This window comes from Streptomyces sp. NBC_00986, from assembly GCF_045162565.1.
In the GTDB taxonomy this organism is placed as follows: domain Bacteria; phylum Actinomycetota; class Actinomycetes; order Streptomycetales; family Streptomycetaceae; genus Streptomyces.
In genome coordinates this window covers 8489596-8546843 of the sequence record NZ_CP108733.1, presented here as the reverse complement: position 1 = coordinate 8546843, position 57248 = coordinate 8489596, and the positions used below count along the sequence as shown (strand labels likewise).

Below are 57248 nucleotides of genomic sequence, written 5' to 3'. Positions count from 1 at the left end.
GCGGCGCCGGCCGCGAAGACCTGCTTGACCAGACGGTCTTCGAGCGAGTGGTACGACAGGACGGCGATCCGGCCGCCCACGGCAAGGGACTTCACGGCGGCGGGGATCGCGCTCTCCAGGACGGACAGTTCGCCGTTGACCTCGATGCGCAGCGCCTGGAAGGTGCGCTTGGCCGGGTTGCCGCCGGTGCGCTTGGCGGCCTGCGGCAGCGAGTCGCGGATCAGCTCGACGAGCCGCGCGCTGTTGCTGAACGGCTCTTTGTCGCGCTCCCGTACGACCGCGGAGACGATCCGCTTGGCCTGCTTCTCCTCGCCGTACGCCCGCAGGATGCGGACGAGTTCGCCGGGCGCGTAGGTGTTGAGGACCTCGGCGGCGCTGATGCCGGTCGTCTGGTCCATGCGCATGTCGAGGGGCGCGTCCTGCGCGTAGGCGAAGCCGCGGTCGGCCTCGTCGAGCTGCATGGAGGAGACGCCGAGGTCGAACAGGACGCCCTCCACGCGCGGGATGCCCAGGCGGTCGAGCACGTCGGGCAGTTCGTCGTAGACGGCGTGCACGAGGGTGGCCCTGTCCCCGAAGGGGGCGAGGCGCTCGCCGGAGAGGCGCAGGGCCTCCTTGTCGCGGTCGAGGGCGACGAGGCGGGCCTCGGGGAACCGGGTCAGCAGGGCCTCGCTGTGCCCGCCGAGGCCGAGCGTGCAGTCGACGACGACCGCGCCCGGCCGCTCCAGCGCGGGGGCCAACATGTCCAGGCACCGCTGGAGCATCACCGGGACGTGTCGACTCTGGCTCAAGGGGCCCTCTCAGATCCGGCACGGAGCCGTACGCACCGCCGGGTCCCCGCCCGCCGATGAAGAGGAGGCCTGCCGGCGCCGGAAGCGTCAGCCGACCGGGAGCGGGAGGAGGCCGAGCCGTACGTACGCGCCGCGCACGTGTCGTTCAAGCTGGGGGAGAATCCGGAAGGTCGCCGGGGTCTCCGGGAAAAGTCCAGCAGGGAGAGCCTCGCCTCCCGCTTCGCGCAACTTTAGTCCACGCTGTCTCACGGTCAATCAACCGGCCTGCGCGTCGCGGACCCGGGTGCGTGCGAAGCCTCAAAACGGGAAGAATCACCCGGACGGGTGCACCCCCGCCACCCGTGTGGGTTACCTCACAAGAGGACGCAATGACGCTCTTTTTCCCGTCCCGCACCAAGACCGCACCGCCGGTGACCAGTACCGTCATAGGTATGACGACCTCCGCATCCGTACCCACAGAGTCCGAAGGCGCCATAACCGACGGCGGGACCGTGACGGACCGCCTCGTCGAGGCCAACGCGCGGTACGCCGCCGCCTTCACCGATCCCGGCATGGACGCCCGCCCCGTTCTGCAGGTGGCCGTGGTCGCCTGCATGGACGCCCGTCTCGACCTGCACGCCGCGCTCGGTCTGGAACTGGGCGACTGCCACACCATCCGCAACGCGGGCGGTGTGGTCACCGACGACGTGATCCGTTCCCTCACCATCAGCCAGCGGGCGCTCGGCACCCGCAGCGTCGTTCTCATCCACCACACCGGCTGCGGCCTGGAGTCCCTCACCGAGGAGTTCCGGCACGACCTGGAGATGGAGGTCGGCCAGCGCCCCGCCTGGGCCGTGGAGGCCTTCCGGGACGTCGAACAGGACGTACGGCAGTCCATGCAGCGTGTGCGCACCTCGCCGTTCCTGCTGCACACTGATGATGTGCGCGGCTTCGTCTTCGACGTGAAGTCGGGTCTGCTGCGCGAGATCGACCCCGCCTGACGCACCCGCCCGCCCCGAAACTTCGAAAAGTTCGCCTCTCGGACCGCCCAAAAGGTCGTAAGACCCGACAAAGCGAAGGCAGTTGTCCACAGGCGAGTGACACGAACCGGTAACGGCAACAAGAATGCGGGTGTGGCGTCGCGCGGAACTTTTTCCGCGCGGTGTCCGTGTTTCGGGGTGGGCCGGTCTGCAGTGCGTGCGCCGGCCCATGGAAAGAACGGGCCGAGGAGGGCCGGGTGACGACCTATGACGATCGAGCGAGCCTTACAGATCTGACCGCCACTGTGGAGCGAGTCCGCAGTTCGGTGGAAGGAGTGATCGAGGGCAAGCCCGAGGTCGTACGGCTTTCGCTGACCGTGCTGCTCGCCGAGGGACATCTTCTGATCGAGGACGTTCCGGGTGTGGGCAAGACAATGCTGGCCAAGGCGCTGGCGCGGTCGATCGACTGTTCGGTGCGGCGAATCCAGTTCACGCCCGACCTGCTGCCCTCGGACATCACCGGTGTGTCCATCTGGGACCAGCAGCAGCGGGACTTCGAGTTCAAACCGGGCGCGATCTTCGCGCAGATCGTGATCGGCGACGAGATCAACCGCGCCTCGCCGAAGACCCAGTCCGCCCTCCTGGAGTCCATGGAGGAGCGGCAGGTCACCATCGACGGCCAGACCTACGAGCTGCCCAGCCCCTTCATGGTGGTCGCCACGCAGAACCCGGTCGAGATGGAGGGCACCTATCCGCTGCCCGAGGCGCAGCGCGACCGCTTCATGGCCCGGGTCTCCATCGGCTATCCCAGCGCGGAGGCCGAGCTGCAGATGCTGGACATCCACGGCGGGGTCAGCCCCCTGGACGACCTCCAGCCCGTGGCCCACGCGCACGACATCGTCAAGCTGGTCGAGGCGGTCCGCGGCGTCCATGTCGCCGACCCGGTGCGCAGGTACGCGGTGGACCTGGTCTCCGCCACGCGCAACCACCCCGACCTCAGACTCGGCGCCTCCCCGCGCGCGACGCTGCACCTGCTGCGCGCGGCGAAGGCCTCCGCCGCCCTGAGCGGCCGTGAGTACGCGCTGCCGGACGACATCCAGGCGCTCGCGGTCGCCGTCCTGGCACACCGCCTGCTGCCCACCGCGCAGGCCCAGCTGAACCGTCGTACGGCGGAGCAGGTCGTCCAGGAGATCCTCCAGCGCACCCCCGTGCCCGCGGCGCCGGCTCCGCAGAGCGGCCTGGGTCTCGGCGGGTACGGGCAGCAGCAGCCCCGGAGGCTGTGATGACCACCGGGGAGGCGGAGGCCGACCGGGACGAGAAGGGCGGTGTCCGCACGGCCCTGGCCGGGCTGACGACCCGTGGACGTTCCTTCCTGGCCGCCGGTATCGCCGCCGCGGTGTGCGCGTACGTCCTGGGGCAGAGCGATCTGCTCCGGGTCGGGCTGCTGCTGGCGGTGCTGCCGCTGGTCTGCGCGACCGTGCTCTACCGCACCCGCTACCGGGTGGCCGGCAGCCGCCGGCTCTCCCCCGCGCGCGTGCCCGCCGGCAGCGAGGCCCGCGTCCATCTGCGGATGGACAACGTCTCGCGGCTGCCCACGGGCCTGCTGATGCTCCAGGACCGGGTGCCGTACGTGCTCGGTCCGCGTCCCCGCTTCGTCCTGGACCGGGTCGAGGCGGGCGGCCGGCGCGAGGTGTCCTACCGGGTCCGCTCCGACCTGCGCGGCCGCTACCCCCTGGGCCCGCTCCAGCTCCGCCTGACGGACCCCTTCGGGATGTGCGAACTGACCCGCTCCTTCTCGACCTTCGACACCCTCACCGTCATCCCGCGCGTGGAGGCCCTCCCCCCGGTCCGCCTCAGCGGCGAGGCCAAGGGCTACGGCGACGGCCGCAACCGCTCGCTGGCCCTGGCGGGCGAGGACGACGTGATCCCGCGCGGTTACCGCTACGGCGACGACCTGCGCCGCGTGCACTGGCGCTCCACCGCGCGCTACGGCGAGCTGATGGTGCGCCGCGAGGAGCAGCCCCAGCGTGCCCGCTGCACGGTCCTGCTCGACACCCGGGGCATCGCCTTCGCGGGCCAGGGACCGGACTCGGCCTTCGAGTGGGCCGTCTCCGGCGCCGCCTCCGTCCTGGTGCACATGCTGGAACGGGGCTTCTCCGTACGGTTGTTGAGCGACACCGGCAACTCGGTGCCCGGCCAGGACGCCGACGGGTTCGCGGGCGCGAGCCAGGAGTCGGCGGACGCGGCCGGGCTGATGATGGACACCCTCGCGGTGATCGACCACTCGGACGGCTCGGGCCTGTCCCGGGCCTACGACGTCCTGCGCAGCGGGAACGAAGGGCTGCTGGTGGCCTTCTTCGGCGACCTCGACGAGGAACAGGCGGCGGTGGTCGCGCGGATGCGCCAGCGCAGCGGGGGCGCTCTCGCCTTCGTGCTGGACAGCGACGGCTGGGTGCGTGAGTCGACCGATGTCCCCAGTGCCGGGGACGAGCCCGAGGAGCGGCTGCGGCTGCTGCGCGACGCGGGCTGGACCGCTGTGGGCGTGCCACGCGGCGCGTCCCTGACCGATCTGTGGCAACAGGCCGACCGGGAGCGCAACGGCATCACCGCGACCGGCCTCGGGGAGGGATGGGCATGAGCGGGCGCGCACGACTGGCGATCTGCGCCTGGGTGGCCACACTGCTGGCGTCCTGCGCGATGCTGCCCCTGGTCTCCCCGGCGACCTGGATCATCCAGGCCGCCTTCATGCTGGGGATCCAGACCGGCGTGGGCGCGGCGACCCGGCGGGTGCCGCTGGCCCGGCCGCTGACCGTCGCGGCGCAGGCCCTGGTCACGCTGCTGATGCTGACCCTGGTCTTCGCGCACGCGCAGGCCCTCGCCGGGTTCGTCCCGGGTCCCGAGGCCTTCCAGCACTTCGCCGACCTGCTGCAGCAGGGTTCGGACGACGTCTCCCGGTACGCGATCCCGGCACCGCTGCACGACGGCATCCGGCTGATGCTCATCGGCGGTGTCCTGGTGATCGGCCTCGCGGTGGACACGCTCGCGGTCACCTTCCGCAGCGCGGCCCCGGCCGGACTGCCGCTGCTCGCGCTGTACTCGGTCGCCGCCGGGCTGTCCGAGAGCAGTGTCAGCTGGCTGTGGTTCCTGCTGGCCGCCGCCGGCTACCTGATGCTCCTGCTGGCCGAGGGCCGGGACCGGCTCGCCCAGTGGGGCCGCGTCTTCGGTGGGGCACCTCGCACCACCCCGGGCTCGGAGTCCTCGGGCCCGCTCGCCCCGGTCCGCACCGGGCGGCGGATCGGCGCGGTCGCGATGGCCATCGCCCTGCTGCCGCTGCCCACCATCTCCGGCGGCCTGCTGGACGCCGCCGGGACCGGCGTGGGCGCGGGCAACGGAAGCGGCGGCACGATCTCCGCGGTCAACCCGCTGGTCTCACTCCGCGACAGCCTGAACGTGGACGAGAACCGCCAGGTCCTGTCCGTGCGCACCAACACGAACGACATCTCGGACATGTATCTGCGGATCGTGTCCCTGGACGACTTCGACGGCACCACCTGGAAGCCGTCCCAGCGGCACATCCAGGGCGTGCCGAACCAGTTCCCCACCCCGACCGGCCTCGGCGCCGACATCAAGCGCTCGGAGATCCAGACCAAGATCTCGGCCGCGGACTGGTACGCCCAGGACTGGCTGCCGATGCCGTACCCGCCCAGCCATGTGAGCATCGACGGCAGTTGGCGCTACGAGCCCGTGGGCATGACGGTCGTGGGCGACCACGGCCAGAACACGCGGGGCGCGACCTACACGGTCAACAGCCTGGACGTACAGCCGACCGCGGAGCAGCTGGCCTCGGCGCCGGAGCCGTCGGCGACGCTGCGGAACCAGTACACGAAGGTGCCGAAGTCGCTCCCGGCCGTCGTGGCCGACACCGCCCGCAAGGTCACCGCGGGCTCGACCAGTCACTACGAGCAGGCGGTCAAGCTCCAGGACTACTTCGCGGTGAACGGCGGCTTCCAGTACGACACCCAGGTGGACGTCGGCACCGGCCGCGACGCGATCGCGAAGTTCCTGAAGGACAAGCAGGGCTTCTGCGTCCACTTCTCCTTCGCGATGGCGGCGATGGCCCGCACCCTGGGCATCCCGGCCCGGGTCGCGGTGGGCTTCGCCCCGGGCACCCCGGAGGCCAACGGCTCGGTGTCGGTGGGTCTGAAGGACGCGCACGCCTGGCCCGAGCTGTACTTCGAGGGCGTGGGCTGGACCCGCTTCGAGCCGACCCCCAACCGGGGCTCGGTGCCGTCGTACACCCAGTCGACCACGCCCGGCAGCGACGTCCCGGACCCGGCCCTCCCCTCGACCTCGACGAGCACGGCGCCCTCCGCGGCCCCCTCGGCGAGCGAGAGCTGCACGGCCCAGCTGCGGAAGCTGGACGGCTGCGCGAGCCAGGCCCCGGCGATCGCGGCGGGCGGTGACCCGCGCGGCCCCTGGTGGTACGCGCAGATGGTGGCACTGGGTCTGGGCGCGCTCCTGCTGCTGACGATCCCGTTCTCGCCGATGCTGTGGCGGACCCGGATGCGCTCCGTACGGCTGGGCGCGCACGGTCGTACGGAGTCCGAGGCGGCCCTCCACACGCTGGCGGTGTGGGAGGAACTGACCGATACCGCCTGGGACTTCGGGATCTCGCCCGACGAATCGCTGACCCCGCGCAGGGCGGCGGCGCGGATCGTGGAACTCGGGCATCTCGATCCGCCGGCGGCCGCCTCGGTGCACCGGGTGGCGGACGCCGTGGAGCAGGTTCTCTACGCGCCCCGGCCGCAGCTCGCGGCGGGGCTCGCGCAGGACGTGCGGCGGGTGGTCGTCGGGTTCCAGGACACGGCCGGCCGCTCCACGCGGCTGCGCGCACTGGTCGCCCCGCGCTCGACCGTCCGGGTGGTGTGGGCGCTGTCGGCCTGGCGGACGTCGGTGACGACACGGGCGGCGGCGCTGCGGCCGACCCTGCGCAAGCCGTCCGGACAGCAGGGCTAGCGAGCACGGCCCAAGGCACAGCAGGGCATACGGGAGGGGGTGACCACCGGTCCGGTGGTCACCCCCTCACTCGTCTTCGAGGAGCGCCGCGTGTGCTGCTTCCGCGGGGCCGGGTGCTGCTACTGGCCGCCCTGCTGCTCGTCGCGGCGGCGCTGCCAGCGCTGCTCGATACGATCCATCACCGAGCGCCGCTGCCGTCCCTGACTGCGGGCGTGCGGAGCGCCTGCCGCGGGTTGTTCGCCAGGCTTGGGGGCCTTGCGCCAACCGGTCACGGCGAGTACCGCACAGCCCAGCATGACGAGGAATCCCACCACGCTGACCCAAATCTGCTGTGCGACCATTCCTGCCATGAGGAGCGCAATACCTACGAGGAAGCCGGCCACCGCCTGGTAGACCCGTCGCCGGGTGTACGTGCGCAGCCCGCTTCCCTCAAGCGCTGTCGCGAACTTGGGATCTTCGGCGTACAGCGCTCGCTCCATCTGCTCGAGCATTCGCTGCTCGTGCTCCGAGAGCGGCACGGAGTCCTCCTCATCGTGCAGTCGCCGGGGCGACCCGGGGGGTCCCTTCAGGATAGGCAGGGAATCGCCCCCGTGAAACCCGCCCCTCTACGCCAATTGACCAACCGGAATCCGCCATGGCCGTTCCGGCTCGCTGAAGCTTCCATTCCCCAGCGGCCGTCCCGTCATGCCGGGCGGTCTCCCTCGATCATACGGCGCCGGGCCCCCGATCGGGGGGCCTGTGGCGTACTCCATGTGCTGTCGAGCCCCTGATCAGGGGTCCGGCGCGGGAGGCCACTCACGCCTCGCGGGCACCCCGCGTCTCGCCGAGCACATGAAGCTGCGTGGCCACGGAGTGGAACGCCGGGAGCTCGGCCGCCGCGGCCTCCAGCTTCAGCAGCGCGTCCAGGGCGCCGGGCTGGGTGTCCACGAGGACTCCGGGGACCAGGTCGGCGAAGACCCGCACCCCGTGCACGGCACCGACGTCCAGGCCCGCGCCCTCGACGAACGCGGCGAGCTGCTCGGCGGTGAAACGGTGCGGGACGGGATCGGCGTCGCCCCAGCGGCCGTTCGGGTCGTCGAGGGCCTGCCGGGCCTCCTTGAAGTGGCCGGCCAGGGCGCGCGCGAGCACCGCACCGCCGAGCCCGGCGGCGAGCAGGCTGAGGACGCCCTCGGGGCGCAGCGCGGCCACCACCGTGCGGACGCCCTCGGCGGGATCATCCACGTACTCCAGGACGCCGTGGCACAGCACCGCGTCGTAGCCGCCGCGCTCGACCACGTCGAAGAGGCCGTGCGCGTCGCCCTGGACGCCCTGCACGCGGTCGGCGACACCGGCCTCGGCGGCGCGGCGCTCCAACGCGAACAGCGCGTTCGGGCTGGGGTCGACGACGGTGACGCGGTGCCCGAGGCGGGCGACGGGTACCGCGAAGTTGCCGCTGCCGCCTCCGGTGTCGAGGACGTCCAGCACGTCCCGACCCGTGGCCTTGACCCGGCGGTCGAGGGCGTCCTGAAGGACGTCCCAGACCACGGCGGTACGGAGGGAGGCGCGGGGGCGGCTCGGGTCCGACACGGCAGTTGACTCCTCGGCGCGGCACCGCCTGTGCACGGCGGAGCGAACGGTCTGCCTCCCCGGCCCGGGTGCGGGCGGAGGGAAGGCTTCAGGCGCCTTCCACCCTATTGCCTCCGGTGCCGTACCTGGTCATGTGTCTCGCGCGGTGAGCTCCGCTGGTAGAGCGGTGGTGAATCCGCGGGCCGGTGGGGGCTGATCGCGACCACGCGGCGGAGCCGCACATCGATACAGCCTCGCGCCCCTTTGGGGCGCTACTCACCCAGGCGCCGCTCCGGGTCCTGGCGTGGCTGGGGCAGGACCGGCTGGAGGACGAGCATCCGCTCGACCAGGCGCAGGAACATCGCCACGTCGCGGATGAGGTCGTCGGCGTCCCGGCGGGTCGCCGCGCCCTGAATGCCCGCCTCGGCCCGCGCGCGGCGCCGGGCGCCGGAGGCGAACAGGGCGCTCCACTCGGTGAGTTCGGGCGCTATCTCGGGGAGCACTTCCCAGGCGCTGCGGATACGTCCGCGACGCCGGGCCGTGGGCTCCGGCTGGACGCGCGCGGCGAGTACCGCGGCGGCGGTGCGCAGGGCGGCCAAGTGGGCCGTCGCGTAGCGCTCGTTCGACGTCTCGAGGACGGCTGCCTCGTCCAGTCCCGCACGGGCCTGGGCGAGGAGGTCGAGGGCGGCTGGTGGGGCCGTGGCCCGGCGGAGCACGGGGTGCACGTCGCTCGCCGGGCCGGTCAGTGAGGGGGCAGGGCCGGCGGCGCGGCGCCGACGGGCGGCGGCTGCGGACGGATGGGCCATGACGAACCTCCTGTCGTCGTGTGACGGCACGCCCAGTCAGGTAGTGCCGTATGTGCCCATCGTGAGGTATGGCACTGACAATCCGTTCTGACCTGCGCTTTTGCTTCGATCGAAGGTTCGGGTTACTTTTTGCACTGACCAGTCAGTTCAAAAAGCTCGACTCAAAAGGGCAGGGGGCGGGGAACCGTGGGTGGGGTCGGTGTCACGGCCGAGGACTTCGGGGTCGAGGGGCCGCGCGGCTGGGCGTTCCGGGGGATCTCCCTGGGCGCCGGGCCCGGCTCGCTGATCGCCGTGGAGGGGCCGTCCGGGTCCGGGCGCACGAGCCTGCTGCTCGCGCTGACCGGGCGGATGAAGGCGTCCGAAGGGACCGCCGCCGTGGGCGAGTTGACGCTCCCGAAGCAGTCGGCGGCCGTACGCAGGGTCAGCGCGCTGGCCAATGTCGCCGGGGTCACCGACCTCGAACCGGCACTGACCGTGGGCGAGCATCTGCGCGAACGGGCGCTGCTGCAACGGCGGTTCGGGGACTCGGTGCGCGGATTGCTGCGCCCGCGTTCCGAGCGGGCCGTCGAGGCGGGGCTGCGGATCGAGCGGGCACTGACCGCCGCCGGGCTCGACCGCGAGGCGCTGCCCAAGGGCGCCCGGACCGCCGTACGGGATCTGGAACGGCCGCAGGAGCTGCGGCTGTCCATCGCGCTGGCGCTGATCGGACGGCCCGCACTGCTCGGGGTGGACGACGTCGACCTCAAGCTCTCGGATTCCGAACGGGCGGAGATCTGGGACTTGTTGAGGTCGCTCGCCGATTCCGGGACGACTGTCGTAGCGGTGTCCACCGAGGGGACGGAGAAGGCCGATGCACGCGCCACGACTGGCCGCGCTTGAGCTCAAGCGCTTCGGCAGGGGGAAGCTGCCGCGCGCCGCGCTCGTCGCCCTCCTGCTGCTGCCGCTGCTCTACGGAGCCCTGTACCTGTGGTCCTTCTGGGACCCGTACGGCCGCCTGGACCGCATCCCCGTCGCGCTCGTCAACGACGACAAGGGGGCGAGTGCCGACGGGAAGAAGGTCAGCGCGGGCGACGACATCACCAAGGGGCTGCGCAACAGCGGGACGTTCGACTGGCACGAGGTGAGTGCGGCCACCGCGCGGAAGGGTGTCGAGGACGGCACGTACTACTTGTCGCTGACCATGCCGGCCGACTTCAGTGAGCGCGTGACCTCCAGTGCGGGCGACTCCCCGGAGACGGGCGCGCTCCAGGTGCGCACGAACGACGCGAACAACTACATCGTCGGGCAGATCTCCCGGACGGTGTTCAGCGAGGTGCGGACGGCCGCGTCCACCAAGGCCTCGCGGACCTTCCTGGACCGGATCTTCGTCTCGTTCTCCGACATCCACGGTCAGACCGTGAAGGCGGCCGACGGCGCTGACAAGCTCAAGGGCGGCATCGGGACGGCCGAGGCGGGCTCCAAGGATCTCGCCGACGGCCTGAAGGACGCCAAGAAGGGCAGCGGCAAGCTCTCCAAAGGTCTGAAGAAGCTCGACACGGGCGCGGGCACCCTGGCGGACGGCTCGGCGCAGGTGGCGGCCGGGACGCAGACCCTCGCGGACACGGTCAACGGGGTCGCCGACAAGGTAGGACCATTCCTCAAGGACAACGAGAAGACCATCGGGGACACCGCCCAACTGGTCGCCGATTCCGCCAAGTCGATCCGCGCCAACCTCGACGTCCTGGTGAAGACGGCCCCGGTCGCCGCCAAGGGCGCGCACGCGGCCTCGGACACTCTGGACGAGGTCTACAAGGCACGCTGCGAAAACGTCGTCCTGAAGGATGACGCCTGCCCCGACCTGAAGAAGGCCGCTACGGCCGCCTCCGACGTGGCCAAGGTCGCCGACGACGTCAACAGCCTGGTCGTCGACCAGCACGGCGACCTGAAGAAGCTCGACGCCAACCTGGCCACGCTCCAGACGCAGGCCCAGGCGCTCGCCGACCACGCCCCGCACCTCTCCGAGGACCTCGACGACGCGGTGGCCAAGGTCGACAAGCTGAACGACGGTGCCTCGAAGGTCGCCGCGGGCGCCAAGACCCTGCACGCCGGGCTCGGCACGGCCAGCACCGGCGCCACCGACCTGGACACCGGCGTCGGCAAGCTGAAGACCGGCGCCGTGGACCTCAGCGGCGGCCTGTACAAGCTCGTCGACGGCTCCGGGAAGCTCGCCGGCGGTCTGCACGACGGCGCCGCGCAGATCCCGGACTACGACAAGCAGGACCGCGACCAGCGCACCGGAGTCATGGCCGACCCGGTCCACCTGGCCACCCAGGACCTGCACAAGGCGCCCAACTACGGCACCGGATTCGCCCCGTACTTCATCCCGCTGTCCCTGTGGGTGGGCGCGATGGTGGCCTACATGCTGATCGCGCCCATGAACCGGCGCGCGCTCGCCGCCGGTGCCTCGGCCTGGCGGATCGCGCTCGCGGGCTGGCTGCCGGTGGTCGCGGTCGGGGTGCTCCAGACTGTGGCCCTGATGGCCGTACTGCACTGGGCGATCGGCCTGGAGATGGTGCGGGCGGCCGGCACGGTCGGCTTCCTGTTCCTGGTGACGGCATGCTTCGCTGCCATCGTGCAGTGGCTGAACGCACGCTTCGGAGCGGCGGGCCGGATCCTCGTACTCGCCCTGCTGATGCTCCAGTTGACGTCGGCGGGCGGCACCTACCCGGTGCAGACGAGCCCCGGCTTCTTCAACGCGATCCACCCCTTCCTGCCGATGAGTTACGTCGTCGAGGCCCTACGGAGGCTCATCACGGGCGGTGGCCTCGGACCCGTGTGGCACGCGTGCGTGGTGCTCGCCGCCTTCACCGCGGGTGCCCTCGCGCTGACCGCACTGTCGGCCCGCCGCCGCCAGGTGTGGACGCTGGACCGGCTGCACCCGGAGCTGAGCCTGTGAGCGCGCGCGGGACCTCGGCACCCGTGCCCGCGGCCGGGACCGGGCCTGTGACAATCAGGCCCATGGAAAGCAGCAACACCCCGTCGGGCGGCAGCACGCGCCGCGAGGCCACCCGGCAGAAGCTCTACGAGGCGGCCGTCACGCTCATCGCCGAACAGGGCTTCTCCGCCACCACGGTGGACGAGATCGCCGAGCGTGCCGGGGTCGCGAAGGGCACCGTCTACTACAACTTCGCCAGCAAGTCCGTCCTCTTCGAGGAGCTGCTGCGGCACGGCGTGGGCCTCCTCACCGCCTCGCTGCGGGAGGCGGCCGAGCAGACCGCGCGGGACGGCGGCAGCAAGGTGGACGCCCTGGACGCGATGGTCCGCGCGGGCCTCGTCTTCATCGCCCGCTACCCGTCCTTCACCCAGCTCTACGTGGCCGAGTTGTGGCGCACCAACCGCGCCTGGCAGCCCACGCTCATGGTGGTACGGCAGCAGGTGAACGCGGCGATCGAGGACGTGCTGCACGCGGGCGTGGCCAATGGTGAGTTCAGCCCTGAGATCGATGTCCGGCTGACCGCGGCCGCGCTGATCGGCATGGTCGTGGTGGCCGCCCTGGACTGGCAGTCGTTCCAGCCGGAGCGCTCCCTGGACGACGTCCACGCGGCGCTGTCCCGGCTGCTCCAGGGGCGGGTCAGCGGCGGCCGCTGACAATCAGGTCACAAGACGACAGGTCACAAGCAGAAGCGCCGGTCCGTTGTGGCCGCGTCCCCCGCGGGCCACCCCGAACCGGCGCCTCCTTGTGCTCCCCCGTACGTTCCCCCTGTCGGAACCCCCGTTGGTCAGTCCCAGGGTTCCCCCGTGCCTCGCTTCCGCCGAAGGTTCGGCGGAAGGAGCGGCCAAGGGCGCGGGCCCCGTTCCGCCGCCCCGTGTCGGCGGTTCCGGAGCCGCGCCCCTTTCCGTGCCCCTACTCTCTCGTTCGCGCAGGTCGCGCCCCCATCCGCGCGCGTACTCAACTCACTCTCTAGGTACGGATACTCAGTCGTACGCACTCAGGCCCAGGACGTCATGTTGCCGAGTGGTTACTATCGCCTCCGTGTCCGTACTCCCCCTGGTCTTCACCAGCGGCTGGGCCAGCGGCGTCAACGCGTACGCGGTGGTGCTGCTGCTCGGGATCTTCGGCGCGACCGGAGTGACCGACGCGGTCCCCGAGTCGCTGCAACGCCCTGAGGTCCTCATCACAGCGGGCGTCCTGTTCCTGTGCGAGGCCGTCGCCGACAAGATCCCCTACGTCGACTCCCTCTGGGACTCCGTGCACACGGTGATCCGGCCGGCCGCCGGGGCCTGGGTCGGGGCGGTGCTCGCAGGGCACAGCGGTTCGATGAACGATGTGGTGGCGGGCCTGATCGGCGGTTCGTCGGCACTGGCCAGCCATACCGTCAAGGCCGGGACGCGGATGGCGATCAACACCTCGCCCGAGCCGTTCAGCAACGTGATCATGAGCTTCGCGGAGGATCTCGGGGTCGGCGGGATCGTCTCGTTCGCGATGTTCCATCCCCAGGCGGCGGCGATCATCGCGGCCGTACTGCTGGTGGCCGGGCTCACGGTCCTGTTCTTCCTGGTCTCGCGGATCCGGCGCTACCTGCGGCGCAGAGCCCAGCGCCGGGAGGAGAAACGGCTCACCGCCCAGGTGGGACATCCGCCAGGACGGCCACCGGACCAGGATCCCTGGTGACCGCCCGCGGCCGTGACTGTCAGTGGCGGCCGATAAAGTCGCGGGCATGGCACGGATTGCGGTGATCGGCGCCGGCATGGGCGCGATGGCGGCCGCTGCCCGGCTGGCCGTCGCGGGCCACCGGGTGGCGGTGTACGAGCGTACGGAGACGTACGGCGGTGCGGTGCGCCGTTTCGAGCGGGACGGGTTCTCCTTCGACACCGGCCCCGGCCTGCTGCCCGTGCCCGCGGTCTACCGCGACCTGTTCATCAAGACCGGCAAGCAGCCGCTGGAGGACCTGGTCGAGCTGGTCCAGGTCGACCCGTCGTCCCGGCACGTCTTCGCGGACGGCACGGAGGTGTCGTTGCCGAACGCCTCCCGCGCGGGTGTCGTCACGGCCCTGGACGAGGCCCTGGGCGGCGGCGCGGGGCAGCGCTGGGGCGACTTCCTGATCCGGGCCCGCGAGGCCTGGGACCGCACCCGCAGGCCCCTCCTGGAGGAGCCCCTGTGGACGGACTGGTCGGTGCTGGCCGACCAGGAGCCGTATCCGGCGGTCCCGCACAAGAAGCTGCTGCGCACCCGGCGCGCGAGCACCCTCGCCGAGATCGGCGCCTGGGAGCTGCGCGACGAGCGCCTGACGGCCCTCCTGGAGAGCCACGCGCTCGCGTACGGCCTCGAACCCCGCACCGCACCGGCGAGCGCGGCCGTGCTGCCGTACATGGAGCACGCCTTCGGCACCTGGTATGTGCGGGGCGGCATACGGGAGTTGGCGCGCGCGGTGTACGAGCGGTGCGTGGCGAGGAGGGTCGAGTTCGTCTTCGGCGCCGAGGTCGTCCGGGTGCTGGAGAAGGACGGGCGGGCGGCCGGAGTCGAGCTTGCCGACGGCACTCTGGCCGACGCGGACCATGTCGTGGCGGACGTGGACCCCGCGCGGCTGCGGGCCCTGACGGAGCGTCCGCTGGACGAGGACGGCGATGTGCGGGCCGACGCGGACTCGTCCCGGCCGGTGCGGTGCACGCTGCTGCTGGCTCTGCGCGGCCCGCGCGAGGACGGGACCGTTCACCGGACGGTGGTCCATGCCCCGGACCGCGAGGCCGAGTTGGACCTCCTGGCGTCTCCCGGCGGCGACGAGCCCCGCTGCCCCACGGTGACGGTGCTGCGCCCCGACGACCCCGCGCTCCGGCCGGACGGTGACCACGAGTCCGCGGTGGTGTCCGCCGTGCTGTCCGGCGAGGCCGGCTGGGACGACGAGACCACGGTCCGGCGGTACACGGACTTCCTCCTCGAAGCCGCCGGACGGGCCGTACCGGATCTGCGGGAGCGCCTGTTGTGGCACGAGGTGCGTACCCCGCAGCACACGGAGGGTGAGACGGGCGCCCGCTTCGGCGCCGTGCCCGCGCCCTCGCTCGCCGCCGGGCGGGGCCGTTTCCTGCACCCGGCGAACGCCACGCGTGTGCCCGGGCTCTACCGGGTCGGCGGCTGGTCCCACCCCGGCGGCGGGCTTCCGCACGCCGGGATGTCGGGGGCGCTGGTCGCCGGACTGATCGTGGAAGGACCCCGGTTCAGGGGGTCTCAGTAGGCTTCAGAAACGGTACTGCTCGTCGTAGCCGGGGCCCGACTGCGGCTGCTGCTGCGGCTGTTGCTGGCCGTCGCCCTGGTAGGGGTACTGCTGCTGCTCCGGCGGCATCTCGCCGCCGTAGGTCTCGTCGTTGCGCTGCTGCGGGACCCACACCCCGCCGGCCGGGGTCTCGCCGCCGTAGCCGCCGTTGCCGTACTGGTCCTGCGTGTAGCCCTGTTGGGGATACTGCTGCTGGCCGTCGTAGCCCGTGTCGTAACCCGTGCCGCCGTAGGTCTGGGTGCCGATGTACGGGTCCGAGTAGGCCGCGTACTGCTGCTGGCCGGTCGTGTCGTAGCCGTACTGCTGCTGGTCGTAGCCCGCGTAGTTGTTGTCGTAGCCGTAGTTCTGGTCGGCCGCCGCCGCGTAGGCCTGGTCCTGGGTCTGGCCCGCGGCCGCCGCAGCGTACGCCTGGTCGGTGCCCTCGTAGTTGGGGTCCATGGCGTTCGCGTACGCGGTGGCGTTGTACACGCCGTAGGAACCGGTGTCGTCCGGGAGGGGCTGCGGCTCGTAGACCGAGGTGGTCTCGGCAGCCGTGGGGGCGACGGGGCGGTTCGGGGTGAACACGTCGTCGCGGTCGTAGTCGTCGTCCTGGCCGTAGGCGGCCTTGTCCTGGCCGTACTCCTGGAAGCCGCTCTCCGCCCCTTCGAGGCCGGAGGCGTCCAGGTTCGGGTCCTGCTCGTCGGGCTCGCCGCGGCGGCGCTTGAGGCCGCCCACGCCCGGTCGGCCGGAGACCGCCCAGCCGGCTTCGAAGCCGCGGCGGAACGACAGCGTGACGTAGGTCTGGCCGACCGCGAAGGCCACGGCGCCCAGGCCGATCACGACGACGGAGGGAATCAGCACTCCGAGGACGACGCCCAGGAAGCCGACGAAAGCGAGCAGCCGCCAGCGCAGGCGTGCCTTGTACTGCAGCAGCACCTCACCGAGCAACCACAGTGCGACGACGCCGAACGCGATGTAGAGGACCGTCCAGCCCATGTACGCCCCTCTCCCAGTGGCCGCTACGCAGTGTGTCCTATTCCGGAGCGACCGGTCTAGGCCCGCGGTGGGTGGTGCAGGCCCAAGTTCTCGTAGATTTCAAGTGACGCCGTGGAGCTGTTGAGCGTGATGAAGTGAAGTCCGGGGACTCCCTCGGCCAGCAGCCGGGCGCAGAACTCGGTGGCGAACTCGATTCCGATCGAGCGTACAGCGGCCGGATCGTCTTTGGCTGTGAGGATTCGCTCTTTCAGAGCGGCCGGGATGTCCGCGTTGCTGAGCTGCGGCAACCGCTCCAGCATCCGCACGCTGGTCACCGGCATGACCTCGGGGATGACCGGGGTCGCGCAGCCCGCGGCCCCGACACGGTCGCGCAGCCGCAGATACGACTCGGGTTCGAAGAACATCTGGGTGATCGCGTAGTCGGCGCCGGCCCGGCACTTGTCGACGAAGTGCGCGACGTCCGTGTCCCAGTCCGGGGAGCGCGGGTGCATCTCCGGGAAGGCGGCGACGCCGACGCAGAAATCGCCCGACTCCTTGATGAGCCGCACCAGTTCGGCCGCGTACGTCAGCCCCTGCGGGTGCGCCACCCAGTCGGCCATGGGGTCGCCGGGCGGGTCGCCGCGCACGGCGAGGATGTTGCGGATCCCTGCGTCGGCGTACTGGCCGATGATGTTGCGCAGTTCGGCGACGGAGTGGTTGACCGCGGTGAGGTGGGCGACCGGGGTGAGCGTGGTGTCGGCGACGATCTGCTCGGTCTCCCTGACGGTGCCCGCGCGCGTGGAGCCGCCGGCGCCGTAGGTCACCGAGACGAAGTCGGGGGCGACCGCCTCGACCCGCCGCAACGCGCTCCACAGGTTCCGCTCGCCCTTGGGGGTCTTCGGCGCGGAGAACTCGAACGAGTACGTCGCTTTGCCGGTCGCGAGCATGTCCCGCACGGTCCGTGCGCGATCGGTCCTGGTCGATGCGGTTCCGAAGGCCATACCCGCAGGTTAGTCAGGGGGCGGCGGTCACCCAACCGGAAGTGGAAATTTGCCTGGTTTGTCGCCCTCTTGTCCACCCATCGGACAACAGCGCGACCCCGGGACGCCCGTCAGAGCTGCCGCAGCCGCTTGGCGAACTCCGCCGCCGCCGCGCCCGGGTCGTCGGCCTCGGTGATCGCCCGTACGACGACGACGCGCCGGGCGCCCGCTTCGAGGACCTCGTCGAGGTTGCCCAGGTCGATGCCGCCGATGGCGAACCAGGGGCGGGCGGTGCCCAGGGCGGCCGTGTACCGGACCAGGTCGAGGCCGGGGGCGTGGCGGCCGGGCTTGGTGGGGGTGGGCCAGCATGGGCCCGTGCAGAAGTAGTCCACGCCCTCCTGGACGGCTGCCGCGGCCGCTTCGGACTCGGCGTGCGTGGAGCGGCCGATCAGGACGTCCTCGCCGAGGATCGCGCGGGCCGCGGGGACCGGGAGGTCACCCTGGCCCAGGTGCAGGATGTCGGCGCCGGCGGCGTGGGCGACGTCCGCGCGGTCGTTGACCGCGAGGAGTCTGCCGTGCCGGGCGCAGGCGTCGGCGAACACCTGGAGATGCTCCAGCTCCTCGGCGGCCTCCATGCCCTTGTCGCGCAGCTGCACGATGTCGACCCCGCCGGCCAGGACCGCGTCCAGGAACTCCGCGAGGTCGCCCTGGCGCCGGCGGGCGTCCGTGCAGAGGTAGACCCGGGCGTCGGCGAGTTCCGCGCGGGCGGCGGCTGCGGCGGTGTCGGGCATGGATGTGTCCCCCGTTGTCCTGCTGGTCGTGTGGTGGTGTCGTGCACGGGCCGCGGGCGGGGCCTTCTCAGGCAGGCCCTCGCGTCGCCGCGGCCCGTGCAACCTAGGTCGTGCGGGTCAGACGGCGAGCGCCTGGGCGCGGCGCTTCACCTCCGTGCCGCGATTCTCGCTCAGGGCCTGCGCGGGGGTGCCGGGCAGGCTGGGGTCGGGGGTGAAGAGCCATTCGAGCATCTCTTCGTCGGAGAAGCCGTCGTCCCGCAGGAGCGTCAGGGTCCCCGTGAGGCCCTTGACGACCTTCTGCTCGGCCCCGTCGATGAAGGCGGCGGGGACGTGCAGCGCGCGGTTCTCACCACGGCGTACGGCGATGACTTGGCCGTCCTTGACCAGCTGCCGCACGCGTGTCACCTCGACATCGAGCATCTCTGCGATGTCGGGCAGCGTGAGCCAGGCGGGGACGAGAGCATCGATCTTTGCGTCAATCTCGGTCACGTAAACAGCGTGCCATCCCGGACTGACAGTCGGAAGTCGGGCCGGTCCGACCCGGGGGGACGAACTAGGCGATAGCCGCCTTCATCGGGAGAGAAGCATCCGCCAGCAGCGCGTGATCCATCGGCGTGGCCGACTCGATCAGGCGGCGGCCCTGGGCCAGGTCACGGGGTCGGCCGACCGCCAGGAGGGCCACCAGACGGTCCCCGCGCAGCCAGCAGACGCTCCACGCCGGGGTGGCCGGGTCGCCGCGCCACAGGGTGGTGTCGGCGGACGCGTGGTGACCGGCGTACTGGACGAAGCGGCCGAACTGCTCCGACCAGAAGTACGGCACCGGGTCGTACACCGCCGGGCTCTCCCCCACGATGTTCGCGGCGACCGTGCGCGGGCCCTGGAGGGCGTTGTCCCAGTGATGGACCAGAAGTCGCTCGCCATACCTTCCCGAAGGGAAGGAGGCGCAGTCGCCGACCGCGTACACGTCCGGCACCGAGGTGCGCAGCCCGGCGTCGGCCAGGACCTCGCGGTGCGCGCCCAGTTCGATGCCGGAGCCCGCAAGCCAGGCGGTGGCGGGGCGGGCGCCGATGCCGACCACGACGGCGCCCGCGGGCAGCCGGGTGCCGTCGTCGAGGACCACCTCGCCGGGTTCGACGTGCGCCACGCGTGCGTGCGTCCGCAGTGTGGCTCCGGCGGCGGCGTACCAGGCTGCCATCGGCGCGGCCACCTCGGCGGGCAGCGCCCCCGCGAGCGGCCGGTCGGCTGCTTCTACGACGGTCACCGCGCAGCCCGCCTCTCGCGCGGCGGTGGCGAACTCGGCGCCGATCCAGCCCGCGCCGACGACCACGATGTCGTGCTGCCGCGCGAGCACCGGGCGCAGCCGCTCGGCATCGTCCAGGGTGCGCAGCAGATGCACTCCGGGGATGCCGTCGGCGCCCGGCAGCCGGATCGGTTCGGCACCGGTGGCGAGCACGAGGACGTCGTAGGGCACCGGGCCCTCGGCGGTGTCCAGTTCGTGGTCGGCGGGGCGCACGCCCACCACCTCGCGCCCCAGCTGCACCTCGATGCCGAGCGCCTCGAAGTCGACGTCGAAGGCGGAGCCCTCGGCCTTGCCGAGCAGGACGGCCTTGGAGAGCGGGGGCCGGTCGTAGGGCTGATGGGGTTCCGCGCCGATCAGGGTGACGGTGCCGGTGAAGCCCTGCTCCCGTAGCGCGACCGCGGTCTGCACCCCGGCCATGCCCGCGCCGACGACGACCACGCGCCGCCCTGCCACCGTGCCCTGGTCCCGCGTCTGCTCGCTCACTCGATCACCATAGACACCTGACAATTTGTCAGTCAGCGGGCGCGTCAGGTGACCTGTTCCACAACGCTGGTCCCGTTTCCCTCCCGGGACTCCCACTCCCAGGTCTCGTCGAGGCGAATGCGGCCGTCGGGCAGCTCGACCACGTCGGACACGCAGTGCCCGCTGGACGTCATCCCGTCGGTCTTCAACTGCACGTACCGGAAGTCGATCCGGTCCCCCGCGCGCGTGCCGACGAGACGCCCCCGTACGACGTCGCCGCCCGCGTACTCGGCCCAGATCTCGCCGTCCTGCTCGTGGTACGTGAACCGGGTGCGGGTGCCGACCTGACCTGGGGCCTGGTCCGCGACGGGGGCGAGGACGAGACCGTCGAGCGAGCGGGCCATGGACAGAGGCTCCCTTACTGGCACACAGGGCACGGGCTAGGGTGGCAAACGTAAAGCACTCGCGGGAGTCCGGGCGTACCGGGCTGAGAGGGAGGCTGGCGGCCTCCGACCGTACGAACCTGATCCGGGTCATGCCGGCGAAGGGAGGGGCTGGACGCCCATGCCTGCACACACCTCAGACGTCCTCGTCGTCGGGGGCGGGATCATCGGCCTGGTCACGGCCTGGCGCGCGGCCCAACGCGGCTTCTCCACAGCCGTGGTGGACCCGGAGCCGGGCGGCGGGGCCGCCCAGGTGGCCGCCGGGATGCTGGCCGCCGTCACCGAACTCCACTACGGCGAACAGACCCTGCTCGCCCTCAACCTCGCCTCGGCGCACCGCTACCCGGACTTCGCGGCCGAGCTGACCGACCTCACCGGCCTCGACCTCGGCTACCGCCGCTGCGGCACGCTGGCCGTCGCCCTGGACGCCGACGACCGCGCCCATCTGCGTGAACTGCACGCCCTGCAGCACCAGTCGGGGCTCGACTCCGAGTGGCTGTCGGGGCGCGAGTGCCGTCGCCTGGAGCCGATGCTCGCGCCGGGCGTGCGCGGGGGGCTCAGAGTCGACGGGGACCACCAGGTCGACCCGCGGCGGCTGGCGGGCGCGCTGGTGGCCGCCTGCGAGCGTGCCGGGGTCGTCTTCCACCGGACCTGGGTCGAGCGGCTCACGGTCGCGCGGGACCGCGCCACGGGGGTCGTCACGCGCGAGGACGAGGTGCTCGGCACGGACCAAGTCGTGCTCGCGGGCGGCAGCCTCAGCGGGCAGCTGCAGGGGATCCCTGCCGACGTCCTGCCGCCCGTACGGCCCGTGAAGGGGCAGGTGCTGCGGCTGACCGTGCCCGAGCGTCACGCGCCGTTCCTGAGCCGGACCGTGCGGGCCGTGGTGCGTGGCAGCCAGGTGTACCTCGTGCCGCGCGAGAACGGCGAGCTGGTCGTCGGCGCGACCAGCGAGGAACTGGGCTGGGACACGACCGTCACGGCCGGCGGTGTCTACGAACTGCTGCGCGACGCCCACGAGTTGGTCCCCGGGATCACCGAACTGCCGCTCACCGAGACCCGGGCCGGACTACGCCCGGGGTCCCCCGACAACGCGCCGCTGCTCGGCCCGACCGCGCTTCCGGGACTGCTGCTGGCCACCGGGCACTACCGCAACGGTGTGCTGCTGACCCCGGTCACCGGCGACGCCCTGGCGCACGCCCTGAGCACCGGTGAACTCCCGGACGAGGCACGCCCGTTCACCCCGAAGCGGTTCGCCCGCACGCACCTCGTGGAGCAGCCCGCATGAATATCTCCGTCAACGGCGAGCACCAGGAGATCGCTCCCGGCACGCCCCTCGACGTACTCGTACGGTCCCTCACCCCGGCCCCCTCCGGAGTGGCCGCCGCCCTCAACGAAACCGTCGTCCCGCGCGCGGAGTGGACATCGACCTCCCTCTCCGAGGGAGACCGCGTCGAGGTCCTCACCGCCGTCCAAGGAGGCTGACCCATGGCCGACGACCCCTTCGTCCTCGGTGGTACGTCCTTCACGTCCCGGCTGATCATGGGCACCGGGGGCGCCCCCAGCCTCGACGTCCTGGAGCGCGCGCTGGTGGCCTCCGGTACGGAGCTGACGACGGTCGCGATGCGGCGCGTCAACGCTTCCGTGCACGGCTCGGTGCTGTCCGTGCTGGAGCGGCTCGGTATCCGGGTGCTGCCCAACACCGCGGGCTGTTTCACGGCGGGCGAGGCCGTGTTGACGGCGCGGTTGGCGCGGGAGGCCCTGGGGACCTCGCTGATCAAGCTCGAAGTGATCGCGGACGAGCGCACGTTGCTGCCGGACCCGATCGAACTCCTCGACGCCGCCGAGACGTTGGTCGACGACGGGTTCACGGTGCTGCCGTACACGAACGACGATCCCGTGCTGGCGCGGAAGCTGGAGGACGTCGGGTGTGCGGCGATCATGCCGCTCGGGTCGCCGATCGGTTCCGGGCTCGGGATCCGCAACCCGCACAACTTCCAGTTGATCACCGGGCACGCGCGTGTGCCGGTGATTCTGGACGCGGGGGCGGGTACGGCGTCCGACGCGGCGTTCGCGATGGAGCTGGGGTGTGCCGGTGTGATGCTTGCCTCGGCGGTGACGCGGGCGCAGGAGCCGGTGTTGATGGCCTCCGCGATGCGCGGCGCGGTGGAGGCGGGGCGGCTGGCGTTCCGGGCGGGGCGTATCCCCCGCCGGCATTTCGCCTCGGCGTCCTCTCCTGCGGAGGGCCTGGCGGTACTGGATCCCGAACGACCCGCTTTCTAGGCACCCTGCACCGCACTTCCGCCTCGTCTCCCACTCGCGCACCACCCGTTTCCGGTCGGCCAAGAGGTGAACCACTCCCGTGGGGGTCCCCGCCGTCGGCGGCTGCCGGTAGGCGGTCGGCCGCGTGGAACTTCGCGGAGGGTCCCGGCTGCCGCTGGGCGGCCGGTCGTCACCCGTGCTCCGCCTCACAGGCCGGCCGTAGACACCCGCCCCACCATGAGGTATCCGTCACAGGTCGGCTGCAGTACCGCCTCGAAACCGGGCGAAAGGGCCGTGCTTTCAGCCCTGGCTCGTACACTCACCTGCGTGGATACGACCCTTCATGACCCTCTCGTCGGGCAGTTGCTCGACGGCCGCTATCGCGTCGACGCGCGGATCGCCGTCGGCGGGATGGCCACGGTCTACCGGGCCGTGGACACCCGCCTGGACCGGGTTCTCGCGCTCAAGGTGATGCACCCGACGCTGGCGGCCGACGGCCACTTCGTGGACCGGTTCATCCGCGAGGCGAAGTCCGTGGCGCGGCTGGCGCATCCGAACGTGGTGCAGGTCTTCGACCAGGGCGCCGACCGGTCGTACGTCTATCTGGCGATGGAGTACGTCGCCGGCTGCACCCTGCGGGACGTGCTGCGCGAGCGCGGGGCGCTGCAGCCCCGCGCCGCCCTGGACATTCTGGAGCCGGTGCTGGCCGCGCTCGGTGCCGCGCACCGGGCCGGGTTCGTGCACCGGGACATGAAGCCGGAGAACGTGCTCATAGGGGACGACGGCCGGGTCAAGGTCGCCGACTTCGGGCTGGTCAGGTCCGTGGACACGGTCACCAGCACCACGGGGTCCGTGCTCGGCACGGTGTCGTATCTCGCGCCGGAGCAGATCGAGGGCACCACCGCCGACCCCCGGGTCGACGTGTACGCGTGCGGTGTCGTCCTCTACGAGATGCTCACCGGCCAGAAGCCGCACGACGGGGACTCCGCCGCGGTCGTGCTCTACAAGCACCTGCACGAGGACGTCCCGCCGCCCTCGGCCGTCGTGCCGGGGCTGGCGTACGAGCTGGACGAGCTGGTCGCCACCTCCACCGCGCGCACCCCGGACCTGCGGCCGTACGACGCGGTCGCGCTGTTCGGTCTGGTCCGCGAGGCGCGGGCGGGGCTGAGCGACGGGCAGCTGGACGCGGTGCCGCCGCAGGCGCTGACCTCGGAGTATCCCAACGCCGAGAACCGTACGAGTGTGATCCCGCGCTCGCTGACCGTGCCGCGTCCGCTGCCCGTCAACGAGGACGACGAGCCCGGTGACCCGTTCAACCGGACCAGCCGGTTCGAGAGCGGGCCGCCGCTGCCGCCCCGGCGGCGCGAGGCGCGGCGGCCCCGGCGCGGGCTGCTGGCGATCGTCGCCGCCCTGCTGCTGATCGTCGGGGTCGGGGCGGGCGTCTGGTACATCAACTCCGGCCAGTTCACCAAGGTCCCGCCGCTGCTGGCGAAGACCGAGGCACAGGCGAAGGAGCGGCTCAAGGACGCCGGTCTCGACGTCAAGAAGGTCGACCACGCGTACAGCGACACCGTGAAGCGCGGCACGGTCATCAGCACCGACCCGGAGTCCGGCGCCCGCATCCGGGACAACGACTCGGTGGCCCTGACCGTCTCGGACGGCCCGGAGACCGTGAAGGTCCCCGACCTCACGGGCACCCGCCTGGCCAGGGCGCAGACCCTGCTGAAGCAGGACGGGCTGGCGGCCGGCATGGTCACCAGGAAGTTCAGCGACGACGTCCCCAAGGGCTTCGTGATCAGCACGGACCCGGAGGCGGGCACGAGCCGCCACGCGGGCTCGGCGATAGCCCTGACCGTCAGCAAGGGCAGCGCGGTCGACGTGCCCGACGTCACCGGTGAGGACCTGGACGACGCGAAGTCGGACCTCCAGGAGGCCGGTCTCACCGTGAAGGTGTCGGACACCGAGATCACCTCGGAGTACGACGCGGGCCAGGTCGCCCAGCAGACCCCGGCCGGCGACAGCCAGGCCGCCGAGGGCGACACGGTGACGCTGACGCTGTCCAAGGGCCCGGAGATGGTCGAGGTCCCGAGCGTGGTCGGCGCGAGCGTCGACGCGGCGACGAAGCTCCTTGAGCAGTCCGGCTTCGAGGTCAAGGAGGACCGGGGCCTGCTCGGTCTGTTCGGCGACACCGTGAAAAGCCAGTCCGTGGACGCGGGCGAGCAGGCTCCCAAGGGGTCGACGATCACGATCACCATCCGGTGACGGGGGCGGCACGCGCGCGTGACACCCTGGACGGGTGAGCAGCGAGTCCCCTTCCAGCGCCGCCGGATCCCCTTCCAGCGCCCCCGAGTTCCCTTCCCGCAACCCGGTCGGCGGCCATGTCCCGGTCGCCGGCGGCCTCCACTCCGTAGGGCTGTCCTACGCCCGTGAGCTGGCCGCCGAGACCGTGCAGGTCTTCGTCGCCAACCCGCGCGGCTGGGCCACACCGGTCGGGAACCCGCGCCAGGACGAGGAGTTCCGCGCGGCCTGCGAGGCCGGGTCGATCCCGGCGTACGTGCACGCCCCGTACCTGATCAACTTCGGCTCTCACACCCAGGCCACCGTGGAGAAGTCCGTCGATTCGCTACGGCACTCGCTGCGGCGCGGGCGGGAGATCGGCGCGCTCGGTGTCGTCGTGCACACCGGGAGTGCGACGGGCGGGCGGGAGCGGTCGGTGGCGCTGGCCCAGGTGCGGGAGCATCTGCTGCCGCTGCTCGACGAGTTGACCCATGACGACGACCCGTTCCTGCTCCTGGAGTCGACGGCCGGCCAGGGTTCCTCGCTGTGTTCCCGGACCTGGGACTTCGGGCCGTACTTCGACGCGCTGGACGCCCATCCGAAGCTGGGTGTCTGCCTGGACACATGCCACATCTTCGCCGCCGGGCACGACCTGACCGGCCCGAGCGGCATGCACCAGACCCTCGGCCTGCTGGTGGACACGGTCGGCGAGGGCCGGCTGAAGCTGATCCACGCCAACGACTCCAAGGACGTCGTCGGCGCCCACAAGGACCGGCACGAGAACATCGGCTCCGGCCACATCGGCGAGGATCCGTTCCGTGCCCTGATGACCCACCCGGCGACCGCGGGCGTACCGCTGATCATCGAGACACCCGGGGGCAAGGAAGGGCATGCGGCGGATGTGGAGCGGCTGAAGAAGCTCAGGGACTCATAGCCCCGAAGGGCTCACGGCCTGGAAGGGGCTCACGGCCTGGAAGGGGCTCACAGCTCGGGTCCCTCGCCGGGCCCCTCCTGGTACGAGTACCGCTGCTCCTGCCAGGGATCCCCCACGTTGTGATAGCCCCGCTCCTCCCAGAACCCCCGCCGGTCCGCCGTCATGTACTCGACGCCCCGGACCCACTTCGGGCCCTTCCAGGCGTACAGGTGGGGGACGACCAGGCGGAGCGGGAAGCCGTGTTCCGCGGTGAGGAGTTCGCCGTCCTTGTGGGTGGCGAAGATGGTGCCGTCGGCGGCGAAGTCGGCCAGGCGGAGGTTGGCGCTGAAGCCGTACTCCGCCCAGACCATGACGTGCGTGACCGTGGGTGCCGGCGGGGCGGTCTCCAGGATCGTGCGGGCGGGGATGCCGCCCCATTCGGCGCCGAGCATGCTGAACTTCGTGACGCAGTGCAGATCGGCGACCACGGAGTCGTAGGGCAGGGCTGTGAACTCGTCGTGGTTCCAGCAGTGCTTGTCGCCGTCGGCGGTGGCGCCGAAGACCCTGAACTCCCAGCGCTCGGGGCGGAACTTGGGCACCGGTCCGTAGTGCGTCACCGGCCAGCCGCGCTGGAGCCGCTGGCCCGGCGGAAGCTCGGACTGTTCGACCCCTCTCTGACCCATGACTCCATCCTGACAGACCGGGAGCGGTGCACATGACCGGCTCTGGGCGGATTCGGGCAACTCCTACTAAGCATGCACTTACTGGACGACGTCTTCGCGCCGGTGCAATCATGCGGCGCAACCCGCCAGTTACCCCCGTTTTTGGAAGGAGCCTCTGCGATGCAGGGCGACCCCGAGGTCCTCGAGTTCCTGAACGAGCAGCTCACCGGTGAGCTGACCGCGATCAACCAGTACTGGCTGCACTACCGCATCCAGGACAACAACGGCTGGACCAAGCTCGCCAAGTACACGCGTGAAGAGTCCATCGACGAGATGAAGCACGCGGACAAGATCACCGAGCGCATCCTGATGCTCGACGGTCTGCCGAACTACCAGCGGCTGTTCCACGTCCGGGTCGGCCAGACGGTCACCGAGATGTTCCAGGCGGACCGGCAGGTGGAGGTCGAGGCGATCGACCGCCTCAAGCGCGGGATCGAGGTGATGCGCACGAAGGGCGACATCACGTCGGCCAACATCTTCGAGGACATCCTCGAGGACGAGGAGCACCACATCGACTACCTCGACACGCAGCTCCAGCTGATCGAGCAGCTCGGCGAGGCGCTCTACATCGCGCAGCAGATCGAGCAGCCCAGCTGAGACGCGTCCGGTCCTAGGCCGCGTCCTCCAGCCCGGCCAGTCCGGTCAGCTCCGCCAACTCGCTCAGTCCGGCCACCTCCGCGAGCACCGGCTCGCCCTGGTCGGCCAGCTCGCGGCGCGGGCAGGCGCCCCGGCCCAGCAAAGCCTGGATACGGCGTACGCACGACCCGCAGTCGGTGCCCGCCTTGCAGGCCGACGCTATCTGCCGGGGGGTGCAGGCACCGCCCTCCGCGTGCTTCGCCACCTGCGCCTCGGTCACACCGAAGCAGTTGCAGACGTACACGCGGGTCACCTCCCGGGCGGGATCGAAGGTCGTCGTGCCATCCCGTTAATCGGTGAGGCTAACCTAACCTTACCCGCCGCGCCGGAGCTGTAAAAGTGCTGTGGGGCGGGGATCGTATGTGATCCCCGCCCCACGGCACACTGCTGTAACAGGTGAAACGGTTACTGGTCCCTGTACATCTCGGCGACGAGGAAGGCCAGGTCAAGCGACTGGCTGCGGTTGAGGCGCGGGTCGCAGGCCGTCTCGTAGCGCTGGTGCAGATCGTCGACGAAGATCTCGTCGCCGCCGCCCACGCACTCGGTGACATCGTCGCCCGTGAGCTCGACGTGGATGCCGCCCGGGTGGGTGCCGAGGCCCTTGTGGACCTCGAAGAAGCCCTTCACCTCGTCGAGCACGTCGTCGAAGCGTCGGGTCTTGTGACCGGAGGCCGCCTCGTACGTGTTGCCGTGCATCGGGTCGGTGATCCAGGCGACGGTCGCGCCGGACGCGGTGACCTTCTCGACCAGCTCGGGCAGCTTGTCGCGGACCTTGTCCGCGCCCATCCGCACGATGAAGGTGAGGCGGCCGGGCTCGCGGTCCGGGTCGAGACGCTCGATGTACCGCAGCGTGTCCTCGGCGGTCGTCGTCGGACCGAGCTTGATGCCGATCGGGTTGCGGATCTGCGAGGCGAACTCGATGTGCGCGCCGTCCAGTTGACGGGTGCGCTCGCCGATCCACACCATGTGCCCGGAGACGTCGTAGAGCCGGCCGGTGCGGGAGTCGACCCGGGTCAGGGCCGACTCGTAGTCCAGCAGGAGCGCCTCGTGCGAGGAGTAGAACTCGACGGTCTTGAACTCCTCCGGGTCCGTGCCGCAGGCCCGCATGAAGTTCAGCGCGCTGTCGATCTCGCGCGCGAGCTGCTCGTAGCGCTGGCCGGACGGGGACGACTTCACGAAGTCCTGGTTCCAGGCGTGCACCTGGCGCAGGTCGGCGTAACCGCCGGTGGTGAAGGCGCGGACCAGGTTGAGCGTGGAGGCGGACGCGTTGTACATCCGCTTCAGGCGCTCGGGGTCCGGGATGCGGGACTTCTCGTCGAAGGCGAAGCCGTTGACCGAGTCGCCGCGGTACGTCGGCAGCGTCACGCCGTCACGGGTCTCGGTGCCCTTGGAGCGCGGCTTCGAGTACTGGCCGGCGATCCGGCCGACCTTCACGACCGGCACGGAGGCCGCGTACGTGAGGACGGCGCCCATCTGGAGCAGGGTCTTCAGCTTGTTGCGGATGTGGTCGGCGGACACCGCGTCGAAGGCCTCGGCGCAGTCGCCGCCCTGGAGCAGGAACGCCTCTCCCTTGGCGACGGCCGCCAACCGGGCGCGCAGCTGGTCGCACTCGCCCGCGAAGACGAGCGGCGGATACGACTCGAGCTCCGCGATCACTGCGCGCAGAGCCTCGGTGTCGGGGTACTCGGGCTGCTGCGCCGCGGGCAGGTCTCGCCAGGTGTTGCCAGCGCTGGCGCTGGTCTTAGCGTTCACGGTCACGCCCTCAACATTACGGGGTCGTGTCGAGCTATTTTCGCGCGGCTCGACAGGTGAGACACCCTCACGCTCAGGTGGGCGTGGGGTAGGGTGCGCTCCATGTTCGCGCATTCGACCCGTAATTGGTGGTGGACCGCTCATCCGGCGGCCCACTGACTGCGCGTACTCCCAGTACTCCGCGAAGGCCGCCCGAGGGGCGGCCTTCGGTGTGTCCGGGGTCCGTTCCTCTCCACGAGAAGGAACCAAGGACCCATGCATCTGGACGACCTGCTCAGCGATCCCCGCCCGTTCGCCCTGCTGCGCCGTCGCACCCCGGGCCACGACCAGGACGTGATGGAGGTCATGCTCGGCCCGGTCGCCTCCTACGACCGCCTCGCCGACCTCCCGGCCGAGGGCCTGGCCCTCATCCCCTACCGCCAGATCCGCGAACGCGGCTTCGACGTCCGCGACGACGGCACCCCGCTGACCTTCCTCACGCCCGAGGAGTCGTACGAGATCCCGCTCGCCGACGCCCTGGCACAGCTGCCCGCGCACGACGTCCGGGTCGAGGGCGGTGGCTTCGACGTCGACGACGAGGCCTACGGCGAGATCGTCGGGCGGGTGCTGCGGGAGGAGATCGGGCGCGGCGAGGGCGCCAACTTCGTCATCCGGCGGACGTACGAGGGCGAGATCCCGGGGTACGGCAGGGCCGAGGCGCTGGCGTTGTTCCGGCGGCTGCTGGTCGGGGAGCGGGGCGCGTACTGGACGTTCGTCGTGCACACCGGGGAGCGGACGCTCGTGGGCGCGAGTCCTGAGGTGCACGTCCGGATGTCGGGCGGGACCGTCGTCATGAACCCGATCAGCGGGACGTACCGCTATCCCGCCGAGGGGCCGACGCCCGAGCATCTGCTGGATTTCCTGGCCGACGGCAAGGAGATCGAGGAGCTGTCGATGGTCGTCGACGAGGAGCTCAAGATGATGTGCACGGTCGGCGACATCGGCGGGGTCGTGATCGGGCCGCGGCTGAAGGAGATGGCCCATCTCGCGCACACCGAGTACGAGTTGCGCGGCCGGTCCTCGCTGGATGTGCGCGAGGTCCTGAAGGAGACGATGTTCGCGGCGACCGTCACCGGGTCGCCGGTGCAGAACGCCTGCCGGGTCATCGAGCGGCACGAGGTCGGCGGGCGCGGTTACTACGCCGGTGCGCTGGCGCTGATCGGCCGGGACTCCGGCGGCGCGCAGACCCTCGACTCCCCCATCCTCATCCGCACCGCCGACATCGACCCGGCCGGCCGGCTGCGGGTGCCGGTCGGCGCCACCCTGGTCCGCGGTTCGGACCCGGCGAGCGAGGTCGCGGAGACCCACGCGAAGGCGGCGGGGGTCCTGGCGGCTCTCGGCGTACGACCGTCCCGGCCGCGGGACGAGAGCGCGCGGCCCCGGCTGGCCGACGACCCACGCGTGCGTGCCGCGCTCGACGGGCGCCGCGGCTCGCTCGCCCCGTTCTGGCTCCGGATGCAGGAGCGGTCCGAGGAGCTGACCGGGCACGCGCTGGTCGTCGACGGGGAGGACACCTTCACGGCGATGCTCGCGCATGTGCTGCGGTCGAGCGGGCTCGACGTGACCGTGCGACGGTACGACGAGGAGGGGCTGCGGGAGGCGGTGCTCGCGCACGAGGGGCCCGTGGTGCTGGGGCCCGGGCCGGGTGACCCCTCCGACACGGCCGACCCGAAGATGCGGTTCCTGCGGGCGCTGACCGCCGAGGTCCTCCGGGCGAACCGGCACGGCGTCCTCGGCGTGTGCCTCGGACACGAGCTGATCGCGGCGGAGCTGGGCCTGGAGATCGTACGGAAGGAGGTTCCGTACCAGGGGGCGCAGACGGTGATCGATCTGTTCGGGCGGGCGGAGACCGTCGGGTTCTACAACAGCTTCGTGGCGCGGTGCGACGACGAGTCCGCCGTGGAGCTGGGCGCCCATGACGTGGAGGTGAGCCGGAACGGGACCGGGGAGGTGCACGCGTTGCGGGCTCCCGGCTTCGCCTCGGTCCAGTTCCACCCGGAGTCGGTGCTGACGCTCAACGGGGCTGCTGTCGTACGGGAGTTGGTGGGTCAGCTGCGTGGGACGAGCACGTTCTCGGAGCGCCGGCCTGCCGTGTAGTCGAGGACGTTCCGGACGGTGGCCTCGATGATCTGGCCGACGGCGTCCTCGGTGTAGTACGCCTGGTGGGAGGTGACCAGGACGTTCGGGAAGGTGACCAGGCGGGCCAGGGTGTCGTCGTCGACGGCCTCCAGGGACTTGTCGAGGAAGAACAGGCCCGCCTCCGCCTCGTAGACGTCCAGGCCCACGCCCGTGAAGCGGCCCTCGCGGAGTTCGGCGACGAGGGCCGCGGTGTCGATCAGGCCGCCGCGGCTGGAGTTGACGAGGATCGCGTCGTCCTTCATCACCTTCAGGGCGTCCGCGTCGATGAGCCGCTGGGTCGCCGGCATCAGCGGGACGTGCAGGGTGACCAGGTCGGACTCGGCGAGGAGCTGGTCCTTGGGGACGTAGGACATGCCGAGTTCCACGCAGGCCGGGTTCTCGGTGACGTCCCAGCCGAGCAGGCGCATGCCGAAGCCGTGGGCGATCCGGGTGAACGCCTCGCCGATCTTTCCGGTGCCGAGGACGCCGACCGTGCGGCCGCGCAGGTCGCGGCCCATCAGGCCGTCGAGCCGGAAGTCGAAGTCGCGGGTGCGGGTCGCCGCGCGGACGATACGGCGGTTCACGGCCATCGCGAGGGTCCAGGCGAACTCGGCGACGGAGTACGGGGAGTAGGAGGAGACGCGGGCGACTGTCAGGCCGAGGCGTTCGGCGACGTCGAGGTCGATGTTGTTGAAGCCGGTGGAGCGCTGGGCGATGAGCTGGGTGCCGCCGGCTGCGAGGGTCTGCAGGACGCGGGGGTTCAGGTCGGCGTTGACGCTCGTGGAGATGATCTCGTGGCCGGCGGCGATCGGTGCGGTGTCCTCGTCGAGGAAGACGCTCAGGCAGCGGATGTCGTGGTGGCCGGTGAACGCGCGCTCGATCAGCGGCTTCTCGTCGGCCTGGACACCGAAGGCAAGGATCTCCACGACCGCTCCCGTTCTGTGGGGTTATGGGCCGAATATACGACCCATGACCCCACAGCGCCGGTCCAGCCGACCCTGCCGGACCAGGCCTTTCGAGCGGCCCTGCCGGTTCGGCCGGATCAGTCGGGTCCACCGGATCCACCGGGTGCCGCCGCCGGATCCACCGGGTGCCGCCGCCGGTTCGGCCGGGTGCCGCCGCCACTGCGGGCGGTTCCGCGGGATCAGCCGATCCGAGCCGTTCCGCCGGGACAGCCGATCCGAGCCGTTCCGCCGGGCGCCTCAGGCGCTGCCGCTGCGGGCGGTTCGGCCGGATTCGACCCTCCAACCCCTTCCACCGGAACAGCCGGTCCGACCGGTTCCGCCAGAACAGCGGGATCGGCCCGTTCCGCCAGAACAGCAGGGTAGGGCCGTCCCGCCGGGCGCCTCAGGCGCCGCCGCTGCGGGCGGTTCGGCCGGATCCGACCCTCCAACCCCTTCCACCGGAACAGCCGGTCCGACCCGTCCGACCCGATCGGTCCGTTTCGCCGGATCAGCCGGATCAGCCGGATCCGGCCTTCCGCGGTTCCACCCGGTCCGCGAGTTCCGCCCGTTTCGTCGGCTCAGCCGAAGAACACCCCGACCTCCTCGTACAGCTTCGGGTCGACCGTCTTCAGTTGGGCCGTGGCCTCCGCGATCGGTACGCGGACGATGTCCGTGCCGCGCAGGGCGACCATCTTGCCGAAGTCGCCGTCGCGGACGGCCTCGATGGCGTGCAGGCCGAAGCGGGTGGCGAGCCAGCGGTCGAAGGCGCTGGGCGTGCCGCCGCGCTGGATGTGGCCGAGGACGGTGGTGCGGGCCTCCTTGCCGGTGCGCTTCTCCAGTTCCTTGGCCAGCCATTCGCCCACCCCGGACAGCCGGACGTGTCCGAAGGAGTCGAGGGTGCCGTCCTTGAGGACCACGTCGCCGTCCTTCGGCATGGCCCCCTCCGCGACGACCACGATCGGGGCGTACGACGCCTTGAAGCGGGACGTGATCCAGGCGCACACCTGGTCGACGTCGAAGCGCTGCTCGGGGATGAGGATGACGTTGGCGCCGCCCGCGAGGCCGGAGTGGATGGCGATCCAGCCGGTGTGCCGGCCCATGACCTCGCAGACCAGGATGCGCATGTGCGACTCGGCGGTGGTGTGCAGCCGGTCGATCGCCTCGGTGGCGATGCCGACGGCGGTGTCGAAGCCGAAGGTGTAGTCGGTGGCGGACAGGTCGTTGTCGATGGTCTTCGGTACGCCGACGCACGGCACGCCGCTCTCGTCCCAGAGCCGCGCGGCCACGCCGAGGGTGTCCTCGCCGCCGATCACGATGAGCGCGTCGACCTCCTGCGCGGCGAGGTTGGCCTTGATGCGCTGGATGCCGTTCTCCAGCTTCAACGGGTTGGTGCGGGAGGAGCCGAGGATGGTGCCGCCGCGGGGCAGGATGCCGCGCACGGCGGGGATGTCGAGCCGGACGGTGTCACCTTCGAGCGGGCCTCGCCAGCCGTCCCGGTAGCCGACGAAGTCGTAGCCGTACTCCTGTACGCCCTTGCGGACGATGCCCCGGATGACGGCGTTGAGTCCGGGGCAGTCGCCGCCTCCGGTCAGTACTCCGACGCGCATGGAAATATCCCTTCGCCGCGGTTTCCTGTGAGAGCCACGCTAATGGTGATCCAGGTCACAGAGGGATGGGCGGGAAGGTCAATTCGGCTGAATTATGGGGGAGTTGATCTACGCGCCGGATCAACTCGTGGGTCTACGCGTCGTCGAGGCCGCGCTCTATCGCGTACCGGACCAGCTCGACCCGGTTGTGCAACTGCAGCTTGCCCAGGGTGTTTTGGACATGGTTCTGGACCGTGCGGTGCGAGATGACGAGACGCTCGGCGATCTGCTTGTAGCTCAGGCCCTTGGCGACCAGGCGCAGCACTTCGGTCTCGCGGTCGGTGAGTTGGGGCGCCTTGGGCTGGTCGCCGTCGGTGGCCGGTACCGGGTCGGAGGCCAGGCGGCGGTACTCGCCGAGAACCAGTCCGGCGAGCCCGGGTGTGAACACCGGGTCGCCGACCGCGGTCCGCCGCACCGCGTCCAACAGCTCTTCCGTGGAAGCCGACTTGAGCAGATAGCCGGTCGCTCCCGACTTCACCGCCTCCAGCACATCGGCGTGCTCGCCGCTCGCGGAGAGGACCAGGACACGCAACGCCGGGTTGGCGCCCACCAGTTCCTTGCAGACCTGGACACCGGGCATCTGCGGGAGGTTCAGGTCGAGGACGAGGACGTCCGGGGCGGCGGCCTTCGCCCGGCGTACCGCCTGCTCGCCGTCACCGGCGGTGGCGACCACGTCGAAGCCGGACTCGGCCAGGTCGCGGGCGACCGCGTCGCGCCACATCGGGTGGTCGTCCACCACCATGACCCTGATCGGGCCCTGCTGCTCACTCATCGTGTCCCCGCCTTCCCCCGCGCTTTCGGTACCTTCAGCTCAACTTCCGTGCCCTGCCCGGGAATCGAGACCAGCTCGGCGCTCCCACCGAGGTCCCGCAACCGCCCCCGGATCGACAGGGCGACCCCGAGCCGCCCCTCCCCCTCGGCCTGCGCGAGCCGCCCCTCGGGAATCCCGGGCCCGTCGTCCCGCACGGTCACGACGACCTCCCGGGGTTCGTCCTCGACCAGGATCCACGCCCGCGCGTCCTCACCGGCATGCCTGCGCACATTGTCCAGCGCGGCCCCGACCGCGGCGGCCAGCTCCTTCGCCGCAGGCGCGGGCAAGGGCACCGGAGCCCCGGGCTCGGCGAAACTCACCTTCGCGGCGGCGTACGGCGCGAGCAGCGACCGCAGATCGACCGGCCCGTCGTCGTCGGGTTCTTCGGCTTCTACTTCCACGGCCCTCACGACCGCGCCCTCCGCCGCGTCCAGCGACACCCGGGACACCGGCACCAGGACGCCGGAGACCAGGGTGCGCAGCGCGATCTCCTGCTCGCCCGCCATCCGGCCCAGCTCGCCCGCCTCGCCGCCGAGGACGGCACCGCGCCGCTGGACCATCGCCAGCACCTGGAGGACTCCGTCGTGGATGTCGCGGGCGAGGCGCTCCCGTTCCCGGGTGGTGGCCTCGATCTCCAGGGCGCGGGCGAGGGTGCGCTCGGAGGCGCGGGCGACCTCCACGACGTAGCCGATGGCGATGGAGGCGACCCAGACGAGGACGACGTTGTGGACGGTGTCGCGGGCCGGGGAGCCGCGCTCGATCAGGTTGGCGACGGCGACCGGGGTGGAGGCGAACGCGGCCCAGCGCCAGCCGCCCTTGATGGCGTAGGCGAGGACCGAGCCGGCGGTCCATATCGACGGCAGGGTGGGGCCGCCGCTCGAGATGTGGTGGTCGTCGGCCGCGAGCGGGGTGAGGACGATGCCGGTCAGCGCGATCGCGAGGTCGACGGCGAGGAAGCGCTTGGTGCAGGCGACCGCGCTCTGCACCCGGGGCAGGGTGGCGAGCGTCCAGACGAACAGGACGACGTAGAAGGCGATGGCGATGCCGGGGCGGTCGAACTCGTCGTAGGCGGAGGCGAACAGCCCGATCGCGTACAGCATGGTCAGCACGCGGTAGCCGCTCAGGGCACGCCAGAGCGGCTGCTCGACGGACATCCTGACGACGCGTACCTGCTTGGCCATCTCCCCCACCCCCGACACAGACTCCGGCCCGCCTATGGGCTGGTCTGTTCCTTCTCCGTCTGCGCGAGCGCGGCCTTGGCCGCCTTGTCCGCTTCCTTGTCGGCCTTCGCCGCCTCCGCGATCTGCCGCTTGGCGGCGGTCGCGTAGATGTCGACGTACTCCTGGCCGGAGAGCTTCATGATCTCGTACATGACCTCGTCGGTCACCGCGCGGAGGACGAAACGGTCGTGCTCCATGCCGTTGTACCGGCTGAAGTCGAGCGGCCTGCCGATCCGGATGCCCGGGCGCATCAGCTTCGGCATGACCTTGCCGGGCGGCTGGATCTTCTCCGTGTCGATCATCGCGACCGGGATCACCGGAGCGCCGCTGGCGAGCGCCACGCGCGCGAGGCCGCCGGGCTTGCCCCGGTAGAGCCGGCCGTCCGGGGAGCGCGTGCCCTCCGGATAGATACCGAACAGTTCGCCGCGCTCCAGGACGTCTATGCCGCTCTTGATCGCGGCCTCGCCCGCCCCGCGCGCACCGGAACGGTCCACGGGGAGCTGCCCCACGCCCTTGAAGAACGCGGCCGTCAGCTTGCCCTTCACCCCGGGGGTCGTGAAGTACTCGGCCTTCGCGATGAAGGTCACTTTGCGGTCCAGGACCGCGGGCAGGAAGAACGAGTCCGAGAACGAGAGGTGATTGCTCGCCAGGATGGCGGCACCCTCGTCCGGAATGTTCTCCAGGCCCTCCACCCAGGGCCGGAAGGCGACCTTCAGCGGTCCCCCGATGGCGACCTTCATCGTGCCGTACAACAACCGAGTGCCTCCCGTTTCCGTCGATCAGACCTTAACCCGGAGCGCTGTCAAAGGACCCGACGACCCTGGTCGGTGTCAGTGCGGTCGCGTACGGTTAACCGCACCTGGACTTGTTCAGACCCCTCTCATGAACACGCGTCTCACCACCACGCCCTTCTCATGAACAGGAGACCGAAGGTGCCGGTCCTCCCCGGAGCCGAGCCGTACCGCCACGAGGGCGGGGAGGTCGGAGTGCTCCTCTGCCACGGCTTCACCGGTTCCCCGCAGTCGCTGCGCCCCTGGGCGGAGCATCTGGCCGAGCGCGGCCTCACCGTGTCGCTGCCGCTGCTGCCCGGGCACGGCACGCGCTGGGAGGACATGCAGCTCACCGGCTGGCAGGACTGGTACGCGGAGGTGGACCGCGAGCTGCGCGCCCTGCGCGAGCGCTGCTCGCAGGTCTTCGTCGCGGGCCTGTCCATGGGCGGCGCGCTGGCCCTGCGGCTGGCCGCGAAGCACGGTGACGAGATCAGCGGTGTCGTGGTCGTCAACCCCGGTATCAAGGTGCACGGCCTCGCGGCGTACGCCCTTCCGGTGGCCCGCCATCTGGTGCGGACGGCGCCGGGTATCGCCAGCGACATCGCGAAGGAGGGCAGCGAGGAGGTCGGGTACGACAAGGTGCCGCTGCACTCGGCGCACTCCCTGCGTATTTTCTTCCGGCTGGTCGACAGCGAACTCCCGCAGGTCACCCAGCCGCTCCTGCTGCTGCACAGCCCGCAGGACCATGTCGTTCCGCCGGCCGACTCGGCTCGTGTCCTCAGCCGGGTTTCCTCCACCGACGTGACGGAGATCCTGCTGGAACAGAGCTACCACGTCGCGACGTTGGACCACGACGCGGACCGGATTTTCGAGGAGAGCTTCGCGTTCATCGGCCGGCTCGCACCCAGTGCCGGCAAGCAGGTGTCCGACACGGGCCGGGTGAGCGAGCAGGAAGGGACGGCCACAGGTGGCTGAGCACGACTCCGACCGCGAGGGCCTCGAACCGGACGAGCAGGGCGTCCCGTTCGACGAGGAGGCCGCGTGGGCCGCGATCGTCGCCGGGTACGGCGAGGAGCCCAAGGATCCGCCGGGCGCCAAGCCGTTCAAGTCGATCGAGGACCTGGCGCTGCTCGATCCCGAGAAGAACGACGAGCAGCCCAAGGCCAGGTCCAAGGAGCAGGACCAGGACAGAGCCGGGGGCGAGGACACCGGTACGGAGGAGCCGCCCGCGCCCGCCAAGCCGCTGGGCAGCTCGGTCTCCTTCGCGCCCGGTGTCGGCGGACCCCGTGACTTCACCTCGCCGGACTCCTCCGAGGAGGACTTCGACGAGGACGACGAGGGCCACTTCGTACCGCCGGAGCCGCCGCCGCTGCCGGATGCCGACACCACGGCCAAGTTCGCCTGGCTCGGGGTGATCGGCGGCCCGATCCTGTTGCTGCTGGCGGTGCTGCTCAGCTGGGACATGACCTGGTGGCTGGCGACCATCGGGATCGGCGGGTTCCTGGGCGGATTCGGCACGTTGGTGATGCGGATGCGGACGGACGAGGAGGACGGGGACGACCCCGGACGCGGGGCCGTCGTCTAGCTCGCGGGGATTCTGAGGGCGGCCAGGACCGGGAAGTGGTCCGTGGCCGCCCTCAAGTCCGTCTCCGTGACTCCTGGTTGGGCCGAGGGCACCCCGCAGCCCAGCACCTCGATGCCCTGTGTCGCGAAGATCGCGTCGATGCGCTGGAAGGGGTTGCCGGGGGTCCAGGTGTGCTCCTCGCCCCAGGGGGCGGTGGCCCAGCAGTCCTGGAGTTCCTTGGCCAGGCGGCCGAAAGTCCGGCCGTCGGGGCGGTCGTTGAGGTCGCCGCCCGCGATCACGTGGTCCACGCCCATTCCGGCCAGCCGGTCGAGCAGCATGCCGGCCTGTTCGTAGCGTTCGTCCTGGCGGAGGCTGAGGTGACAGCTGAGGACGCCCAAGCGGGTGCCGCCGATCCGTACGACCGCGGTGGCGAAGCCGCGTCTGAACTGGCCCGGGGTGAGGGGCAGTAGTACGTCTTCCGTGCGCTCGACCGTTGCCCGGAGTGAGCACAGGAGGGCCGGGCCGGCTGCGGTGCCTCCGCCGGAGAGGACCACGAGGTCTGAGGCGGAGGCCAGGCGGGCCAGCTTTTTGCGCCAGCGGAAGAAGAGGGGGGCCTCTTGGATCAGGACGAGGTCCGGGGCGCAGGCCCTGATCACGCGGGCCAGGGCGGCTGTGTCGTCGCGCATCGAGCGGATGTTGTAGCTCAGGACGCGGATGACTGCCGAACCGTCGGGTTCGGTGCGGGAGTTGGGGAGCGGCGCCATGTGGATCAATCTACGCCTGAGAGATCGGGGCGCGGGGTACGTGGGCGACTGCCGGTCGTGCGTGGCTGGTCGCGGCCGCGCGGCGGAGCCGCAAATGTGACGGCCCCGCGCCCCTAAAAGCAAAAGCGGGGCGCGAGGTTCGTGGGCGACTGCCGGTCGTATGTGGCTGGTCGCGCCGTTCCCCGCGCCCCTGAGGTGGGCACCGTCGTACGTGTTACATGATCGGGTCCGGCTCCCTGGCCAGGTCTGCCGCGCCTACCATCCCCGCCTTGTTGCCGAGCTGGGCCGCGATCACGTCGGCGACCGGGCGCCAGTTGCCGCCTACCAGCCAGCGTTTGTAGGACTTGCGGATCGGGTCGAGGACGAGCTCGCCCTCGTCGGAGAGGCCGCCGCCGACGATGAAGGCGGAGGGGTCGAAGAGGGAGGCGAGGTCGGCGAGGCCGGCGCCGGCCCAGCGGGCGAGTTCGCGGTAGGAGTCGACGGCGACCGGGTCGCCCTGGCGGGCGGCCATGGAGATGTGCTTGCCCTCGATGCCTTCGGGGGTGCCGTCGCCGAGCGAGAGGAGCACCTCCGCGGACTCGGGGGTCGCGTTGGCGCGCTGCTTGGCGTAGCGCACGAGGGCGCGGCCCGACGCGTACTGCTCCCAGCAGCCCTGTGAGCCGCAGCCGCACAGCAGGCCGTCCGGCACCATGCGGATGTGGCCGAACTCGGCGGCCACCCCGAAGTGTCCGCGGCGCAGCTTGTTGCCGATGATGATGCCGCCGCCGAGGCCGGTGCCGAGCGTGATGCAGATGACGTTGCGGTGGCCCTTGCCGGCACCGAACTTGTACTCGCCCCAGGCCGCGGCGTTCGCGTCGTTCTCCACGACGACGGGGAGGCCCACGCGGGCCTCGACCTTCTCCTTCAGCGGCTCCTGGCGCCAGTCGATGTTCGGCGCGAAGTAGACCGTGGAGCGCTGACGGTTGACGTATCCGGCGGCACCGATGCCCACGCCGACGATCTCGTGCCCGGCGCGCGCTCCGTCGACTGCGGCGGCGATGGCGTCCACGATGCCCTCGGGCGTACCCGGGGTCGGCACCTTGTGGGTCGAGAGGATGTTGCCTTCCTCGTCGACCACCCCGGCCGCGATCTTGGTGCCGCCGATATCGACGCCGATGGTGAGTCCCATGAATCCCTCAGTTTCGGTCGAGCCCCGCTACGGCCCACCGTACCCGAGGGCCTGCCGTCGGAATCGCGTCGTTGGCCCGCTGGGCGGGCCCTGCGGGCTCTGACGGCGGTGAGGGAAGTGCGCACCAGAGCCCACACGACGGACGCGAATCCGCCGGCGGGCCCTCAGGGACTTCTAGTCCAGGTCGATGCGCTCCCCCGGGCCGGAGTCGTCTCCCCGGTCGCGGCGGTCGTTCCTCAGGTCCTTCAGCTCGCTGTCGCGGGCCGTCCAGCGCTGCTCCTGGGCCTGGACCGCCGAGCGGTACGCGGCGAGGAGTTCGTTTCCGGCCGCCGCGAGGTGGTCGAAGACGTCCGGGTTGCGTTCGATGACGGGCTCGACGGCGGCCTTGGCCTGCTGGACGACCTGCTTCACCACCTGCTGGGCGGCCGGTCCCGCGACCTGGCCGAGCAGCGGGGACTGGAGGCCGGACAGCTTGTCCGCGACGGTGTCGACGAGCTTGCGCAGTTCCTCGGCGGCCGAGACCGGCGGCTGGCCGTTCTGGGTGCGGCGGCGGGCCTTCTCCGCCGCCAGGTCTTCGGCGGCCGCCGTCGCCCAGGCGTCGGCGTCGGTCGCCCGCACCTCGTCGAGCGCCTCGTCCTTGCGGGCGTCTGACGGGGGGAGCTCTTCGCTCATGACGGACTCCTGACTACGGTTCGTCTCTACGACGTTACCCGAATGGGCGTACGTGCTTCACGGCTCCGCACGCACCAATACTCATCTTCCCTGCGGCCACAGGTCCGGGTCCGGGGCGAACCGGATGCGCAGTTCGCCCTCCCGCAGGGCCGCGCCGGCCACCGTGCAGCGGCGCAGGGCCGACGGCAGCGGCACGATACGGCGGAACCGGCCGACGGTGACGACGAGTTCGTCGCCGCGCCGGACCAGGTCCAGTTCGTCCCGTATCGCGCCGGGCAGCGGAATGCCCCAGACCAGCACACCGTCCTCGGCCAGCCGGTCGGTCACCGGCCACTCGACCGTGGAACCGGCCGCGTCGACACCGGGCACGGCGAGCGCGGTGAGGTCGTCGGTGCCGCGGGGGTCGTGGCCGAGGTGCGGAACGTGCCGGACCTCGTCGTACGTCCCATGCCACTCGTCCAGGGTCTTGCGCTGCTGCGCGTTGAGGCCGGCCAGCCAGGTGTCCTCGACGGACTCGGGCAGCACCCGGTTGGCGACCAGCACGTCGGGGCGCAGGCCGCGCAGGGCGAGCGCGAGACCGGCCGCGCGGACGGCTTCGGCGCCGGCCGGTCCGGGCTCCGCGACCAGTCGTACGGTTGTGTTCCGGTCGGCGAGAACCGCTTCCACGGCGGCCAGTTCGACGTCCCAGCGGCCTGCCGTGTCGTAGAGCCACTCGGACGGCATCGGGACGCCGGCGAGGCGGCCGAGGACCGGGCGGAGGGCGCGGGCCGCTTGGCGCTCCGCTGGGAGGAGGCGGCGGAGGTAGCGGCGGAGTTCCTCGGGGAGGGCGAGGAGGGCGAGCGCGTGGGGGGTCGGCGGGAGGTCTACGACGAGGAGGCCGTAGGCCTCGGACAGGGCCGCGTCCCTGAGGGCGCGGAGGAGGGCCAGTTCCTCGGCGCCGGGGAGGGGGGTCACCTCTTCTGCGTCCAGGCGGGCCGCGCCGAGGAGTTCGAGGGCGGTGGAGGCGCGGTCCTGGAAGGCGGTGAGGTCCGCGCGGAAGGATTCCGTGGCATCGGGGCGCCATGCCGTGAGGTTCTCGGCGGCTTGCACGGGGGCCGCTCCCGTCACCACGCCCAGGGCGGCGCCTAGGGTGTCGCCGCGGTCTGCACCGAGGAGGAGTGTCCGGGTGCCGGTGCCTGCGGCGGCTTGTGCGGTGGCTGCGGCGATGGTGCTGCGGCCGCTGCCGCCTGGGCCGGTGATCAGGATGGTACGCATATGAGTGAACGGTAGTCGCTGCGCGGGGGTTGAGCGCCGCTGCCGGGGGCTCCGCCCCCGAACCCCCATCGGCCCTGAAGGGGCCTCGTCCTCAAACGCCGGACGGGCTGGGTACTGCCCGCCTGCGTCAGAAAGGCACCGGACGGGCTGGATGCGCCGACCCGTCCCAGAAACGCACCGCAAGACTGGACATAGCCGACCCACGTCAGAGAGGCACCGCACAGACTGCATGGCGCCGACCTGCATCGGAAAGACACCACACGGCCTGGATAGTGCGGGCCTCCACCAGAAAGACACCGGACGGACTGGATGCGCCGGCCCGCGTCAGGAAGGCACCGGACGGACTGGATAGTGCCGACCTGCGTCAGACAGCACCGCACGGACCGGATAACCCGGCCCGCGTCAGAAAAGCATCGCGTGTACCAAATCGCGCCGACCCGCGTCAGGAAAGCACCGCACGTACCAAATTGCGTAGACCCACGTCAGAAAGGCGCCGCACGGACCAGATGGCGCCGGCCGGTCCAGGCACCGCACGGGCCAAGAACCCCCGCCGGCGCCGAAAAGGCCCGCCTACTTCTCGCCCGTCTCCACCGGTGTCTCCACCGGCGGCTCTCCCGACTCCACCCGCTTCTTCAACCCCGCCAGCGCCCGGTCGATGATGACCTTCTCGGCCTTGCGCTTGATCATGCCGAGCATGGGGATCTTGACGTCCACCGTGAGGAGGTAGGTGACCTCCGTGGCGCCCGCGCCCGAAGGCTTGAGGAGGTAGGAGCCGTCCAGGGAGCGCAGCATCTGGGACTTGACGAGGGTCCAGGAGACCTCGTTGTCGCCGGTCCAGGTGTAGGCCAGGGTCTGGTCGTCCTTGATCGCGCCGGCGTCCATGACGAGACGGACCTGTTCGGCGCGGCCTCGCTCGTCGGTCTTGAGGACGTCCGCTTCCTTCACCTCGCCGGTCCAGTCCGGGTAGCGGGCGAAGTCGGCGATCACTTCCATCACTTCGGCCGGTGCCGCCTCGATCGTGATGCTCGAACTGGTGTGTTCCGCCATCGCTGTGGCTCCTCCAGATGCGGACCGGCAGGGCGTCGTCGTCGTGCGCGTGTGCGTGCAGCGTGAAGGCTACCGCGCGGTCGACCGCCCCACTTCACCCCCTACCTGCGGACATCGAGGGGGACGGTCACCATTCCAGCGCCCACGGCTTGCCGCTCCCCGCGAAGTGCCCCACGTTCACACACTCGGTCGCCCCGATCCGCATCCGGCGCACCAACGGCTGGTGAACGTGCCCGAACAGTGAATAGCGGGGTCTGGTACGGCGGATGGCGTCCAGGAGGGCGCGGCTGCCGCGTTCGAAGCGGCGCGCGACGGTGTCGTAGACCAGCTCGGGGACCTCGGGCGGGATGTGGGTGCACAAGACGTCCACCTCGCCCACCGCCTCGATCTTGGCGGCGTACTCCTCGTCGCTGATCTCGTACGGCGTGCGCATGGGGGTGCGGAGGCCGCCGCCGATGAAGCCGAAGGTCCAGCCGCCGATCTCCACGCGTTCGCCGTCGAGCACCGTGGTTCCGGGGGCGGCGTACTCGGGCCACAGGGTCGGCATGTCGACGTTGCCGTAGGTGGCGTACGTCGGGGTGGGGAAGGCGGCGAACATCTCGGCGTACTGTTTGCGGACCGCCTTCTCGATCAGGGCCGCCCGGTCGCCGCCGACGCCGGACCAGAGGCGGGCGCCCAGTTCCCGGGCCTCCTCGAAGCGGCGGGCCGTGCGCAGCTCGACCAGGCGGTCGGCGTTCTCCTCGCCGAAGAGCTCGGGGAAGATCCCGCGCGCGTGGTCGGCGTAGTCGAGGAAGAGGACCAGGTCGCCCAGGCAGATCAGGGCGTCGGCACCCTCGCCGGATCTGGCCAGGTCACGGGCGTTGCCGTGCACGTCGCTGACCACATGGATGCGCGTCCCGGAGTTACCGGCCGGTGTGGGTGCCATGACGATCAAGCGTAGGCGTGTGCGGCAAACGTGAACAGTGGCGGCGGACCTTGCGGTTACTGGCCAGTTAAGAAAGGCGTGGACTACTGTGCGCGAGGAAACACCAATCTGTGTGACGCAGCGAACATCTCGCCGGACCCCCCTGTCGTAGGACCCATACCGGCGGGTAACGTCCGGGCAGTCCAGTCGTGCTCAGGATTTCAATCATCCGGTCCTGACGCACCTGCCCGAGCCTTGGACCGGACCGTCGCATCACACAACGTCGTGGCGCCGGCGCCCTATGAGGAGCAGCAGTCTTGCGCGAGTTCAGCCTTCCGGCTTTGTACGAGGTCCCTGCGGACGGCAATCTGACCGACATCGTCCGCAGAAACGCCGCGCAGCACCCAGATGTCGCCGTGATCGCCCGCAAGGCGAACGGCGGCTGGCAGGACGTGACCGCCACGGTCTTCCTCGCCGAGGTGCACGCCGCCGCCAAGGGGCTCATCGCCTCCGGCGTCCAGCCCGGCGACCGGGTCGGCCTGATGTCCCGCACGCGGTACGAGTGGACGCTGCTCGACTTCGCGATCTGGTGCGCGGGCGCGATCACCGTGCCGGTGTACGAGACCAGCTCGCCGGAGCAGGTGCAGTGGATCCTCTCCGACTCGGGCGCCACCGCCGTCATCGTGGAGCAGGACGGGCACGCGGCCACCGTCGAGTCGGTGCGTGCGCAGCTGCCCGCGCTCAAGCACGTGTGGCAGATCGACGCCGGCGCGATCGACGAGCTGGACCGCGCGGGCAAGGACGTCACCGACGCGACCGTCGAGGAGCGCAGCTCGCTGGCGAAGGCCGACGACCCGGCGACCATCGTGTACACCTCCGGTACTACGGGTCGACCCAAGGGCTGTGTGCTCACCCACCGCAGCTTCTTCGCGGAGTGCGGCAACATCGTGGAGCGGCTGCGCCCGCTGTTCCGCACCGGTGAGTGCTCGGTGCTGCTGTTCCTGCCGCTGGCGCACGTCTTCGGGCGGCTGGTGCAGATCGCGCCGATGATGGCGCCGATCAAGCTCGGCCTGGTCCCGGACATCAAGAACCTCACCGACGAACTCGCCTCGTTCCGGCCGACGTTGATCCTCGGCGTGCCGCGTGTCTTCGAGAAGGTCTACAACTCGGCGCGCGCCAAGGCGCAGGCGGACGGCAAGGGCAAGATCTTCGACAAGGCGGCCGACACCGCGATCGCGTACAGCCGCGCGCTGGACACACCGTCGGGTCCGTCCCTCGGCCTGAAGATCAAGTACAAGACGTTCGACAAGCTCGTCTACAGCAAGCTGCGCGCGGTGCTCGGCGGCAAGGGCGAGTACGCGATCTCCGGCGGCGCCCCGCTGGGCGAGCGGCTCGGTCACTTCTTCCGGGGCATCGGCTTCACGGTCCTTGAGGGCTACGGCCTGACCGAGTCCTGCGCGGCCACCGCGTTCAACCCCTGGGACCGGACGAAGATCGGCACGGTCGGCCAGCCGCTGCCCGGCTCGGTCGTGCGCATCGCGGACGACGGCGAGGTGCTGCTGCACGGCGAGCACCTGTTCAAGGGCTACTGGAACAACGAGGCCGCTACGGCCGAGGCGCTGGCCGACGGCTGGTTCCACACAGGGGACATCGGCACCCTGGACGAGGACGGCTACCTCAGCATCACGGGCCGCAAGAAGGAGATCATCGTCACCGCGGGCGGCAAGAACGTCGCCCCGGCCGTGATCGAGGACCGCATCCGCGCGCACGCGCTGGTCGCGGAGTGCATGGTCGTCGGCGACGGGCGGCCCTTCGTGGGCGCGCTGATCACGGTCGACGACGAGTTCCTGGGCCGGTGGGCTGCCGAGCACGGCAAGCCGGCGGGTTCCACCGCGGCGTCGCTGCGTGACGACCCGGATCTGGTGCAGGCGATCCAGGACGCGGTCGACGACGGCAACGCCGCGGTGTCGAAGGCGGAATCGGTGCGGAAGTTCCGCATTCTGTCCTCCCAGTTCACGGAGGAGTCGGGCCACCTGACGCCGTCCCTGAAGCTCAAGCGCAATGTGGTGGCCAAGGACTACGCGGACGAGATCGAGGCCATCTACCAGAAGTAGCGGGCCCGGTACGGAAGTTGGCCTATGACGCGGTGTCCTCGGCGAGGACCCGCGTCATCGTCCTTTCCGCGAGCGCGGTGATCGTCACGAACGGGTTGACCCCGATCGAGCCGGGCACCAGCGAGCCGTCGGTGATGTACAGCTTCGAATACCCCTTCACCCGGCCGTAGTTGTCGGTCGCCTGGCCCAACACGCAGCCGCCGAGCGGGTGGTAGCAGAAGTCGTCGGCGAACACCTTGTTGGCCGTGCCGAACAGGTCGTACCGGTAGATCGTCCCGTTCGCCGCGTTGATCCGGTCGAACAGCTTCTTCGCCATGGCGACCGAGACCGCGCTCTGCGCCGCGGTCCAGCCGAGTTTCACCGTGCCGGAGGCGGAGTCGTACGTGAACGACGCCCGCTGCGGATTCTTGGTGATCGCCAGATACAGGCTGATCCAGTGCTCGATGCCCATCGGCAGCGGGGCGATCTCCGCGAAGACGGGGTTGTCGGTGTTGGCCCAGTCGTCGATGCCCATGACCGGCATCGTCGACTCGTTGGCGCCGACGGTGTCCCAGACGTGGTTGGCGCGTCCGACCATCGTGTTGCCATTGGTCCCCCAGCCCGCCCCGACGCTCGCGTTGAGGGCCGGGAGGGTGCCCGTGTCCCTTGCGCGGACGAGGAGTTCGGTGGTGCCGAGGCTGCCGCCGCCGAGGAACAGATAGGTGCAGCTGTACTGCTTGGTCTCGACGACCGCGCCGGTGTCGTCGATCCGGTCGACGGTCAGGACGTACGACCCGTCGCTCGCCCGCGTGACCCCCTTCACCTTCTCCATGGTGTGGATGGTGACCTTGCCGGTGCCGAGCGCGGAGGCGAGGTAGGTCTTGTCGAGGCTCTTCTTGCCGTAGTTGTTGCCGTAGATCACCTCGGCGGCGAGCGCGGACTTGGTGGCGGTGCCGGCGGCCTCCTTCTGCATGTAGCCGAAGTCGTAGACGTTGGGCACGAAGGTGGTCTTCAGGCCGGCGGTGGTGGCTGCCTTCCGTGAGGTGCGGGTGAACTGGTACCACTCCGTCGACTCGAACCAGGTCGGGTCGACGGTGTTGACGCCGAGCATGGTGCGGGCGCGCGGGAAGTACGTGCTGTACATCTCGGTGGCGTCGACGGTGGGGAACTGCTCGGTGAAGTACGACTGGAGCGGGGTGACGGCCATGCCGCCGTTGACCAGCGAGCCCCCGCCGACGCCACGTCCCACGTACACGGACATGTTGTCGTAGTGCACGCGGTCCAGGACGCCGGGGTACAGGCCGATGTCCTTGTTGACGATGTCGAGCCACAGGAAGGTGGCGAGCGGGGCCTCGGTGCGGGTCTTGAACCACATGGAGCGCTGGTCCGGGGCGGAGGTGGAGCAGAAGATCTTGCCGTCCGCGCCCGCCGTGTTCCAGAGCCTGCCCATCTCCAGGACGAGGGTGGTGATACCGGCCTGCCCGAGCCGGAGGGCGGCGACCGCCCCGCCGTAACCGGACCCGACGACGATCGCCGGGGCGGTCTGGACGGCGGCGGGTTCGACGGCCTGCGCGGACTGCAGACCGATACGGGTGAGACCTGCGGTGGCCGCGGTCTGGAGGGCGATCATGCCCAGGATTTGACGTCTCGTCAGCTGATGCTGCGTCAGTTTTGCTGTCATGCGCGCAGCATGTGCGGATTATTGGGTTCCGCCAAGGGGCTGCGGCGGTTTTGGGGCGGCGGGGGTGCCGGGTGAGGTGGTCGGGTGGGTGCGGGTGAGGTGGTGGCTGGTCGCGCAGTTCCTATCGCCCCTGAAAAGCAGGGGGTTCTCCCAGCGGCCGCGCTGGACTTGGGTCGCGGTCCGGGGTGCGAGGTGGTCTGGTCGGGCGGCTACCGGTCGTGGGGGCTTGTCGCGCAGTTCCCCGCGCCCCTAGAAAACACGGGGTTCGTCAAGTAGCCGCGCTGGGCTCGGGGCGCCAACTGGGGTGCCACGTGAGCTATTTCGGGCGGCTACCGGTCGTGGGGGCTTGTCGCGCAGTTCCCCGCGCCCCTAGAAAACACGGGGTTCGTCAAGTAGCCGCGCTGGGCTCGGGGCGCCAACTGGGGTGCCACGTGAGCTATTTCGGGCGGCTACCGGTCGTGGGGGCTTGTCGCGCAGTTCCCCGCGCCCCTGAAATGCCGGGGGGTTTCGCCACGCGGCCGCGCTGATCTTTGGCCGGCTGCGGGGCACGCTCACCTGGCACCCAGAAACCGACCCGCCCGCACAGTGGAACCCCCTGCTTTCAGGGGCGCGGGGAACGGCGCGACCAGCTACACACAACCCGCAGCCGGGCGAACCCCGTGTCTTTAGGGGCGCGGGGAACGGCGCGACAAGCCACACACAACCCGCAGCCGCCCAACTAGACCACCTGGCACCCCGGCTGGCGCCCCGAGCCCAGCACGGCCGCCGGGCGAACCCCGTGCTTTTAGGGGCGCGAGGAACTGCGCGACCAGCCCCCACCCAGCCGCACCCGCACCCGCCCGCCCAGACCACCTCGCACCCCGGACCGCGCCCCAAGCCCAGCGCATATCAACACGGCCCCGCACCCACCCCTAGAACAGCTCCTTCAGCCGCTCCGCGAGCAGATCCCACCGCCACCTCTCCTCGACCCACTGCCGCCCCCGCTCACCCATGTTCTGGCGGAGCTCCGGGTCTCCGAGGAGCGCGATGATGCGATCGGCGGCGTCCTCCGGGGAGCCGCCGCGGACGACCCACCCGGTCTCGCCGTCGAGGACGGCGTCGGGCGCACCGCCGGAGTCGCCGGCGACGACGGGCAGGCCGGTGGCGGACGCCTCCAGGTAGACGATGCCGAGGCCCTCGACGTCGAGGCCGCCGCGCCGGGTACGGCAGGGCATCGCGAAGACGTCACCGGCGCCGTAGTGCGCGGGCAGTTCGGACCAGGGGACGGCCCCCGTGAAGCGCACGGAGTCGGTGACACCGGTCTCGCGGGCGAGGCGCCGGAGGTCCTTCTCGTACGGGCCGCCCCCCACGATCAGGAGCACGGCCTCCGGCTCGCGGGCCAGGATCCGCGGCATCGCCAGGATCAGCGTGTCCTGCCCCTTGCGCGGCACCAGTCGCGAGACACAGACGACCACCGGTCGGTCGGTCAGCCCGAGGCGGGACCGGACCTCGGCGCCACCCGAACCCGGATGGAAGACCTTCTCGTCGACGCCGGGCGGGAGTTGGACCATCCGCGCGGCCGCGGCCGGGCTCAGCGCGGCGGCGATCCGCGAGCGCGTGTACTCCCCGAGGTAGGTGATCGTGTCGGTGGACTCCCCGATGCGGTGCAGGAGTTGACGCGAGGCGGGCAGCTGCGCCCAGCCGGCCTCGTGCCCGTGGGTCGTGGCGACCAGCCGTTCCGCGCCCGCCTTCCGCAACGCCGGCGCCATCAGCCCGAGTGGCGCCGCCGCCCCGAACCACACCGCTGTACACCCGTGTTCACGCAGCAGCCCGACGGCCCTGCGGGTCGCCGCGGGCGTCGGCAGCAGCATGGTCGTGGCGTCCCGTACGACGGTGAACGGCTGCTCGGCGTCGAACGCGGCCGTCGCCTCGGCGCCCTCACGCCCGCGCTTCCACGTCGAGGCGTACACGACGAGCCGCTCGGGCTCCAGCCGTAGCGCCATGTTGTGCAGAAAAGCCTGGATGCCACCGGGCCGGGGCGGAAAGTCATTGGTCACGATCAGGGTCTTGCGCACGCGGCAGACCCTACCGGCCCTACCGGACGACGACTCACAGGCCGGCACGGCCGCGCTTCATGGCCATCGCACAGCAGATCGGGAGAACATGTGCCCCACATCCGCAGGCACGGCACGGAACAGGCACGGAACAGGGGCTCAGGTGGAGATCGCGGGCGCGGGACGGCGGCTGGCGCCGCTGCTGGGAACCTGGGGCCTGACCCGAGTCGTACTCCTGCTGTTCGTCTTCAAGGTGCTCGTGTTCCCGGGCCCGGACGTCACCACCGACGTGTCGGTGATCTACCAGGGCTGGTACGAGACACTCCGCCACGGCGGCTTCCCGCTGGACGACGTCACCTGGCAGTACCCGCCCGCCGCCGCCCTCCCGATCCTCTCCCCCGCCCTGTTGGGCTTCCTGGACTACGCGTCGGCGTTCTTCGTCCTCGCCTGCCTCGCCGACCTGACCGTCCTGGCCCTGCTCCTGTACACGGGCCTGCGCCCCGGCCGCACCCTCCGCGGCGCCTGGGTCTGGATCGCGGGCGTCCCGCTCCTCGGCCCGACCGTGTACGCGCGCTACGACGTGATGGTGACCGCGGTCGCCGTGGCAGCCCTGCTCGCGGGCACCCGCCACCCCCGCGTGATGGGAGCGCTGGCCGGCTTCGGAGCGCTCCTCAAGGTCTGGCCGGCGCTGCTCCTGCTGGGCGCGGTCAAGCGCCGCGCGTGGGGAGCGGCGGCGGTGACGGTAGTGGCGATCGCGTCCCTCTTCGCGGTGTCGATGCCGGGCGCGTTCGCCTTCCTGAACTTCCAGCGCAACCGGGGCACGGAGGTGGAGTCCCTGGGCTCGCTGGTCTTCCACGTGGCCCGGCACTTCGGCTGGCAGGGTCAAGTCCTCCTGAACTACGGCTCGGTGGAGTTCGTCGGCCCCTACGTCAACTGGGTCAGCACGGCCGCCCTGGGCCTCACCGCGATGGCCTTCGGCTGGATCGTGCTCTGGCGCCTGATGGCGGCCCGCTTCCTCCCCCACACCCTCGCGGACGCGGCCTTCGTGGCGGTCCTGATGTTCACGGTCACCAGCCGGGTGATCAGCCCCCAGTACGTCGTCTGGCTGATCGGCCTCGCGGCCGTCTGCTCCTGCTTCCGAGCCAGCCGCATGAAACTCCCGGTCACCCTGGTCCTCACGGCCGCCTTCGTCACGGTCCTGGAGTTCCCGATCTGGTTCGCCCACGTGGTCGCCGGCGACGCCCTGGGCGTAGCCCTCCTGATCGTCCGCAACGGCCTGCTGATCGCAGCGACCCTCATCGCCGCCCGGGAGCTGTGGCGGGCGTCAGTCACCTGGGCGGACGTACCACCACTGCCCAGTCAGGCAACGCGATCGAAGGCGACTTCGGCGTCGTCCTGAGCCAAGCCCCGTTCGGATCAGCCCAGTTGACCCTTGAGATACTCCCGCCACTCCCCCGTGAAGTCCCCCAACGTCACCCCGAGGACACTCCTCAACGCGTCCTCCACCGCCCCCGGCCGCTTCTTGTGGGCGCCAACTGCCCGGTAGAACTTGCCCAGTTGGTCGACCCCCCACCGATCCTCGATCATCCGGCAGGCCATCCACCCGCCCTCGTAGGCCTGCGCGAGCTTCGTCGGGTCGCTGTTGAAGCCGAAGTCCTTGTCGGTGGGGAGGGCGGTCGGGAGGTCGCCGTCCTCGACCGCGCGGTACAGCTCCGGGGCGGCCTGGGTGGGGGTGCGGCCGGTGCCTCGGTAGCCGATCCAGTCGGCGTAGCCCTCCGAGAGCCAGAGGGGGGTGGCGGGGGTGGTGTGGGCGCGGGTCGCGACGTGGGTCGTCTCGTGGGTCAGGACCACCTGCTTGCCCATCGAGCCCAGGAGCGCGTACGCCTCCGGGTTGACGATGATCCGGTCCGCGGGCGCGTTGCCCGAGCCGCCCGCCTCGCCCGTCGTCACCGCGGCGATGCCCCGGTAGGAGGCCGCCGGTGAGCCCAGGAGGGCCGCCATGCCGTCCAGGGAGCCGGGGACGAGCACGACGACGTGCCGGGTCCAGTCCGTGCCCCACGCGGCCGACACGGCCGGTACGGCGTGGTCAGCGAGGGAGCGGTAGTCGCGGAGGGTGGCAGCGTCCTGGCCGACGCCCATGACCAGGCTGTGCGCGCCCTCGACGACGCTCACCTTTCCCTGGTCCCAGAGTTGCCGGCCGGACTTCTTCGCGGGCCTGTCCGAGGCGACGTACCACTGCGCGTCGGCGGTGAGGCGGAGCGTGAGGGTGCGGCCGACGGTGACGGGTGAGGTGTCGTAGCCCTTGACCTTGTAGCTCAGTTCGGCGTCGGCGGTCGCGGTGGCGCCGCTGCGGTGCAGGGCGGTCAGGCGGTAGGACCAGGAGGCGAAGGGGACGGCGCTCAGGTTCTCGTACGCGGTGCGCGCGCCGGTCCTCGTGTACGCCGTCTCGTCGTGGTGCAGGACCGCCGCGGACCGGCGGTCGAGGAGGCTCTGGACCTCCGCCTTCGCGCTGTTCGCCGCCGGCTGTCCGCCGCACCCCACCAGCGAACCGAGCAGCAGACACAGCGCGAGCACTCCGGAGCGCGACGCCCGCCTACGACCAGTCACTTCCCGATCGTACGACCCTTTCGGGCGGGTTCAGACCCTCGTGACCGACGAGATGGGCATCATGCCGACCGGGTCGTAGCGGACGGGCGCGCCGGGGTAGGGGGCGTGGATGACCTGGCCGTTGCCGACGTACATGCCGACATGGCTTGCGTCGGAGCGGTAGACGACCAGGTCGCCGGGCTGGGCCTGGGAGAGCGGGATCCGGTGGCCGGCGTAGCGCTGTTCCTGCGAGGTGCGCGGGAGGTGGACGCCCGCGTGGGCGTACGACCACTGCATCAGGCCGGAGCAGTCGAAGCCGCCGGGGCCGTTGGCGCCCCAGACGTACGGCTTGCCGAGGGCCGACCGGGCGGCGGCCACGGCGGCTGCGGCGCGGCCCGAGGACGGGACGCCGGCGCCGAGGTCGGGGATGTCCTCGCGGGTGGAGCGGGAGGCCCGGTCGAAGGAGGCGCGGTCGGCGAGGGGCATCTGGTTGAGGAGTTGCCGGGCCTTGGCGAGTTTCCGTTCGACGGTCTTCTTGTGGGTGGCGACGGCCTTGCGGCTGCGCTCCAGTTCGGCGAGGTGTCCGGCGGCCTCGGTGCGTTCCTGGGCGAGTTCGCGCATGGCCTCCTGGAGGTCCTTGAGCTGGCCCGCCTGCTGGGTGGTGATGCGGTCGAGGACGGAGGCCTTGTCGAGGTAGTCGGCCGGGTCGTCGGAGAACAGCAGCGCGACGGTGGGGTCGATGCCGCCGGAGCGGTACTGGGCGCCGGCGAGTGAACCCAGCGCGTCCCGCATGGTGTTGATGCGCTGCTGCTGCCGGGCGATGCGGTCCTGGGCGTTGCTCACCTGCCGGTGCAGCTGCCCGGCGCTCTCGTCGGCCTTGTCGTAGGCCTCGGTCGCCTGCTCCGCCTCGTGGTAGAGCCGGTCCACCTCGGCCTTGGAGTCGTCGTGCGGCGCGGCCACGGCGGAGGTGGCCGGCATGGCCCCGAGGGCGGCGGCAGCCGCGCTCAAGACGCAGACCGCGGCACTGGCGCCTCGGTCGAACCCGGACGGTGCAAGGCGACGACGGGATCCCACGGGAAGCCGCACTTCCTTCCGCTGGCGGACACGGACCGCTCCCCCGGTGCGGGGAAACGCGCCAGACAGTAGCTCTGTGAAGGGGTGCGGGCCAAAGACCGCCGCGGGCACACAACGTGACGCCCCGCCTATGACGCAGGTCATCGGCGGGGCGCGGGGTCAGCCTGGTGTGTCGCAATTCGCCCGTTCGGGCGGTGCACAAGGGCCGGAGAACGACCGGAGGGGAACCGGACGAGAACGGATCAGATCCGGACGCCGAACTCGAAGGTCATGTTGCTGATCGCCTCGTAGCGGACCACGGCACCGGTGTGCGGGGCGTGCAGCACCTGGCCGTTGCCCGCGTAGAGGCCGACGTGGTGGAAGTCGCCGTAGAAGATGACCAGGTCGCCGACCTTGAGGTCGCTCTGGCTGTAGATCCGGGTGCCGGCGTTCGCCTGCGCCTCGGAGGTGCGGGGTATGGAGACACCCGCCTGCGCGTAGGCCCAGGAGGTCAGGCCGGAGCAGTCGAAGGAGGACGGGCCGGAGGCGCCGTAGACGTACGGCGAGCCGATCACGGACTGGGCGGCGGCGAAGGCGGAGGCGGCGCGGCCGGAGGCGGAACCGGTGCTGCCGAGGTTCACCCGCGAGCTGGAACGGTTGGCGGCCTGCGCCTGCTCCTGGTCCAGCGCCGCCTTCTCCGCGGCGGTCAGGGTGTTGAGCAGCTTCTGGGCCGAGGCCAGCTTGGCCTTGACCTCGTCCTTCTTCTTCTTGAGCTCGGTGCGGGTGGCGGAGAGGTCCTTGAGCTTGCTGCTCGCCTCCGCGCGCTCCTGGGCGAGTTCGCGCTGCTTGCCCTGGATCTTCGTGAGCGCCTCGACCTGCTGACTGCTCAACTGGTCCATCGTGGACGCCTTGTCGAGGTAGTCGTCCGGGTTCGAGGACAGGAACAGCTGGATCGAGGGGTCGATGCCCCCGGTGCGGTACTGGGCGCTCGCCATCGTGCCGAGGCCGTCCCGGAGCTTGTTGAGCTCCTCCTGGCCGCGGGCGACGTTGTCCTGGATGGTGGAGATCTCCTTCTGGAGCTTCTCCTGCTTCTCCTGCGCCCCGTCGAGCTTCTCGGTGGCCTGCTCGGCCTGCTCGTAGAGGGCGTCGACCTTCGCCTTGACCTCGTCCTTGCTGGGCTTCTCGCTCGGCGCGGCATTCGCGGCCTGAGCGCTGAAGGCAACGGCGGCTGCGGCTGCGGTGGTCAGCACAGTCACACGCGTGCGGCTCGGCTGCTTCGGTCGACGATGGGACGCCACGGAGTCGAGCTCCTTCTATTGAGTGATCACCCGTTCGGAGGTTCGAGGCCTGACCCTAGTGATGTTTCTGTGATCAGTTCAAATCCTCACACGAAAAAATGCTGTCACTCAAAGCATTCTTTGCACATAACCAACGTGCAGTGATGGCCGATTGACGCTACGTTGCGTGACGGTTCGGTCAATTCCGGCATTAAACCTGTACGTTGACGTTCACGACAGTCGCTTGAGGAGTACCGCAGAAGCGACGGGCCGGGCGCCCGCCTTCGCGATGCCGTCGGCCACCTCGCGGTCGGTCGACGCGACGATCACCGGCCGGCCGGGCGGCTCGGCGCGCACCAGCTGGCGGATCAACTCGTCGGCGGTGACGCCCGGTTTGGAGAACAGCACCCGCACTCCGCGCGGCGGCGCGAGCAGCACGGGCACGGCCAGCTCGGCCCCGTCGAAGACACAGGTGACCTCGGCGCCGGTCTGCGCGGCGAGCTGCGAGAGCTGCCCCAGCAGCCTCAACCGCTGCTTCTCCAGGGGCATTTGGGGATAGCCGGTCTTGGTGACGTTGTAGCCGTCGACGACCAGGTGGGCCTGCGGCAGCGCGAGCAACTGGTCGAGGATCGCGGGGTCGTTGTCCGACAGCGCCCGCGCCGCGATGTCTTTCGGGGTCATTCGTCCCGGTTCGACCGCGTCGACGGTCTCGGCGGGCCGGACGGACACCGGCGGCAACGCCAACTCGCGGCGCAGCCCCTGGGCCGCGTCCAGCACGGTGTCGAGCAGCAGCCGTACGCGCATGTCCTCGACGCTGCGGCCCTCACGGGCGGCCTTGCGGGTGGCCTCCAGGGCCGCCTCCGCCTCACCGAGCCGTGCCTTGAGGCGCCGGCTCTCGCTCTCGGCGGCGGACACCTGGGCCTGGCTCTCGGCGCGCGCGGTGTCGGTCTCGGCGCGCAGCTTGCGCAGGGCGGCCTCGCCGCGCTTGACGTCACTGTGGGCGGCACGCAACTTACGGTGAAGCGATTCCGCTTCCTTCTTCGCCGCGTCCAGCTCGGTGCGCAGCCGCTCGGTGTCGGTCCGCGTCGCCTCCCGCGCCTGCGCCAACTCCTCGCGCAGCCGCTCCAGTTCGGCCCGGCTCTCCTCGTCGGCGCGCTCGGCGTCGGCGCGCAGCGCCTCCTCACCGGCGGCGGTCACGAGCTTCACCCAGCCGGTGGGGCGCAGAACATAGGCCGCGGCCGCCACGTCGAGCGGATCCGCGGCCGGGGGCGGCGAGCCGGAGTCGAGAGCTCCGGCGAGCTCCGCCTGGGCCTCTCTCAGCTTCTCCCCGATCCGCTGCCGGAACAGCGGATCGGTCTCCAGAGCGGCGGCCATCGCGTTCCCGGCGAACTTGGCGCGCCGGTTGGGGGCGAAGCGGGCGTACTGTCGTAGCTGCGCGGGCAGTTCGGCGACGGTGAGCCCACCGAAGCCGTCCGACACGATCTGTACGACTCTTCTCCGCACGCCGTCGGGCAGCGGGCGGTCGAGCACCTCGGCGGCGCCGTCGCCCGGCCCCCCGCCTGAGTTCTCCACCATCCCTCACACCCCAACCGTCTGTGCGGGGCCACTCCCTCTCAGGAGCCGGCGCCCGGCCTGTCCACGAGTTCCACCTGATCCACGGCGTTGCACCAGCGGCAGCGCACCGACTCGATGGTCTCACTGACCACCTCGCGCTCCTCCACCTTCGGCTCACCCGCCAGGTCCAGGTGGAGGTACTCCACGACCTTCGACGAGCGCGTCACGTCGAAGCGCGTGAGGTTGCCGCAGAGGGTGCAGCGCCACCGTGTGGAGCCGGTCGGCAGGGGAACCGTCATCGTGGCTGTCCGCTTCCTTCGTTCCAGTTTCCGTGATCGCCGGTTTCCCCGGCGAGTGTGGCTCGTAACCCTACGGCCTGGCGGGTACTCGCCGCTCGGCCGTCCACAGCGGCGATTCACCCTGTCCCGTTGCGTCCCGTTACGTCATGCTCTGTAGCCATGATCAGCAACTGGGGCTCGGCCCTCGGCAGGACGTTCCGCGGCACCTCGGCGCCCCTGACATACGCCCTGATCGGCCTGTGCTGCCTGATCTTCGTCCTCGGCCCGGCCTCGGGTTTCGTCCCGTCCTACGGCACCGGGGACGCGCTGCTCGCCGCCCAGCGGGCGTACTTCCGCCGCTGGGGGGTGGTTCCGGCCGACCTGTTCGGCCATCCGGCCCGGGAGGCCCTGACCCCGATCACGGCCCTCTTCATCCACGGCAGCTGGATCCATCTCCTCGGCAACATGCTCTTCCTCTACGTCTTCGGAGCGATGACCGAGGAACGGCTGGGCCGTGTGGAGTTCACCCTGTTCTACCTGGTCTGCGGTTACCTGGCGCTGCTGGGCTACGCGGTGGCCAACGCCGACTCCGAGCAGTCGCTGGTCGGCGCGTCCGGGGCGATCTCGGCGGTCCTCGGGGCGTTCCTGTACTTGTTCCCCCGGGCCCGCGTGACGAGTCTCCTCCCCTTCCTCTTCTTCCTGCCGCTGCGGTTCCCGGCCTGGGTCGTCCTGCCGTTCTGGGCGGCCCTCCAGTGGCTCGCGGCGGGCCAGGCGGCGCAGGGGCCGGGGGTGGCGTACCTCGCCCACCTGGTGGGCTTCACGCTGGGGTTCGGCTACGCGTGGGTGAGATTCGGTCGTACCACTAGAGTTGGGGCCGCCCCAGTAACGGTCCCCGAGGGAGAGAACCAGCCGTGATCACCG

The 57248-nt window shown here is 70.8% G+C and carries 54 protein-coding genes and 1 riboswitch (2 of these 55 only partly in view); of the genes, 23 read left to right on the top strand and 31 right to left on the bottom strand.

Features of this window, described 5'->3' with window-relative positions; translation table 11 throughout:
• On the bottom strand, positions 1–788 hold the 5' portion of the coding sequence (gene rsmH / locus OG504_RS38260; RefSeq protein WP_405993896.1) for a 16S rRNA (cytosine(1402)-N(4))-methyltransferase RsmH. 172 nt of this gene lie to the left of the window's left edge; 788 of the gene's 960 nt are visible here — the first part of the coding sequence; its start codon is at positions 786–788; its stop codon lies beyond the left edge, outside the window.
• Positions 789–1219: 431 nt separating this feature from the next.
• Here rsmH and OG504_RS38255 point away from each other — a divergent pair, with 431 nt between their 5' ends.
• From OG504_RS38255 to OG504_RS38240, 4 genes are all read left to right on the top strand, one after another.
• Positions 1220–1768 (top strand): beta-class carbonic anhydrase, encoded by a 549-nt coding sequence (locus OG504_RS38255; RefSeq protein WP_405993895.1) that lies wholly within the window; start codon positions 1220–1222, stop codon positions 1766–1768.
• Between the two features lie 236 nt (positions 1769–2004).
• A complete protein-coding gene (locus OG504_RS38250; protein WP_405993894.1) occupies positions 2005–3030 on the top strand; it encodes an AAA family ATPase in 1026 nt (341 codons plus the stop codon).
• Entirely contained in the window at positions 3030–4385 is a 1356-nt protein-coding gene (locus OG504_RS38245) for a DUF58 domain-containing protein (protein ID WP_405993893.1), read from the top strand. Before OG504_RS38250 ends, OG504_RS38245 begins: the two co-directional genes overlap by 1 nt.
• The gene (locus OG504_RS38240; RefSeq protein WP_405993892.1) at positions 4382–6763 is read left to right on the top strand and encodes a DUF3488 and DUF4129 domain-containing transglutaminase family protein; all 2382 of its coding nucleotides are present in this window, start codon (positions 4382–4384) and stop codon (positions 6761–6763) included. The genes OG504_RS38245 and OG504_RS38240 overlap by 4 nt, the downstream gene beginning before the upstream one ends.
• Before the next feature lie 119 nt (positions 6764–6882).
• Here the strand turns inward: OG504_RS38240 and OG504_RS38235 are convergent, their stop codons facing one another.
• The 3 genes from OG504_RS38235 to OG504_RS38225 all read right to left on the bottom strand — a co-directional run bounded on the left by OG504_RS38235 (position 6883) and on the right by OG504_RS38225 (position 9114).
• Complete coding sequence (locus OG504_RS38235; RefSeq protein WP_405993891.1) at positions 6883–7281, bottom strand: DUF3040 domain-containing protein; 399 nt, start codon at positions 7279–7281, stop codon at positions 6883–6885.
• Between the two features lie 277 nt (positions 7282–7558).
• Positions 7559–8329 carry a methyltransferase gene (locus OG504_RS38230; RefSeq protein WP_405993890.1) on the bottom strand — a complete coding sequence of 257 codons (771 nt, stop codon included), beginning with the start codon at positions 8327–8329 and terminating at the stop codon, positions 7559–7561.
• Between the two features lie 251 nt (positions 8330–8580).
• Complete coding sequence (locus OG504_RS38225; protein ID WP_405993889.1) at positions 8581–9114, bottom strand: SAV_6107 family HEPN domain-containing protein; 534 nt, start codon at positions 9112–9114, stop codon at positions 8581–8583.
• A gap of 186 nt (positions 9115–9300) precedes the next feature.
• Between OG504_RS38225 and OG504_RS38220 the strand changes: the two genes are divergently transcribed.
• The 5 genes from OG504_RS38220 to OG504_RS38200 all read left to right on the top strand — a co-directional run bounded on the left by OG504_RS38220 (position 9301) and on the right by OG504_RS38200 (position 15323).
• Positions 9301–9993 (top strand): ATP-binding cassette domain-containing protein, encoded by a 693-nt coding sequence (locus OG504_RS38220; protein WP_405993888.1) that lies wholly within the window; start codon positions 9301–9303, stop codon positions 9991–9993.
• Complete coding sequence (locus OG504_RS38215; RefSeq protein WP_405993887.1) at positions 9965–12049, top strand: YhgE/Pip family protein; 2085 nt, start codon at positions 9965–9967, stop codon at positions 12047–12049. The genes OG504_RS38220 and OG504_RS38215 overlap by 29 nt, the downstream gene beginning before the upstream one ends.
• Before the next feature lie 62 nt (positions 12050–12111).
• Positions 12112–12741: a TetR/AcrR family transcriptional regulator gene (locus OG504_RS38210; protein ID WP_366494024.1), complete on the top strand. Its 630-nt coding sequence runs from the start codon at positions 12112–12114 to the stop codon at positions 12739–12741.
• Between the two features lie 385 nt (positions 12742–13126).
• Positions 13127–13765: a DUF4126 domain-containing protein gene (locus OG504_RS38205; protein ID WP_405993886.1), complete on the top strand. Its 639-nt coding sequence runs from the start codon at positions 13127–13129 to the stop codon at positions 13763–13765.
• Positions 13766–13811: 46 nt separating this feature from the next.
• Positions 13812–15323 (top strand): phytoene desaturase family protein, encoded by a 1512-nt coding sequence (locus tag OG504_RS38200; protein WP_405993885.1) that lies wholly within the window; start codon positions 13812–13814, stop codon positions 15321–15323.
• A gap of 3 nt (positions 15324–15326) precedes the next feature.
• Here OG504_RS38200 and OG504_RS38195 read toward each other — a convergent pair whose 3' ends face one another.
• From OG504_RS38195 to OG504_RS38170, 6 genes are all read right to left on the bottom strand, one after another.
• Entirely contained in the window at positions 15327–16337 is a 1011-nt protein-coding gene (locus OG504_RS38195; protein WP_405993884.1) for a hypothetical protein, read from the bottom strand.
• Positions 16338–16393: 56 nt separating this feature from the next.
• Positions 16394–17317, bottom strand: coding sequence for a methylenetetrahydrofolate reductase [NAD(P)H] (metF, locus tag OG504_RS38190; protein ID WP_366494020.1), 924 nt, complete (start codon positions 17315–17317; stop codon positions 16394–16396).
• Positions 17318–17427: 110 nt separating this feature from the next.
• Complete coding sequence (gene thiE / locus OG504_RS38185; protein ID WP_405993883.1) at positions 17428–18087, bottom strand: thiamine phosphate synthase; 660 nt, start codon at positions 18085–18087, stop codon at positions 17428–17430.
• Between the two features lie 117 nt (positions 18088–18204).
• Entirely contained in the window at positions 18205–18576 is a 372-nt protein-coding gene (locus OG504_RS38180) for an Rv2175c family DNA-binding protein (protein WP_043675439.1), read from the bottom strand.
• Positions 18577–18640: 64 nt separating this feature from the next.
• The gene (locus tag OG504_RS38175) at positions 18641–19870 is read right to left on the bottom strand and encodes an NAD(P)/FAD-dependent oxidoreductase (RefSeq protein ID WP_405993882.1); all 1230 of its coding nucleotides are present in this window, start codon (positions 19868–19870) and stop codon (positions 18641–18643) included.
• Positions 19871–19914: 44 nt separating this feature from the next.
• Positions 19915–20253 (bottom strand): hypothetical protein, encoded by a 339-nt coding sequence (locus tag OG504_RS38170; RefSeq protein ID WP_405993881.1) that lies wholly within the window; start codon positions 20251–20253, stop codon positions 19915–19917.
• A 51-nt stretch (positions 20254–20304) separates the two neighbouring features.
• Positions 20305–20416, top strand: a riboswitch (TPP riboswitch).
• Here OG504_RS38170 and thiO point away from each other — a divergent pair.
• From thiO to OG504_RS38145, 5 genes are all read left to right on the top strand, one after another.
• A complete protein-coding gene (gene thiO, locus OG504_RS38165) occupies positions 20414–21577 on the top strand; it encodes a glycine oxidase ThiO (RefSeq protein ID WP_405993880.1) in 1164 nt (387 codons plus the stop codon). It overlaps the preceding riboswitch by 3 nt.
• Positions 21574–21774, top strand: coding sequence for a sulfur carrier protein ThiS (gene thiS / locus OG504_RS38160; protein WP_033284436.1), 201 nt, complete (start codon positions 21574–21576; stop codon positions 21772–21774). The genes thiO and thiS overlap by 4 nt, the downstream gene beginning before the upstream one ends.
• Positions 21775–21777: 3 nt before the next feature.
• Complete coding sequence (locus OG504_RS38155; RefSeq protein ID WP_405993879.1) at positions 21778–22572, top strand: thiazole synthase; 795 nt, start codon at positions 21778–21780, stop codon at positions 22570–22572.
• 306 nt (positions 22573–22878) lie between these two features.
• Entirely contained in the window at positions 22879–24813 is a 1935-nt protein-coding gene (pknB, locus tag OG504_RS38150) for a Stk1 family PASTA domain-containing Ser/Thr kinase (protein ID WP_405993878.1), read from the top strand.
• A 34-nt stretch (positions 24814–24847) separates the two neighbouring features.
• The gene (locus tag OG504_RS38145; RefSeq protein WP_405993877.1) at positions 24848–25762 is read left to right on the top strand and encodes a deoxyribonuclease IV; all 915 of its coding nucleotides are present in this window, start codon (positions 24848–24850) and stop codon (positions 25760–25762) included.
• A gap of 47 nt (positions 25763–25809) precedes the next feature.
• Here the strand turns inward: OG504_RS38145 and OG504_RS38140 are convergent, their stop codons facing one another.
• Positions 25810–26424 carry a sulfite oxidase-like oxidoreductase gene (locus OG504_RS38140; RefSeq protein WP_405993876.1) on the bottom strand — a complete coding sequence of 205 codons (615 nt, stop codon included), beginning with the start codon at positions 26422–26424 and terminating at the stop codon, positions 25810–25812.
• Positions 26425–26583: 159 nt separating this feature from the next.
• Here OG504_RS38140 and bfr point away from each other — a divergent pair, with 159 nt between their 5' ends.
• Entirely contained in the window at positions 26584–27060 is a 477-nt protein-coding gene (bfr, locus tag OG504_RS38135) for a bacterioferritin (RefSeq protein ID WP_019062355.1), read from the top strand.
• A gap of 13 nt (positions 27061–27073) precedes the next feature.
• Here the strand turns inward: bfr and OG504_RS38130 are convergent, their stop codons facing one another.
• Both OG504_RS38130 and OG504_RS38125 read right to left on the bottom strand, forming a co-directional pair.
• Entirely contained in the window at positions 27074–27352 is a 279-nt protein-coding gene (locus OG504_RS38130; RefSeq protein WP_405993875.1) for a bacterioferritin-associated ferredoxin, read from the bottom strand.
• A gap of 152 nt (positions 27353–27504) precedes the next feature.
• A complete protein-coding gene (locus tag OG504_RS38125) occupies positions 27505–28857 on the bottom strand; it encodes a class II 3-deoxy-7-phosphoheptulonate synthase (protein ID WP_405993874.1) in 1353 nt (450 codons plus the stop codon).
• A 96-nt stretch (positions 28858–28953) separates the two neighbouring features.
• Here OG504_RS38125 and OG504_RS38120 point away from each other — a divergent pair, with 96 nt between their 5' ends.
• Complete coding sequence (locus tag OG504_RS38120) at positions 28954–29010, top strand: trp operon leader peptide (protein ID WP_073735655.1); 57 nt, start codon at positions 28954–28956, stop codon at positions 29008–29010.
• 96 nt (positions 29011–29106) lie between these two features.
• Entirely contained in the window at positions 29107–30987 is a 1881-nt protein-coding gene (locus OG504_RS38115; protein ID WP_405993873.1) for an anthranilate synthase family protein, read from the top strand.
• Here the strand turns inward: OG504_RS38115 and OG504_RS38110 are convergent.
• From OG504_RS38110 to OG504_RS38090, 5 genes are all read right to left on the bottom strand, one after another.
• Entirely contained in the window at positions 30939–31934 is a 996-nt protein-coding gene (locus OG504_RS38110; RefSeq protein WP_405993872.1) for a 2-hydroxyacid dehydrogenase, read from the bottom strand. The genes OG504_RS38115 and OG504_RS38110 overlap by 49 nt on opposite strands.
• A gap of 596 nt (positions 31935–32530) precedes the next feature.
• Complete coding sequence (locus OG504_RS38105) at positions 32531–33559, bottom strand: 6-phosphofructokinase (RefSeq protein WP_033284427.1); 1029 nt, start codon at positions 33557–33559, stop codon at positions 32531–32533.
• Between the two features lie 133 nt (positions 33560–33692).
• Positions 33693–34370: a response regulator gene (locus tag OG504_RS38100; RefSeq protein ID WP_405993871.1), complete on the bottom strand. Its 678-nt coding sequence runs from the start codon at positions 34368–34370 to the stop codon at positions 33693–33695.
• Complete coding sequence (gene macS / locus OG504_RS38095; RefSeq protein WP_405993870.1) at positions 34367–35590, bottom strand: MacS family sensor histidine kinase; 1224 nt, start codon at positions 35588–35590, stop codon at positions 34367–34369. The genes OG504_RS38100 and macS overlap by 4 nt, the downstream gene beginning before the upstream one ends.
• Positions 35591–35622: 32 nt before the next feature.
• Positions 35623–36369 carry a lysophospholipid acyltransferase family protein gene (locus tag OG504_RS38090; RefSeq protein WP_405996545.1) on the bottom strand — a complete coding sequence of 249 codons (747 nt, stop codon included), beginning with the start codon at positions 36367–36369 and terminating at the stop codon, positions 35623–35625.
• A gap of 192 nt (positions 36370–36561) precedes the next feature.
• Between OG504_RS38090 and OG504_RS38085 the strand changes: the two genes are divergently transcribed.
• Both OG504_RS38085 and OG504_RS38080 read left to right on the top strand, forming a co-directional pair.
• Positions 36562–37374, top strand: coding sequence for an alpha/beta hydrolase (locus tag OG504_RS38085; protein ID WP_398994389.1), 813 nt, complete (start codon positions 36562–36564; stop codon positions 37372–37374).
• Positions 37367–37984, top strand: a complete 618-nt coding sequence (locus tag OG504_RS38080; RefSeq protein WP_405993869.1) for a hypothetical protein — start codon at positions 37367–37369, stop codon at positions 37982–37984. Before OG504_RS38085 ends, OG504_RS38080 begins: the two co-directional genes overlap by 8 nt.
• Here OG504_RS38080 and OG504_RS38075 read toward each other — a convergent pair.
• The 6 genes from OG504_RS38075 to OG504_RS38050 form a co-directional block, all read right to left on the bottom strand.
• Positions 37981–38727, bottom strand: a complete 747-nt coding sequence (locus OG504_RS38075; protein WP_405993868.1) for an endonuclease/exonuclease/phosphatase family protein — start codon at positions 38725–38727, stop codon at positions 37981–37983. The two genes, OG504_RS38080 and OG504_RS38075, sit on opposite strands and share 4 nt — an antisense overlap.
• Positions 38728–38941: 214 nt before the next feature.
• Positions 38942–39895: an ROK family glucokinase gene (locus OG504_RS38070; RefSeq protein WP_366435771.1), complete on the bottom strand. Its 954-nt coding sequence runs from the start codon at positions 39893–39895 to the stop codon at positions 38942–38944.
• 174 nt (positions 39896–40069) lie between these two features.
• Entirely contained in the window at positions 40070–40567 is a 498-nt protein-coding gene (locus OG504_RS38065; protein ID WP_405993867.1) for a DUF5304 domain-containing protein, read from the bottom strand.
• An 81-nt stretch (positions 40568–40648) separates the two neighbouring features.
• Entirely contained in the window at positions 40649–41821 is a 1173-nt protein-coding gene (locus OG504_RS38060) for an ArsA family ATPase (protein ID WP_405993866.1), read from the bottom strand.
• Between the two features lie 570 nt (positions 41822–42391).
• Positions 42392–42868 carry an SRPBCC family protein gene (locus OG504_RS38055; RefSeq protein WP_405993865.1) on the bottom strand — a complete coding sequence of 159 codons (477 nt, stop codon included), beginning with the start codon at positions 42866–42868 and terminating at the stop codon, positions 42392–42394.
• Positions 42869–42995: 127 nt separating this feature from the next.
• Positions 42996–43751, bottom strand: a complete 756-nt coding sequence (locus OG504_RS38050; protein WP_405996544.1) for a metallophosphoesterase — start codon at positions 43749–43751, stop codon at positions 42996–42998.
• A 338-nt stretch (positions 43752–44089) separates the two neighbouring features.
• Here OG504_RS38050 and OG504_RS38045 point away from each other — a divergent pair, with 338 nt between their 5' ends.
• Complete coding sequence (locus OG504_RS38045) at positions 44090–45886, top strand: AMP-dependent synthetase/ligase (RefSeq protein WP_405993864.1); 1797 nt, start codon at positions 44090–44092, stop codon at positions 45884–45886.
• A gap of 22 nt (positions 45887–45908) precedes the next feature.
• On the opposite strand, the gene OG504_RS38040 is transcribed toward OG504_RS38045, so the two are convergent.
• Both OG504_RS38040 and OG504_RS38035 read right to left on the bottom strand, forming a co-directional pair.
• Positions 45909–47495: a GMC oxidoreductase gene (locus OG504_RS38040; protein ID WP_405996543.1), complete on the bottom strand. Its 1587-nt coding sequence runs from the start codon at positions 47493–47495 to the stop codon at positions 45909–45911.
• Positions 47496–48457: 962 nt separating this feature from the next.
• Complete coding sequence (locus OG504_RS38035; RefSeq protein WP_405993863.1) at positions 48458–49600, bottom strand: glycosyltransferase family 4 protein; 1143 nt, start codon at positions 49598–49600, stop codon at positions 48458–48460.
• Between the two features lie 142 nt (positions 49601–49742).
• Between OG504_RS38035 and OG504_RS38030 the strand changes: the two genes are divergently transcribed.
• The gene (locus OG504_RS38030) at positions 49743–50978 is read left to right on the top strand and encodes a glycosyltransferase 87 family protein (RefSeq protein ID WP_405993862.1); all 1236 of its coding nucleotides are present in this window, start codon (positions 49743–49745) and stop codon (positions 50976–50978) included.
• A 17-nt stretch (positions 50979–50995) separates the two neighbouring features.
• Here the strand turns inward: OG504_RS38030 and OG504_RS38025 are convergent, their stop codons facing one another.
• The 5 genes from OG504_RS38025 to OG504_RS38005 form a co-directional block, all read right to left on the bottom strand.
• Positions 50996–52153, bottom strand: a complete 1158-nt coding sequence (locus OG504_RS38025) for a hypothetical protein (protein ID WP_405996542.1) — start codon at positions 52151–52153, stop codon at positions 50996–50998.
• Positions 52154–52216: 63 nt separating this feature from the next.
• A complete protein-coding gene (locus tag OG504_RS38020) occupies positions 52217–53239 on the bottom strand; it encodes an NlpC/P60 family protein (protein WP_405993861.1) in 1023 nt (340 codons plus the stop codon).
• Between the two features lie 242 nt (positions 53240–53481).
• On the bottom strand, positions 53482–54516 hold the full coding sequence (locus OG504_RS38015; protein WP_405993860.1) for an NlpC/P60 family protein: 1035 nt from the start codon (positions 54514–54516) through the stop codon (positions 53482–53484).
• Between the two features lie 210 nt (positions 54517–54726).
• The gene (locus OG504_RS38010; RefSeq protein WP_405993859.1) at positions 54727–56070 is read right to left on the bottom strand and encodes an NYN domain-containing protein; all 1344 of its coding nucleotides are present in this window, start codon (positions 56068–56070) and stop codon (positions 54727–54729) included.
• Positions 56071–56108: 38 nt separating this feature from the next.
• Positions 56109–56348 (bottom strand): hypothetical protein, encoded by a 240-nt coding sequence (locus tag OG504_RS38005; protein WP_033284410.1) that lies wholly within the window; start codon positions 56346–56348, stop codon positions 56109–56111.
• Positions 56349–56507: 159 nt separating this feature from the next.
• On the opposite strand from OG504_RS38005, the gene OG504_RS38000 reads away from it, so the two are divergent.
• Complete coding sequence (locus OG504_RS38000) at positions 56508–57242, top strand: rhomboid family intramembrane serine protease (RefSeq protein WP_405993858.1); 735 nt, start codon at positions 56508–56510, stop codon at positions 57240–57242.
• Positions 57239–57248 carry the 5' portion of an Lrp/AsnC family transcriptional regulator gene (locus OG504_RS37995; protein ID WP_019062383.1) on the top strand. 272 nt of this gene lie beyond the right edge of the window, so the window shows 10 of its 282 coding nt (coding positions 1–10); the start codon lies at positions 57239–57241; its stop codon lies beyond the right edge, outside the window. Before OG504_RS38000 ends, OG504_RS37995 begins: the two co-directional genes overlap by 4 nt.

Bases quoted from the DNA above. Each gene is read 5' to 3' on its own strand.
- OG504_RS38140 (WP_405993876.1), bottom strand. From the start codon at position 26,424: ATGGGTCAGAGAGGGGTCGAACAGTCCGAGCTTCCGCCGGGCCAGCGG.
- thiO (WP_405993880.1), top strand. From the start codon at position 20,414: ATGCCTGCACACACCTCAGACGTCCTCGTCGTCGGGGGCGGGATCATC.
- OG504_RS38055 (WP_405993865.1), bottom strand. From the start codon at position 42,868: ATGGCGGAACACACCAGTTCGAGCATCACGATCGAGGCGGCACCGGCC.
- OG504_RS38215 (WP_405993887.1), top strand. From the start codon at position 9,965: ATGCACGCGCCACGACTGGCCGCGCTTGAGCTCAAGCGCTTCGGCAGG.
- OG504_RS38005 (WP_033284410.1), bottom strand. From the start codon at position 56,348: ATGACGGTTCCCCTGCCGACCGGCTCCACACGGTGGCGCTGCACCCTC.
- thiS (WP_033284436.1), top strand. From the start codon at position 21,574: ATGAATATCTCCGTCAACGGCGAGCACCAGGAGATCGCTCCCGGCACG.
- OG504_RS38210 (WP_366494024.1), top strand. From the start codon at position 12,112: ATGGAAAGCAGCAACACCCCGTCGGGCGGCAGCACGCGCCGCGAGGCC.
- OG504_RS38255 (WP_405993895.1), top strand. From the start codon at position 1,220: ATGACGACCTCCGCATCCGTACCCACAGAGTCCGAAGGCGCCATAACC.
- metF (WP_366494020.1), bottom strand. From the start codon at position 17,317: ATGGCCTTCGGAACCGCATCGACCAGGACCGATCGCGCACGGACCGTG.
- OG504_RS38060 (WP_405993866.1), bottom strand. From the start codon at position 41,821: ATGCGTACCATCCTGATCACCGGCCCAGGCGGCAGCGGCCGCAGCACC.
- OG504_RS38200 (WP_405993885.1), top strand. From the start codon at position 13,812: ATGGCACGGATTGCGGTGATCGGCGCCGGCATGGGCGCGATGGCGGCC.
- OG504_RS38240 (WP_405993892.1), top strand. From the start codon at position 4,382: ATGAGCGGGCGCGCACGACTGGCGATCTGCGCCTGGGTGGCCACACTG.
- OG504_RS38170 (WP_405993881.1), bottom strand. From the start codon at position 20,253: ATGGCCCGCTCGCTCGACGGTCTCGTCCTCGCCCCCGTCGCGGACCAG.
- thiE (WP_405993883.1), bottom strand. From the start codon at position 18,087: ATGCCCGACACCGCCGCAGCCGCCGCCCGCGCGGAACTCGCCGACGCC.
- OG504_RS38115 (WP_405993873.1), top strand. From the start codon at position 29,107: ATGCATCTGGACGACCTGCTCAGCGATCCCCGCCCGTTCGCCCTGCTG.
- OG504_RS38195 (WP_405993884.1), bottom strand. From the start codon at position 16,337: ATGGGCTGGACGGTCCTCTACATCGCGTTCGGCGTCGTCGCACTGTGG.
- OG504_RS38105 (WP_033284427.1), bottom strand. From the start codon at position 33,559: ATGCGCGTCGGAGTACTGACCGGAGGCGGCGACTGCCCCGGACTCAAC.
- OG504_RS38245 (WP_405993893.1), top strand. From the start codon at position 3,030: ATGACCACCGGGGAGGCGGAGGCCGACCGGGACGAGAAGGGCGGTGTC.
- OG504_RS38000 (WP_405993858.1), top strand. From the start codon at position 56,508: ATGATCAGCAACTGGGGCTCGGCCCTCGGCAGGACGTTCCGCGGCACC.
- macS (WP_405993870.1), bottom strand. From the start codon at position 35,590: ATGGCCAAGCAGGTACGCGTCGTCAGGATGTCCGTCGAGCAGCCGCTC.
- OG504_RS38155 (WP_405993879.1), top strand. From the start codon at position 21,778: ATGGCCGACGACCCCTTCGTCCTCGGTGGTACGTCCTTCACGTCCCGG.
- OG504_RS38040 (WP_405996543.1), bottom strand. From the start codon at position 47,495: ATGATCGCCCTCCAGACCGCGGCCACCGCAGGTCTCACCCGTATCGGT.
- OG504_RS38090 (WP_405996545.1), bottom strand. From the start codon at position 36,369: ATGAAGGTCGCCATCGGGGGACCGCTGAAGGTCGCCTTCCGGCCCTGG.
- bfr (WP_019062355.1), top strand. From the start codon at position 26,584: ATGCAGGGCGACCCCGAGGTCCTCGAGTTCCTGAACGAGCAGCTCACC.
- OG504_RS38075 (WP_405993868.1), bottom strand. From the start codon at position 38,727: ATGGCGCCGCTCCCCAACTCCCGCACCGAACCCGACGGTTCGGCAGTC.
- OG504_RS38100 (WP_405993871.1), bottom strand. From the start codon at position 34,370: ATGAGTGAGCAGCAGGGCCCGATCAGGGTCATGGTGGTGGACGACCAC.
- OG504_RS38225 (WP_405993889.1), bottom strand. From the start codon at position 9,114: ATGGCCCATCCGTCCGCAGCCGCCGCCCGTCGGCGCCGCGCCGCCGGC.
- OG504_RS38065 (WP_405993867.1), bottom strand. From the start codon at position 40,567: ATGAGCGAAGAGCTCCCCCCGTCAGACGCCCGCAAGGACGAGGCGCTC.
- OG504_RS38010 (WP_405993859.1), bottom strand. From the start codon at position 56,070: ATGGTGGAGAACTCAGGCGGGGGGCCGGGCGACGGCGCCGCCGAGGTG.
- OG504_RS38070 (WP_366435771.1), bottom strand. From the start codon at position 39,895: ATGGGACTCACCATCGGCGTCGATATCGGCGGCACCAAGATCGCGGCC.